Genomic DNA, 57671 nt, shown 5'->3' with positions numbered 1-57671 from the left:
TTCCAAACGAAGGAGTCGCTGTATTGGGGAAGAATCCTCGATGGGATTGCTTCGCGATTGGAGGAAGATGGTTATGGCATGGTCATTGTGTCAGAGCAAAGCGTCGATCATTTCCTTCATTTCTTGAACCCGAATGGCATATTGGGGCTTATCGGCGTGGGAGAAATTTCAACTCCGCTGCTGCTAGAGGTGCATCGCATCGGCTTGCCAATGGTGCTCGTGGATCATGAGGATATGTTGATTCCTAGCGATACGGTGTTTACGAACAATTATGATTCAATGTATCGTTTGACGAAACATTTGATTGGCAAAGGACATACGCAGCTGTGCTTTATTGGGGATATGAATTATTCGCGGAGCTTTAAGGATCGGTTTCTTGGGTTCCGAAGTGTACTGGAGGAGCAGGCTCTGGTGGAGCCTAAGTTTCAAATGAGCAATGACTGTTATCTTCCAGTTGAAGGTTTTGAGCATGAGCAGTTTCAAGAGCCGATAAAACAGTGGGCAATCAAAAGGCTCAAGGCAAAGACGATGCCAACGGCGCTTCTTTGTGCAAATGACATGATCGGTATCGGTGCAATTGACGCCATGAAGGAGCTAGGTATTGCGGTGCCGGAAGAGGTGTCTATTACAGGCTATGACAACATTGACGATTCCTATCGCATGACACCTTCTTTGTCGACGGTGCATGTGCCTAAGGAAGCGCTTGGCAAGCGGGCGGTAGAGAGGCTGATTAGCAGAATAGCGAACAAGCAGGAGCCGATGGAGAAGCTGCTTGTAGCTGGAGAGATCTTGTACCGAGAGTCAACAGCGCAGGTGAAAGCATGACTTAGGACATAGGTTGATGCATGAACAATGAGGTTTAAATGGATAAATTGCGTATGATTTGTCATATTGATAACGATTTCGAATACATTTAAAAATATATATTGTATATATTATATATACAAAATTCGCGATATTCGACAAGAAAAGTGGTTAAAGACGCCCGAGGTAAAGGAAAAAAGCTATAAATTAGCGTCTTCCTTAGTTCTAAAGAAGGGTGATTTACTTTATTCGACAAAGATGTAGGTATTGCCTAAAAAGAGGCTAACCTATATTATATATTACAAATATTAATATGGAGCTTGGTGATAGCAAATGAATTCAACAGTCCGTACGCCGCTTTACCAGAAAATCCAGGATTATATCCGCGAGTTGATTGCTACGGAAGGCTTGAAGGCGGGGGACCGCATTCCGACTGAAAAAGATCTAATGAAGTTGTTTAACGTCAGTAAAATAACTGTAGTGAATGCGATGGTCGGACTTGCGAACGATGGAATCATTTCAAGGGTACCGGGAAAGGGCAGCTTCGTCAGCAATGATGGACCGGTAGAAGTTGATGAGATTGTGCCGGCTACGCCGACAGTTGGTTTAGAAAGTTCGGCAACCCAGAATAAAACGCGTATGATTGGTCTCGTTATGCCATCTATTTATGATTATTTTGCCATCCGTTTAGTTGAGGGAGTGCAGAGGGCGCTAAGAGAAAAAGGCTACCGGAGCATGATTTTGCTGTCTGAGGGAGATGTCGATAAAGAGAAAGAAGCGTTTAAGACGCTCAAGGAATTCGGTACGGACGGTTTGCTTGTATTTCCCGTAGATGAAGAGAATTATAACGAGGAAATATTAAATATGAAGTTCAATGGCTACCCCTTTGTACTTATCGATCGTTTCCTGCCTGGCGTAGAAACCAATTATATCGCTGCGGATGGAAGGCTTGGAACAAGCCTTGCAGTCGAATATATGTGGGAGCTTGGGCACCGGGAAATTGCGATTTGCTCAGATTCTCCGCTGCAAACGGTTACGGTACAGGAGCGGATTGAAGGTTATATGGACGCTTTGAAAAACAAAGGCGCACTCATTAATCCGGCTCATATTATTACCGATTTTAATGTTGGCAGCCTTAAGGATGCGGAGAAGCACCCGTTATACCGCTATATTCGCAACCGAATGGCTACGGCGTATATTACGCTTAACGGAAGGCTGGCTGTTCGAATTTATCAGATGGCTAGGCAAGCGGGGCTTCGCGTGCCTGAGGATTTGTCTATTATAAGCTTCGATGACCCGACATCTATCGTAGATGAGTTCAGCTTATTTACACATATCAATCAGTTTGAGCATGATATGGGTTATCGTGCAGCAAGCACGCTGATCGACATTATTGAGAATGGGGTAGACCCAAGCAATAGATATAGCAAAACGCTGCTGAATCCTGAGCTGGTTATCCGCCAAACGACTGGACCAAGACCTGTTCAATAATTGAATAAGCGATAAAATTGAGAATCTTTTCCGCTAAGGAAAAGATTTTTTTATTTATATATTGAATATATTGAATCTATATATTATATTATGAATAAGACGAATGGTTTATAAAGCTTGGTTGCAAAAGTCATATAGCGAAGTTTTGAATAGTTTCGCGAGTACGATCTGAAAACGCTAACATTTTGAAGYCGATAGGCATGTATGGGAAAAAGCCTGTATGAAATATAGAACTGGATGATAAAGGAGACCTACAAATGCCATACGAAAAAGTGAGAACGGAGCAGTTGAAGTCGCTGTTGGACCGGTTGAAGGAACAAATCTACAAGCCGCTTACGGATTTGAAAGTAACTGCTTGGGTTACTGAGGAGCCGGTTTCTTACGAGGATAGGGAGTCAGGCCGGAAGATTGAACTCGCTGCGGGAGACCGCTGGGGAAATCTTTGGGACTGCGCTTGGTTTCACTTTAGCGGAAAAGTACCGCAAGAGGCGAAGGGCTCCAAAATTGTGCTTCTTATCGATGTGAATGGTGAGCTTTGTTTAGTAGATGAAGAGGGAACACCTACTCAGGGTTTAACGAATATAAATTCTGAGTTTGATTATAGCCTTGGCCTTCCTGGCAAACGTGTTGTACACATTAGTGAAAGCGCGCAGGGAGATGAAGAAATTGATTTGTGGGGCGACGCAGGCTGCAACGACCTGTTCGGTCGCTTCCGCAGTGGCACTTTGAAGGAAGCCCAAGTCGCAATCTGCCACGAGAACATCCATCAGCTTTATTATGACGCTGAGGTACTGCTTGAGACGGCGGATCGTTTGCCTGAAGGTTCAGCACGCAGAGCACGCATTTTGCAGTCTTTGTATGAAGCCTCTCATATCCTTACATCTTTGAGTGAAGAAAGAGTAGCTAAGGCATCAAAACTGCTGCGCGAGCAGCTTGATAAACGCGGCGGAGATCCAGTGCTTACTATTAGTGCCGTCGGCCACGCGCATATGGATCTGGCTTGGTTATGGCCTATCCGTGAAACGATCCGTAAGGGAGCACGCACATTTTCAACGGTGCTGCGGATGATRGAACGTTACCCTGACTACATCTTTGGAGCAAGCCAGCCACAGCTTTATGATTGGATGAAAATCCATTATCCGAAGCTGTATGCAAGCATCAAAGAGCGTGTGCAAGAAGGGCGCTGGGAGCTGCAAGGCGCAATGTGGGTTGAATCGGATACTAACGTACCTAGCGGGGAAGCGTTGATTCGTCAAATCCTTTACGGAAAACGATATTTCCAAGCCGAGTTTGGTCAAGAGATGAAGTCGCTTTGGATGCCGGACGTATTTGGATACACAGCGAGCTTGCCTCAAATTTTGAAAAAATCAGGCGTTGATTACATGATGACGCAGAAGCTGTCATGGAGCATTTACAACCGTCATCCCCACCATACATTCCACTGGGAAGGAATCGACGGCTCGCGTGTCTTGACTCATATGCCGCCTGAGGATACGTATAACAGCCCGGCTGCACCTCGTTCTATTGTGAAGGCAGAGAATGAATATATGGACAAAAACGTATCGGAGAATTGTCTCATGTTGTTCGGAATCGGCGATGGCGGAGGCGGTCCTGGCGAGGAGCATCTCGAGAGATTGCAGCGGGAGAAAAATTTACTTGGCCTTAGCCCAGTTGTTCAAGAGCATTCTTCACAATTTTTTGAGAAGCTTGCAGTTGGTTCTGATCGTTATCAAGTGTGGTCCGGGGAGCTTTATCTGGAGCGCCATCAAGGAACGCTGACGAGCCAAGCGCGCAATAAACGGTATAACCGTAAGCTTGAGAAAGCTTTGCGCGAGCTCGAATATGCAGCTGTCTTGGCTGAAAGAACAAAGGGCAAACCTTATCCTGCGCAGGAGCTGGAAACGATATGGAAAGAAGTGCTGCTCTATCAATTCCATGATATATTGCCAGGCTCCTCTATCAAGCGCGTATATGATGAATCGCTGGAGAGATACGCTATACTGCTGGACCGTGTCGAGCAATTAATTTCCGAAGCTTACGAAGCGGTTGCACAATCCGTAACTGCTGAGAAAGGCTCTGAAGTAATCTTTAACTCCCTGTCATGGGATCGGGAAGAATGGATTGAAAACAATGGCGCATGGCAGCGGGTTCGTATTCCTGCTATGGGATATGCCGTTGCAAATGGTTCACTAGCGCTTGCTGAAACGGCAGCAGCTGAAGCAGGAATTGCAGCTGCCCGGACGCAAGAGAAAACAGCGGCAAATAACCTCTTTCCTGATATGAGTGCATCGGCTATCGATCGGATAATGGAAAATGATATGTTATCGGTTACGTTCGCTGAAGACTTCACGATAATATCCATCATTGATAAAGAGCTTGGCCGGGAAATCATCCCGCATGGCCAGAAGGCGAATGAACTCAGCCTGTATCATGATGAGGGCGATGCATGGGATATTAAACAAGATTATCGCCTCTCGGGAGGAGTGCCGATTGAGCCGTCTGAATCATCAGCTTTCCAAGATGGTCCAACGGTAGGCTTGCTGCTTGTATATCGGTTTGGTCAATCAACAATGACACAGAAGGTCATCCTGACTCAAGGCAGCCGCCGCATCGATTTCGTTACGGACGTTGATTGGAAGGAATCAGCGAAGATGCTGCGTACATCCTTCCCTGTCAATATTCGTTCGGACAGCGCGAGCTGTGAAATTCAGTTCGGCTACTTGAAACGCCCTACACATCGCAATACGCTGTGGGATTATGYGAAGGATGAAATTTGCGCTCATCAATGGATCGATCTTTCGGAGTCGGATTATGGCGTCGCACTTCTCAATGATTGCAAATACGGACATCGTGCTTGGCAGAATGTGCTGGATTTAAATCTTTTGCGCAGTACATCGTATCCAGATCCAGAAGCCGATCAAGCAGAGCATCAGTTTACGTACTCCTTGTACCCGCACAAAGGTGATCATGTTCAGGCAGAGGTTTATAAGCGTGGATATGAGCTTAACGTACCACTGCGTTCGGTAAGCATGACAGCAAGCGACGAGGCACAGCATTTGCCAGCAGCAAAATCATTTTTCAGCGTTGACCATTCCAATGTAATGGTTGAAACGGTGAAGCAGGCAGAGGACGGAGATGATCTCATCATCCGTTTATATGAAACCGCAGGAACACATCTTAAGGCAAAACTCATTGCAGCTATGAACGAAGCGGATGCTTGGCTTACTGATTTGATGGAAACACCCATCGATAGAATCCATGCGGAGGAAGGGGCATACCACCTGGCCTTTACTCCATTTGAAATAAAAACGATCCGTTTGGCAAGGAGGTAGAGCATATGACAGAGTCAGTATTGTGGAAACGAATTTGGCGGCACAAACTATTTTATTTGTTTATGCTGCCCGGCATCATCTGGTTTTTCCTCTTTTCCTACGTTCCACTTTTTGGCGTACAAGTGGCATTTCGTGATTTCATGTTCTCTGGGGGCTTCACTGGAAGCCCCTGGGCAGGACTGAAATACTTCCAGCAGTTTTTCTCCTATTATCAGTCATTCGAGTTGATCCGCAACACGATTATCATTAGCCTCATGAAGCTTCTTATCGGATTTGCAATGCCTATATGTCTCGCAATCCTATTGAACGAGGTTCGAAACATTAAATTTAAGAAAACCGTGCAAACGCTTTCTTATTTACCGTATTTCGTTTCATGGATTGTAGTTGTTACGCTGATGCAGCGTCTTCTTACTCCATCTGGAGGTCCAATCAATGAATTGCTTGGCGTGTTTGGTGTAGAACCGATTCAGTTCTTGAACAATACAACATGGTTTTATCAAATTGTTGTAGGCTCGGATATTTGGAAAAACATCGGGTGGAACTCGATCATCTATATGGCAGCAATTGCTGGCATTGACCAGCAGCTATACGAGGCGGCTAAGATCGACGGCGCTGGGCGCACTCGCCAAATGTGGCATGTAACGCTTCCTGGTATTCGCAACATTGCCGTTATTTTGTTCATACTCTCGGCCGGCAGCTTAATGAGCGCTGGTTATGAGCAGCTCCTCCTGTTGAACGGTCCGGCTACCGCCGCAATCGGCAGCGTACTCGATGTGCATGTTATCAGCTCAGGTATAGGTGAAGGCCGATTAAGTTATGCGGCTGCTGTAGGATTATTCCAGAGTGTCATTGCACTCATTCTTATCGTGACTGTCAACCGAATTGCTCGCAAGGTTAGCGACGTATCCCTGTTTTAAGGAGTGGTTTGATATGGCGAAAAGCCGATTTTCTATATTTAGCATTTGTAATTATATTTTCTTAACATTGTTCGGATTGTCGATGATCTACCCGTTTATTTACATTCTGGTCTACTCGCTCAACGATGGGAAAGATTCGATGATGGGTGCGCTTTATTTCTTCCCTCGTAAATTTACACTCGACAATTACGTAGAGGTTTTTGATAATGCCCGCATTTGGCAGGCCTACAAAATCACGCTGCTTCGAACGGTGCTAGGCACATTCCTGCACGTAGGGCTTTGTACGCTGATGGCTTATGCGCTTTCCAAAAAATCGCTGCCAGGAAGAACATTTTTTACGTATTACATCTTTTTGCCAACGATATTCAGCGCTGGATTCATTCCGTATTTCATCACTTTGCAGAAGCTGCATCTGATCAACAGTTTTTGGGTATATGTCATTCCGATGCTGTTCAATTTCATGCATATCGTCATTCTTCGAACGTTCCTGCAAGGCATACCGGAGGAGCTTGAAGAATCGGCACGAATTGACGGCTACGGTGACTTTCAAATATTCCTTAAAATCATACTACCGTTATCGGGTCCAGTTCTTGCGACTATCGCTTTGTTTATCGGGGTTTCGCATTGGAACGACTGGTTTACAGGCGCCTATTATGTGTCGGATAAAAATCTGATACCAGTTCAAACGCTGCTGCAAGAATTGCTGACCGAAGCGGAAGCGCTATCATCCTCCATGCAGAGAGCGGCGCAGCAAGGCGGTCAGACCGTCAGCGTCAATGTAGCTGGGGCAACACCGGAATCGCTTAGAATGGCTTTGCTCGTTATCACGGTGTTTCCGATCTTGTGTATTTACCCGTTTTTGCAGCGTTACTTCGTCAAGGGCGTTATGATTGGCTCGGTCAAAGGATAATCGTCCGCATTCGGGACTTTATCATATTTCATTACAGTTCACGGGAGGGTTTTTATGAAGAACAAAAGAGCAAAAAGCACTTCGTTGTTTCTCGCAGTAACTCTGATGGCGGTTACGCTGTTTGGCTGCAGCAACAACAACGGTGGCGCCGTCAATAAGCCTTCGGACAACGCAGGCACAACTAACAGCGGTACAGAGCAAAAAGAGGTGAAACTCAAAGTTCTTCACAACTGGAACGGCTCCAGCGGCAGCGACACAGACACGACGGCGATCGAGAAGGTTATTAAAGAAAAAACGGGGATTACGATCGAGTGGGAATATACAAAGGGCAGTGAAGTTGAGAAAGTGAACACCATTTTTGCAACTCAAGATATGCCTGATATTTACACAGGTCCAGCTTGGGGCGGAGAGCTAGATGGCATTATAAAAGCAGCGAAGGAAGACCAATTGGTCGATCTTTCGGATAAGCTGGACAAATATCCAAATCTAGCAAAAGCGATTCAGAAAGACAATGTTCCGCCAGCGCTTTATGAGAAAGCTTTTGATGTGTACGGTGGCAAGCAGTTCTTGCTTTACCAGAACCACCCTGCAACACCTGAGGATGCAATGGATTGGCTTTATGGCTTCTACGTCCGCAAGGATATTGCTGAGAAGGTTGGAGTAGATCCACAATCCGTACGTACAAAGGAAGAGCTTTACAGCTTCCTGAAAAAAATCAAGGACGCTGACCTGAAGGAAAATGGCATGTCTGTTATTCCTCTCGGAGGCTTCCATAACGGCTGGGCTGTCGGTATCGGCAATACGATGTTCTATGGCTCTGGTTATGTAGATAAAGGCGATGGAACGCTGGAAAACAGCTTCTTCTCGAAACAATACGAGGATTATACGCTGTATTACCGCAAGCTGATCTCCGAAGGTTTGCTTGATCTTGAAGCGTTTACGCAAACCGATCCAATCGCGAATGAGAAAATCAAGCAAGGCCGTATTGCAGTGCTGGCTGCTCACTATCCAGCGATTCTCGATGCTTCCAAGGACTATGTGAAAGCGCATCCAGGCAGTGATTATATTCCAGTTGGCCCGCTTGAGCGTGCTGGCGCTGCTGCAGACCGTCCTGCTGACCTTTCTATTCAAGGCAACAACGTAACCGTTATTCCGAAAAAATCGAAAAACGTAGATGCAGCGCTTCGCCTGCTGGACTATCTTGCTTCTGATGAAGGTTTCCTTCTCGTACGTTACGGCATTCAAGGCGAACATTGGGATATGGAAAACGGCAAGCCTGTAGCCAAAAAAGAATGGTTTGATAAATTCTCAGCGGATACAACTGGCAAGATGAAGAAAAACGAAGGAATTGGCATTGGCCTTGAGAGCATGTCTGGCCAAGACCGCATCAACTCTGTTGGCGCTGGAGACATCTGGTCTGATCAGGATCGTCTGGCAGCAATGGATAATGCGCGTAAAATTTTACGTCCTAACGGTATTAGTGTTATTTCGGCATACAATCCTGGCGACGTTATGATTAAGTCTCCACAGTGGGAAATGCTGAAGCCATCCATGGACAAAATAGGCGACGTCTGGAAAGAAGCGATTTATGCGAAATCGGATGAAGCGGCACTAAAAATCATTAATGATCTTCGCGGTCAGATGAATAAAACAGGCTATAAAGAAGCAATGCAGTTTACTAATGACAACTTGAAAGGCAAGGAAGTTGCTTTGTTTGGAATGGCAAACTAAAGGAGGCTTCTCGCTTTGACGAAGGGTTTGGGACAACGAGCAGAGTGGACCGGTTTTCAGGAATCAAGGCCGTATGGCCCGAAGTATGATTTGCGGACCGATTTTGTCATGGTATACGGAATATCCGATGATTTGCCTGAGCGGATCGAAGGCTGGAGAAATGCCGGCTACAAGATTCATTTGATGACAGGTGTATCTTGGGGGGAGTATCAGGACTACTTGTACGGTCGATTCGACGGACGGGAGCACTGGGATGAAGCTCAAATGGACCGCAGCGGAAATCATCTGCTTCATGGCAAGGATGTTCCTTATATGGTTCCGACCATTGCCTTCGCTGAATATTTGGCTTCTCATATTAAGCGGGCAATCGACTCTGGCGCAGAAGCGATTCATTTGGAGGAGCCGGAATTTTGGGCGGCATCGGGTTATTCCGATGCGTTCAAGCGGGAGTGGCTGAACTATTACGGGGAGGATTGGATTCCTCCCCACTCCTCGCCGGACGCTCAGTACAGAGCATCCAAGCTGAAGGCGGCAATGTACTATCGTGCGCTTGACCGGCTTTGCAGTCAAATGAAGGAATATTCGTTAGTAACCTACGGTAGAACGGTACGTTTCTATGTCCCAACTCACAGCTTGATTAATTACACGCAGTGGCGAATTATAAGTCCTGAGGCGCTGCTCGTGTCGATGCCTGGCTGTGACGGTTTCATTGCTCAGATCTGGACGGGAACGGCTCGTACTCCGAACGTTTATAAGGGACTGCGCAGAGAGCGAACCTTCGAGACGGCATATTTGGAATATGGAATTATGCAGGAGCTCACGCGTGGGACGGGGCGTGAAATGTGGTTTCTTCACGATCCGATTGAGGATAACCCTAGATACAGCTGGAGCGACTATCGTAAAAACTATCGTTCTACTGTTGTTGCTTCCCTGCTGCATCCTGAGGTGAAGCAATACGAGGTATGCCCATGGCCGCGCCGTGTATTCGAGGGCAGCTATCCGACTGAGGACGGGAAAGGAAAAGAAATGATCCCGGGTGACTATGCGACCGTGCTTCTGACGGTCATGAATGTGCTGCGCGACATGCATAACCATGATGAGGTTGCTGGAGACGACACCTACACAGCTGGCATTGGCCTTTGCTTATCCAACTCCGCGATGTATCAACGCGGGGACGTTATCCGTGAAGGCGAGCAGGAAGGCGAAGCCGCCAAATATGACGGAACGAGTTCAGCTGAAGAGCTGAGTGCAGAGCAGAAGGAGCTTCTTGACTGGTCATCCTTTTACGGACTCGCGCTTCCGCTCGTGAAGGTAGGCATTCCGCTAAGACCGGTACAGCTGGACAATATTTTGACCTTCCCAGGATATTTGGATCATTATCGAGTACTGCTGCTCAGCTACGAATTTATGAAGCCGGAGCATCCGGGCATTCATCAAGCTATCGGACAATGGGTGAGGGAGGGCGGCATACTCATCTATGTCGGTGATGGATCGGACCCCTATCATGAAGTGCGGGAATGGTGGAACCGTGAGAACAGCCGCCGCTCTTACATGCGTCCGGAAGAACATTTATTCGAGTCGCTTGGCTTAGGTAGAAACCTGGAGCAAGGAGAGTTTACGGTAGGCAGCGGTGCTGTTTTATTTTACCGTGAGAATCCGGCGGAATTGTCCCGCTCTGAAGCGGGTGCTGCTCTTATACGGAGTGCTGTAAAAAGGTCGCTCGAGATCCGCGGAGAAAGGGCTGACTATAAGGAAAGCACCTCGCTGCATATTAGACGGGGGCCTTATGTCATTACTCATGTGCTGGATGAGAGGGAAGCGGATGATTCAATCGTTCTGGAAGGTCTGTTCGTTGATTTGTTCGAAGCGAGCATGCCTGTGAAACATTCCGTGGAAATCAAATCGGGCGAGGACAGCTTGTTGTTTGATTTGAACTACTCGGATAATGAGCAAGGGGAAACAAGTATTCTTGTTAGTTCTTCACGCATTCGTGAGGAGCTGTCGGCTGAAAACGGAATTTCCTTTGTTTCAGAGTCACCGCTGGACATCACGGTTAGTACGCGCCTGCGTGTACCAAGTGAGCCTAGCAGCGTCACAGCTGGTGATCAAGCGGCATCATACGAGTATGATAGAGAGTCAGGAACGGTGCTTCTTCGCTATCCAGGCGTTCCGGAAGGAATTGCAGTAAGCGTGGAATGGTAATGCGATAGCGAACAAATGATTCAAGGGGCTGTCCCACAGTGATGAACTCACTGGAGAGATAGCTCGATATGAAAAAATGGCGTCACAGAGATTTATCCATGGCGTCACAGAGATTTATCCCTGTGACGCCATTTTTCTATTTTGGTCTATTGATGTTTGCTTAAGCAAATGGTGGACAAGCGAATTTTGACGTATGATCGAGGTGGGAAATGGAGCAATAAGCACATATATGTTCTTACAGCGAGAGAAAGGGCTAGGTTTGTTGTCTGTAAGCACAAATATGCGCTTATTGAGTAGCTGCGGCGTATGATCGAGGTGGGAAATGGAGCAATAAGCACATATATGTTCTTACAGCGAGAGAAAAAGCTAGGTTTGTTGTCTGTAAGCACAAATATGCGCTTATAGTGTAGCTGTGGCGTATGATCGAGGTAGGAAATGGAGCAATAAGCACATATATGTTCTTACAGCGAGAGAAAGGGCTAGATTTGTTGTCTGTAAGCACATATATGCGCTTATAGAGTAGCGGCGGCGTATGATCGAGGTGGGAAATGGAGCAATAAGCACATATATGTTCTTACAGGGAGAGAATAAGCTAGGTTTGTTGTCTGTAAGCACAAATATGCGCTTATAGAGTAGCGGCGGCGTATGATCGAGGTAGGAAATGGAGCTGGAGCTCAGACAGAATGAACGTTTTCGGACCTATAACTTACGAACCTAGCGGCTCTTATTTTAACCTTTCGTAATAGATTAAAAGTTTAACGAACTCTAGAATCGTTATTTCGAGAAAAATAGCTTATGACACCCAATTTACCATGCTATAGCGTTCATATGATTCGTTAAAACTTAAACAAGCTAGTTTTCATCACAATAAGAATAATACAGTTCGTTAGAGAGTTGATCTTGGGATGTCTTGGGATGCCTTGATATGTTATGCGCAGAAATGGCTGAAAAAAGTTTGAGCAGTGGATGGGTACAAATCGCATAGAAACGGTTATACTTAAGCACTTGAACAACACGGAAGCTATATTATTATACGATTAGGAAGCGATTTGATGATAAAAACCCAATCCAAGCTCAATCGGCAAAATGTGTTTACTGGTATATTATCTGCGATGCTGGCATGTACAGGCGGAGCCGTACTCATCGTGAGCAGCGCTGAAAAAGCAGGTTTTTCAACCTTAGAGCTCGTCGCGTGGCTGTTCGCCGTTTATTTTTTTGGCGGACTGCTGAACATAGCTTTGACGTTGATATATAAAATTCCGTTTGGCGGCGCGCATTCGATAACCGCCGTTGCTTTCTTAAGCACTTCTGCGACACAGTTTACCGTGCAGGAGTTAGCTGGTGCGAGCATTATTTCCGGGATTATTATCGCTGTATTTGGTTTATCTGGTCTGTCCGATAAGCTGCTGGCTTTCCTGCCTAAGCCTCTGATGGATGCGATGCTTGCTGGTTTAATATTCAACCATATAGTAAAAATCGTTCCCGCGGTCAAGGATGCTCCCTTTGTCGGGTTCATGGCACTGGTCGGTTTTTTCTTATTTCCCCGTTTATTCAAGGGCTTTCCGCCTGTGCTCGGCGTCGTTTGCATGGGGCTGCTTGCTCTATGGATTGGCTACGATTTGCCTCCTATGGAGGTGCTGCCGTTTGCGCTGCCGCATGTGGTTAGCCCTGAGTTTACGATTAATGGGCTGTTATCGTTAGCTATTCCTTTGTCGATACTCGTGCTTAGCAACGATTTGTTTGTAGCTTTGGCAGCACTTCGCAAAAATGGCTATGAGCCATCCGCTTCCAAGACGATTACGATAACTGGTTTTGCCACGACTGCTGTAGCATTTCTTGGCGGTCATAGTGTAAATGTTGGCGGAATGATGAGTATGCTGTGCAGCAGCGAAGAAGCAGGTGCAAAGGAATCTCGTCCTTATGCAGCGATTGTCTCGGGTACATTAGTGGCGTTGTTTGGATTATTTGCTTGGAAGGTTATTGCCTTTATTAATATATTGCCGTCTTCCTTTATTTGGCTTCTAACGGGTTTTTCATTGATGGGGGTATTCATTCAAAGCCTTCAGTCAGCTTTTTCGGAATCTGCCTACCGCTACTCAACGGCCTTTACATTTGCGATTGCGGTAGCAAATGTCGCCTTTCTCGGCGTTTCTGCCCCTGTTTGGTGCTTGGCAATCGGCATGGTTACGATGAAATTGCTGGGCGAGGGAACACGCAGCAATAGCAAGGATGCTGTTCGTCAAAATAAACAGTAATAAAGGGGACGATTATTCCCACGGAAACTTCGTCAGCAAAAAGTCTGCAAACTTTTTGCTCTCTTCTCTGCGCTGCTTCCTCATTGCCGTTCGGTGCTCGGCCGTTTCATATAATTTAATTTCTTCTTCCGTTTCAGGGACAATACGAGGTACAAGTATTGTCTTATTTTGTTCATCTAGGGCAACGAAAGTAAGAAAAGAGGTTGCTGCTATTTTTCGCTCGCCGCTTCTTAAATCTTCTCGTATTACTTTCACAAAAACCTCGATGGAACTTTTGCCCGTCCAAGTAACGAAGGACTCTAGGGAAACGGAATCTGTTGGCCGGATTGGATGCAAGAAATCAACGGAATCCGTCGAAGCGGTTACCGCGGTAACTCTGCATAATTTGGAAGCGGATATCGAAGCGATATCATCGATATAAGACATAAGTTTGCCGCCGAACAACGTATTATGATTGTTTACATCGGTTGGGAATACTCTCGAAACCTTAAAGGATCGTGTTTCTTTGACATATTTATTTTCCAAAGCATTCACACAACTTTCTAGAAAGTGGCTGATCTTTGGGTATTTTCTCCCCTTTATCCTTTATATATAGTTGCTCTTGGCTGAGCTTTAACAACTGAACATTAACATTTTCGGTACTTAATCCCCCGTAATAACAAACGTAAGTGGTAGTTGAGATTTTTTTTTGCGCAAAATGAACTTTAATAGCCTCTGCGATCTCTTATCTATGAAAGGGGTGAGAACATGAATGTAAGCCGTCTTGTCAAACAAGCTCAAAAAGGCAACAAAGAAGCTTTATTACAACTAATCATAGCCGATCAGGACGCTTATTATCGTCTTGCCTACAGCTATTTGAGAAATGAGCATGACGCGATGGATGCCATGGCAGATATGATTGTTACGCTTTATGAAAAGCTGGATCAATTGCAAAAGAGCGAAGCCTTCTACAGCTGGAGCAAAACMATTCTCGTCAATCGTTGCAAAAAACTACTCCGCCAAAAAGAACGATTTGTTCCACTGGGAGACGAGGGTGAGTCATCCTTTGCTGGATTAACTGAAGACAACCCTTATCGCAATACGGAGTCTGCGATGAACATGCAGGTGCTGCTCTCGAATCTAAATGCACAGCAGCGGGAAGCCATCGAGCTTCGTTACGTACATGATCTCCCGTATCAGACGATTGCGGACATGACTTGTTCGCCGATTGGCACAATCAAATCAAGAATTTCGCAAGGTATTCAAAAATTGAAAGCGATGATCGGAGGGGATCGTAATGAAAACGATCGAGGAGAGATTGCAGGAGCACAAACAGACCTTGAATATCGTGCAGGCACCGTCAGGACTTGAGGACAGACTTCGCAATGCACTTGAGCATGTTCCCACGAAGACAAGAAAGCTGAATAGAGCGATGACATGGGTCGCAGCATCAGCTGCAGCATTTCTGCTGATTGTCGGAACTTATCAATATCCTGCATTCGCTTATTACGGAGGCAAGCTGTTTAACAAAATTGAGCTGAACTCTCTTAGCTTCTCTGAAGTAGCGGAGCAAGGCTACGGACAATCGGTCAACAAAAGCAAAACGCTAGAGGACGGTACTGTCATAACCATCAACGGGGTTATTGCGGACGATAACGCTTTGCTTATGTATTATAGCATTGATAGACCCGAAGGCTCTGTATTTACTGACAATAGTTCACTGCGTTACAACGTGGGTCAAATGGAAGGATTCTTGACGGATTCCGATCCCAAAGAAGGAAGCGGCAATTATAGCAAAGACGAGACTCAGTACGAGGGCGTCTATAAATTTGAACCGGTTAGCCCATTCTCCAGAACATTAACCGTTACATTTAGTGAATGGCTTGAAAATGGGGAACGGGCATCATACCCAGTCTCCTTCAAGTTTGAAGCGAATAAAGCGATGAAAAGCATGCTTAAAGAGGACATCTCAAAATCCGTTTCGGTCGATGAGGGAACGGTCCACTATGATTCCATCACAGCTTCACCTACTTCTACCATCGTAAAGGGACATTATGAAATGAATGATGGGGGATACCCGAGGTTCTCCGGCAAAACAAAGCTTTATGTAAATGGAACAGAAGTGAAATCGTGGGGAATGCAGTCGGATTATTCGGGTGAAAAGGGCAAGGCGGCATTTGAACTTGAATTTGATGTGCTGCCGACAGACAAGCTGGAAACCATCGAGCTCGTACTTGAAAATTTTGCTGGCTATCAGAAAATAGAAGAACCGATTTCCTTAGCTTCACCATCAGATCTGTCCATAAAGATTGGGGATGAAAAGCTATGGATTCGCAGCGTCACAAAAACCGATACAGGTTATGATATCGTTATCGCCAGAAAACAATTTACAATCTTGGAAACGGAAAACTTATCTGTTCAATCGGGTGATACTGTAGTTCCTGTCTCATCCATTTCCTCATCACGCCCGTGGGATTTGAAAAATGGCAACATCTTGTGGGAGCAGACGTTTTCTTTTAACACGGAGGAGGAACCCGAACAGCTGCTGCTTAACGGATTTTCCTATATTAAAACCTACGATAAGACCATCTCTATTCCTATGGAAATCAAAAAGTAATTTGTATCAAACAATAAATGAAAAAGGGCTTCCCAAAAGCAGAAATGCTGCTCTCTGGGAAGCCCTTTCTTATAGGCTGGAACGACTAAAGTACCTTGTTATGGCGAAGAGGATTATAGCTGCAAGTTGCGATCAATTAAAGCGATGCGCTGCTCTACACATGCGTAGGAGCGAAGCGGATCTTCCGGTGTGTTTAAGCAATAGTCGAGCAGTTGATCAACGGTCGTTGCAGCAACGTGACAGCGTGTGTCGGAGGAAGCGTAGTAAATATAAACGTTGCCGTTATCCTGTGCGATAACACCGTTGCAGAAAGCTACGTTCGATACGTCGCCGACACGTTCAATGCCTTCTGGCGCAAGCAAGTGGCCACCTGGACGATGCGTTACTTTGTTAGGCTCCTGCAAGTCGGATAGGAATGCATAAAGTACATAACGCAAGCCTGCCGCAGTGTTGCGAACGCCGTGAGCAATATGAATCCAGCCTTTGTCCGTCTTAATTGGAGCGGGACCTTGACCGTTTTTCACTTCTTTAATTGTATGATAATGGCGTTCATCAATAATGATCTCACGCTCTACAAAAGCGTTCTCGATCGTATCGGATAGTCCCCAGCCAATACCGCCGCCTGAACCCGTATCGATAAAGCCGTCCTGTGGGCGCGTATAGAAGGCGTATTTTCCGTCAACAAATTCAGGGTGAAGCACGACGTTGCGCTGTTGGTTGGACGCTGTTTTTAGATCAGCAAGGCGCTCCCATTGCTTCAAATCCTTTGTTCTTACGATACCGCATTGTGCAATCGCGCTCGACAGATCTCCTTTTGGAGCGGAAGGATCTTTCCTCTCTGTGCAGAACAGACCATAAATCCAGCCGTCCTCATGTTGAACGAGGCGCATATCATACACGTTAATATCGGGATCGCTTGTTTCTGGAAGCAAAGTAGGGTGGTTCCAGAAGCGGAAACCATCAACGGGGCTGTCACTCTCTGCAATGGCGAAAAATGATTTGCGATCATTGCCTTCAACGCGCGCAACGAGATGGAATTTGCCATTTAAGAAGATTGCGCCTGGATTGAATACGCAATGAACGCCGAGGCGCTCCATGAAATAAGGGTTCGTCTCAGGATTAAAATCATATTTCCAAATCAGCGGAGCATGTTCTGCTGTTAGAACGGGGTGTACGTAACGATCAAAAACGCCGTTGCTAACTTCTGCAGGCTCGTTTTTACGCTGTACTAGTGCCTCATAACGGTCCGTTAGCATTTGCTTGCGTTCATTAAATTTACTCATTGAATAAACCTCCATTAGTGTGAAGTTGCTGTACCAGACAAGCGTTCGATCATTTCAAAGCATGCACGACCATTATGATAAGGGCATTTCCAAGGGCTGACCTTTTGTAAGTTGTCGCTTGGAGCTCCATCGCGAGTTACGCTCCAGTGCCATTCGCCAAACTGTTTGTCGACGATAAAATTTTCAATGAACTGCCAAGATTTTAAGGCAGCCTCAAGGTATTTCTCATCGCCCGTCATTTGATAAGCATTATAGAAACCAACAACAGCTTCTGCTTGCGGCCACCAATCCTTGTGCGAATCAATGATCCCATCTGGACCTGCCTCATTAAGAAGACCGCCGTCCTCGTCAACGCCTTCATTCAGCGTCGCTTCTGCCATTCGAATGGCGATCGCTTTGGCTTCAGCCAGCAATGCTGCATCTCCAAGCACCTCAGCCGCCTCGACCAGCAGCCAGCTGCCCTCGATATCGTGACCGTAAGAAATGTGCTCAGATCTGCCGTTCCATTTCTCATCGAAGAAAAGGATAAAGTGCGCGTTATCTGGGTTAATAATATGTTTAATCGTGATGTCGATTAGTTCTCTTAACTTGGCATGCAGCTCATCTGACTTCCATACCCGGTAAAGGTTCGTATAACCCTCCATGATGTGGAGATGAGTATTCATGGATTTCTTCTCATTCAAATCCTTTTCACTCAGGCTATTATCGTCGGTTTCCAGCCACTCGCGTGTAAGAGCCTCGAAATAACCTTTATATTGCTCATCGTAGCTATATTTCTCAAGCGTATGAAATAATGAGATCGCTTTCTGAAGCGCAGCTTCATTCCCGGTAGCGCGGTAATACTCGGAGTAAGCATAAATAGCAAAGGCTTGACCGTATACCTGCTTTTTCGTTTCGGCTGGGCTGCCAGCTGCGTCGACCATCCAGTATAATCCGCCGTATTCTTGATCTACAAAGTATTTATTTACATATCGATAGGCACGGTCAGCCATTTCGAGGTAAGCTTCATTGCCAGTCATGCGATAAGCGGAGGCAAAGGTCCACAAGATTCGTGTGTTAAGCACTAAGCTTTTGCCAGCTTCATCGTTAACGGTTAAATCTCTGCTGATATTGCCGTAGAAACCGCCTTTTTGCTCATCGATCGTATGCTTCATCCAAAAGCCGAGAATGTTAGATTCCAGCTCCTGCTTGATGCTTGCCAGCCACTGCTCGTTATTTACGTTCATTCGCCCAAACCTCCGTCACTCGATTCAGCTATTTTGGCTGCATAATATTGACGAACCGTTTGTTCTGCTTGCTTGCCATACATACAATAATCGTCGTTGGCACTCGCATCGCCCTCTTCATATAGTCTCGCCGGCCAATCCCAAAGCATAAAGCCGCCAACCCAATCACGCTTGTCCGTATGGGAGAACATCGTCTCGTAGAACTGACGCTGAACCTCTTCGCTAGGCGCGCCGGCAAGTCCCCAATCGTTCGGAATATACTGCGAGCCCTCGCGGCTAGGGCAGCCAGCTTCCATGAAGAAAAAAGGCTTGTCGTATTCAGATACGACCTTTTCAATTCGGTTCAGCTGCTCTTCCCAAGCATCGATAGGGTAGTAGCCGCTGGAAGAAATAACATCAACAGCATCCCACCATTTAATTTGGCCTTCTTGATATTTGTCGCAGTTGTACGTAACGATGCCGGAATAAACTTTGCGAACTTTTGCGATGAGCTCACGCCATTCCGTTTCTCTGCGATCGGTTTGAACCATTTCGCATCCAACACAAAACATTTCGCAACCTGTTTCTTCAGCAATTTTGGCATAGTGCAAGATGAATGTTGTATAAGAAGCGAACCAATCAGACCATTTTGGCTCGCAAGGCACATCGAGATCAAAGAAATTAATATGTGCACGCCATGTGCCATCCGCACAATTGACGACCGGCTTCAAACAAACGTTAAGGCCTAGTTCTTTCGCTTTGTGAATGGCACTAAGAACTTCCTCATCGGTAACCGTAGGCGCCTCGCGAAACTTAATTTCGGTGGAGTGGGCATGATCTTGAAGTGCGCCAAGTGCAATAGCTGTCCAGTTCACGCTTAGCCGCTCGGCCATTAATTCCATCGAACGATCCGCTTTTTCGCCAGTCCATGTACCTCGAATGCCTGTCCAGCCCCATGTCATTCCGCCTATATAGGCTGCTTTAGTTGTCATTGGAGTCGCCTCACTTTATATTTGGTATTTTTGTTATTGCTAATAATATTTTTGTTATATAACAAGTAAACATGATTCTAGTCTTGTTTGCAATACCTTTCTTGAACAGCAGGCAACCTTATAAAATTGCTTCATTTAATAACATGGAAAGCGGCATGCGTATGCACAATAATGAGTGAATATGCGTAAAAAAGCGTTTTCATAAAATGACAGTTGAAGACTATAAATCATATTTTAAACCATTTTAGAACCACATTTTATGAGGTATTATCGAAATGTAAGCGGAATCAAAACGAGCTGAGGGGGATTTAGAAAATGAAAAAAGTCATTTCGTTAGCACTTGTTTCTGTAGTTATGCTAACATCGTTAGCTGCATGTGGTGGCAATAACGCAAGCACGAATTCACCTACGAACAAGCCGAGCACGGATAACACCGCAACGAACAAACCGGAGAACGGTGGAACAGAGGAAGCGTCAAACATTAAAGGTGAGGTTGTATTCTTAACAAACCGTACCGACATGATTGACAAACAGTACGTCGATTACGAAAAACGTTTTGAAGACAAATACCCTGGCGTTGATCTTAAATTTGAAGCGATTACGGACTATGATAAAACGTTGAAAATCCGCATTGCTTCCGGAGATTTCCCTGATGTCGTATTTGTACCAACGATTCCAAATGCAGAGCTGCCTAATTATTTCGCTCCGCTTGATGACATTGCATTCTCAGGTGAAATTCACTTCAAGGATTTGAAAGCGCAAGAAGGCAAAATGTATGGTGTATCTTCCGGCGGATCAACTGTCGGTATCGTATACAACAAGAAAGCATTCGAGAAAGCAGGCATTACAGCTCTTCCAAAAACATACGACGAATTTCTAGCTGCATCGCAAAAGCTTAAAGACGCAGGCATCGTGCCGCTTGCATCAAACTTCAAAGATAAATGGCCGCTTGATACTTGGGTATACGATGTTCCAACGCTAATCGGCGGAGCTTCTGATCACCAAAACAAACGTGCTGAATCCGAAACACCGTATACGCTTGACAATGCTTACGGCAAATCATGGGGAATTCTTCGTGAGCTGTACACAAAAGGTTTCCTGGAAACAGACGTGAACTCGACGAACTGGGAGCAATCGAAAAAAGACGTAGCAACCGGCAAATTCGGTATGTATCTCCTTGGCAACTGGGTAATTAACCAAGTAATCGAAAACGGCGCTCCTGCTGAGGACATTGGCTTCTTCCCATTCCCGGTCGACAACACTGGCGAAGCGAAAGCACCGCTTAACCCGGATTTCTTCTATGCAGTTAACAAAAACGGCAATGTTGAAGCAGGCAAAGCATTCGTACAATGGATGATCGAAGAATCCGGTTATGATGATTTCGCAGGTTTCATTCCTACTTTGAAAGCCAAAGAATCGAAGCTTCCACAGCTTTCGGAATTCAACAGCTTTACCCCTAAATTTTTCGAGCCGGCTGCACCAGTAGATGCAGCGACAGAAATTCAAAACAAAGCGCAGCTTGATCAAGCTGCAGTTGTACAAGAATTCGTATTAGCTAAAGACCCGCAAAAGGTATTGGATAAAGTGAATACAGCGTGGGCGAAAGCGAAAAAAGATTTAGGATTGTAAGGGCTGCGTGCAGGATGGATTACCTTTAACGGTTGTCTATCCTGCACCTTCCGATTAGAAAGACGCAGGGAGGATGGGGTTGTCTCATGTTTAGCAGATTGCCTTTTAAAACACAGAAGAACTATGTCATTATTGGCTTCGTCGCATTGCCGCTGCTGCTGCTGCTGACATTCGCCTATTATCCGGCAATGGAACTCATCCGATTAAGCTTTACGAGCTGGGACGGCTTAAGTCAAAACAAACCATGGATCGGTTGGTCGAACTACAAAGAAGTATTTTCAAATCCAGCTATATTTGGCGTCTTCAAACATAACTTTGCCTATTTCGCTGTTGGAATCGTACAAAATATCGCCGCGATTTATTTCGCAGTGGTGCTGAACAGCAAGCTGAAGGGGAAAAACTTTTTCAGGCTGCTGCTTTTTTTACCGTACATCCTAAATGGCGTTGCTGTAGCATACTTATTCGGTTACGTATTCGATACGACAAACGGATCATTAAACTATTTGCTAGGACAGCTCGGCTTTGATGCACTCTCCAAAACAAGCTGGCTCGGCAGTGGTTCTTTTGTAAACTATACGCTTGCTTCTATTGGCTTCTGGCGCTTTATGGGATTTAATATGGTCATTTATTTGGCGGCGCTTCAATCGATTCCAAGTGATATTTACGAAGCGGCATCGATTGACGGGGCAAACGGCTGGCAAAAATTTATTAGTATCACGCTGCCGAACATTTACAAAATTATCGAGCTCAATTTGTTCCTAACGGTAACCGGCGCTTTAGAGGTGTTTGATCTGCCTTATATTTTAACCAAGGGCGGGCCGGCAGGATCGAGTGAAACCTTCGTTATGAAAATTGTTGAGACCGCTTTTCAGTTCAACAACTATGGCTTGGCATCCGCAATGAGCGTCGTCTTGTTACTCTTTGTTGTTATTGTATTATCGATTCAGCGGTTTTTGTTGAAAGGAAAGGGGGAATAATCGATGAATAAATCCAATAAGCTCTGGGACACAATCAAGTATTTAAGCCTTCTATTGGCTGCGTTTGCGATTTTGTTCCCGCCTTATATCATCGTCGTCAATGCTTTTAAGACGAAGGATGAATTTCACACGAAATCGACGATCGCCATGCCGGATAGCTTTCTCTATTTTAAAAACTTTGCGCAAGCCTTCAAGCAGGCGGATATGCTCCATGCGTTCGGGAATACGCTGTTCATTATCGCGATTACGCTAATCTTGAACATATTGATCGGATCGGCGTTCTGTTATGCCGTCGGGCGCTTCAATTTCAAATTTAAAGGCCCGCTGGTCGGCTTGTTCCTATTCGCCACGATTATTCCAGCTATTACAACGCAAGTCGTCAACTACAAAACGATTCAGGCGCTTGGCTTAACGAATAATTTGATGGGACCTGTACTAATCTATGTAGGCGCAGATATTTTGCAAATCTACATTTATCTGCAATTCATTAGAAATATCCCTTATGAACTAGATGAAAGCGCGATGATCGAAGGTGCCTCATTGATTCGTATTTTCCGCTCCATCATCTTCCCGCTGCTTGCGCCAGCGACAGCGACAATCATTATTTTGAAAACAATCAGCATCTATAATGACATGTTTATTCCGCTCCTGTATCTGCCTAGAGCCGAACATGTTGTCGTATCAACGTCACTCATGCGCTTCTTCGGGGTCAACAGCGGGGACTGGCAAATGATATCCTCAGCCATTCTTATCATTATGATTCCTACCGCAATTCTTTATGTGTTCTTGCAAAAATATATTTTCGCGGGTGTGACAAGCGGTGCGGTTAAATAAACCGTCCGCTTTCTTTTCATTGCAGATGTACTGATTTTAGCACAAACTAGATGAGGAACACGCGGGGAGGAGCGAGCAGGATTGTTGAACATTATGATCGCGGATGATGAAGAATTCATAAGGCTGGGTCTAGAAAAAATATTAACGAAAATGGATTTGGACATTAAAGTTATCGGCTCCTACAGCAACGGAATGGACGCTTGGGCGCAAATTTCGAAGCTCAGTGAAGGCGAGCTGGATGTGCTGATTACCGATATAAAGATGCCGATGATGGACGGTTTGCGCCTTATTGAGCACTTGCGCGATAAGTCGATTGATACGATTGTGCTCAGCGGTTTTAGTGAATTTGAATATGCGCGCAAGGCTCTTCGCTCGGGCGTGCGGGATTATTTGCTCAAGCCGGTGGACAAGGCGAACTTGTACGACATACTGGTTAAGATTGAGCAGGAGCGCAGCGAAAATGGGCAAACATCGGAATCAACGGTATCTGCTCCAGCACAAGAGACAATCTCGAAGGAAAAAGAGCATCATGTTATTGAGCAAATGAAAACGATTTTGGAGCAAGAATACGGCAAAAACTTTGAAATGGAGCGTATCGCTGACACCGTCGGCATGAGCGCCAATTATTTGAGCCGCTTATTTAAGCAGGAGACGGGCATGACGCTGACAGACTATTTGATCGACATTCGGATAGAGAAGGCAAAGCAGTTTTTGAGCGATCATCCAAATTTGAAAAATTACGAAATATCTCAGCTGGTCGGCTATAGTGATCCAGTTTACTTTAACAAGCTTTTTAAGAAAATGGTCGGTGAAACGCCTAAGGATTATAAAGCCAAGCACCACTAGTGCCGATGAACAAAATTGAATATAAGAAGTGCAATATCGCACATTTACAGGAAGGTGGAATGAGCGTAAGATGATGCGGTAGCTTGCCGAATTAAGAATGGTTGGACAGCATGCAGAGCTGCAGAAGGATGGAGAGAGAAATGTCAGAGAGGGTTGTAAAAACTCAGCTTGGTGCTGCAAAAGGACTAGCGAGCACATTTGAAAACGCGGCACTAGAGGAAAATGCCAGCCCGTTGAAGTTTTTATTGTCATTATACAAAGGCAACTTTGCCAATCTATTGATTTCATTATTATTTTTGTTCATCAAAAGCGCGCCCATTTATGTGCTGCCGATTGTAACAGCTAATATTATCAACATTGCGACGAATCCAGCAAAGTATCCGCTAAGCGGCATTTGGATTAACTTTGTTATTATTTTGATCGTCATCCTGCAGAACATACCAACCCACGCCRCTTACATATCTTTTTTGAGCCGTGCAGTAAGATATGTAGAAGCGGGACTTCGCAGCGCGCTTGTGCGCAAGCTGCAGCAGTTGTCCATTAATCAACATAGGGAGCTGCCTGCCGGCAAGCTGCAATCGAAGGTGCTGCGCGATGTCGAAGCGGTTGAGATGATGTCAAAGCAGTTCATGATTGCTTTGGCGCCGGCTGTCGTTAACATTATCGTATCGTTTATTATAACGCTGAACAGCAGCTGGATTGTGTCTTTATTTTTTATACTGACCATTCCAATGTCCATAACGATTGTAACGATTTTCAGGCGTAAAATCCGTAAGTCGAACAAGGAATTCCGTAAAGAAATAGAACAAATGTCCTCTCGCGTGTCAGAGATGGTCGAGATGATTCCGATTACGCGCGCACACGGTCTGGAGAAGGTTGAGATCGCACGTATTGACCAGACGCTGAACAACATTCAAGGCAAAGGGTATCGGCTTGATTTGGTGGAGGCGTATTTTGGCTCAACAAACTGGGTGACGTTTCAAATTTTTCAGGTGCTTTGTTTAATTTTTACGGCATACTTAGCTTACAATGGGCAAATTCAGGTTGGCGACGTCGTTATGTACCAAGGTTTTTTTGCGATGATTTTGGCTTCCGTTACTGGCCTCATTAACATTTATCCGCAAATTGCAAAAGGTCTTGAATCAATTCATTCCATTAAAGAGATTTTGGTATCGACCGATATTGAAAATAATAGCGGCAAAAGAAAAGTTGCCGATGTACGAGGCGAATTTTCTTTCGAGGGTGTAGAGCTTTCATATCCGGGCAGTGAACATCATGTGCTTGAGGATGTTACCCTCGAAGTTGAAGCAGGCGAATGCATTGCATTTGTTGGCGCATCCGGCGCAGGCAAATCAACAGTGCTCAATCTAGTTATCGGCTTCCTGCAGCCAACGGGCGGGAAAGTAATGATGGACGGCATTGATTTGGCAGATATTGATCTGCGCAGCTATCGCAAGCATTTGGCGGTCGTGCCGCAAACGAATATTTTGTTCTCAGGTACAATTCGAGACAATATTACGTATGGCCTTCGCGATATAACCGATGAGCAGGTGAATCGTGTTGTTGAGATGGCTAATCTATCCGAGTTTATCGGGCAGCTGCCGGACGGCCTCGATACAATGGTTGGCGAACATGGCGGCAAGCTGTCTGGCGGCCAGCGTCAGCGGATTGCGATTGCACGTGCGCTTGTACGCGAGCCAAAAATTATTATTTTGGATGAAGCAACCTCTGCACTCGACAACGAGTCAGAATTTCATGTTCAGAAGGCGATGCAGGAGCTAATTAAAGGCCGGACGACATTTATTGTCGCTCACCGCCTGTCCACGATTCGTGATGCAGATCGTATTGTCGTCATGAAGCATGGACGTATTGTTGAGGTCGGCACTTTCGATGAGCTGATGGCAAGCAAAGGCGAGTTTTATAATTTGAAGCAGCTGCAGCTCTAGGAGAGGCGGGTCTGCTTCTAGATATGGCGGTTAAGGCTGATCGGGTGTTTTTACCTCGGTCAGCTTTTTTTTGTTTTACGCTTCCAATCACGAGCACCGTTTGTATCGTAATGTTCATATTTTTATAGAGGATATGAAAATTGTTTTATGATATGAGAAATAGCAATGCCTTATAATGTGAATATAATATCCATTAATAGTGATGAGGTGCTTGATTTTATGCGAAAAAATCTAGTATATACGCCGCCGGCCAACGGTTACCCGGAGTGGAACAATAACCCTGAAATTTATCGGTTGAACCGTATGGATGCGCATGCTTCATTAATGCCCTTCAATACGATAGAGGAGGCATGGGGTGGCGATCATAACAAGTCTTCGAATTATTTGTCGCTGAACGGCCAGTGGAAATTTGCGTTTGCAGCGAATGCCGAATCACGAATCGCCAACTTTTATGAAGCCGATTATGATCATAGCCAGTGGGACAGCATTACGGTTCCTGCGCATTGGCAGCTGCAGGGCTATGATTATCCGCAATATACGAATGTTAGATATCCTTGGGATGGCAACGAGGACATAAAGCCGCCGTTTGCCCCTACTGCATATAATCCAGTTGGTTCATATGCTCGTACTTTTACAGTACCTACCGAGTGGGATGGTAAACCTGTATTTATCAGCTTCCAAGGTGTGGAGTCGGCTTTCTACGTATGGCTGAATGGAGAGCTTGTTGGTTTTAGCCAAGATACGTTTACACCTTCCGAGTTCGATCTAACCCCTTACCTTGCAGTCGGAGAGAATAAGCTGGCCGTAGAGGTTTATCGTTGGAGCGACGCAAGCTGGCTGGAGGATCAGGATTTTTGGCGAATGAGCGGTATTTTCCGAGATGTCTATTTGTACTCCACTCCAGAGGCGCATATCTATGATTATTTTGTACATACAGAGCTTGATGAGCAGTGCCTTGACGCAGAGCTGATTGTTGATGCGAAGCTGCTTAACTATTTTGTAAGGCCAATTGGCAAAATAACGTTGGAGGCAGCGCTATATAATGTGAATCGAGCTGCCGTATTTCCAAGCCCGCTGACGATCCAGACGCAGGTGGAAGGAGAGGATCTCACTTCTGTTCAACTGCGCGCCGCTGTTTCTAATCCGCTCAAATGGAGTGCTGAGCAGCCGAATTTATATACACTGATACTAAGCTTGAAATCAGAGGACGGCACGCTGCTTGAAGCGATAAGCTGCAAGGTCGGCTTCCGCAAGTTTGAGATCAAAGATGGCCTGATGCAAATCAATGGACGCCGGATCATGTTCAAAGGGGTAAATCGTCATGAATTCTCATGCGATACAGGCCGTGCGATTAATGAAGCGGATATGCGCAAAGATATTGAACTGATGAAGCAATATAATATCAATGCCGTCCGCACCTCACATTATCCGAACAACTCGCTCTGGTATAGGCTTTGTGATGAATATGGGTTGTATGTCATTGATGAAACGAATCTGGAAACCCATGGTTCTTGGACTTATGGACAGAAGGAACTTGGCACTACGGTGCCTGGAAGCAGACCGGAATGGACAGGGGCTGTGCTCGATCGCTGCAATTCGATGCTGCAAAGAGACAAAAATCATGCGTCTATCGTCATCTGGTCGCTTGGAAATGAATCATTTGGCGGAGACAATTTCATAAAAATGCATGATTTTTTACGTGAAGCTGACCCGTCGCGCGTCGTTCATTATGAGGGAGCATTTCACTACCGCGAATCGGATGCTGCTTCTGATATCGAAAGCCATATGTACACCAGCCCTCAGGGCGTTGAACAGTATGCGAGAAGCAATCCGCAAAAACCTTATATTTTATGCGAATACAGTCATGCGATGGGCAATTCCTGCGGGGGCTTGCATGTGTATTGGGAGGTTTTTGAGAAGTATCCTGTGTTGCAGGGCGGATTCATATGGGATTGGATTGATCAAGCCATTCGAGTAACAGACGAGAGCGGCACAGTGAAAATGATGTATGGAGGCGACTTTGGCGAATCGCCGCATGACGGCAATTTCTGCGGCAACGGCCTTATTTTCGCAGATCGTACAGTGTCGCCTAAGCTTCAAGAGGTGAAGAAGGTATACCAAAATGCTAAGTTTGAAGAGATTGATCTGAAGAATGGCACCATTAAGGTGACCAATCGTCATCTATTCAGTGCTTTAAATAGCTTTACGCTTGCTTGGCAAGTAGCGATTAACGGAGTTTCTGTGGAAGCAGGCACGGTAGAAGCGACCGCACAACCTGAGAGTGAGGAAACGATAACGATTCCTTATACGCTGCCTAAGCTTTCTTCCATTTCGGAAGAGGCTATATTAACGGTACAGCTGCTGCTGAAGGAGCAAACTCTGTGGGCCGAAGCGGGTCATGAAATCGCGTTTGAGCAATTCGTGCTGCCTGCACCTATTGAGCCGATTATTGGTCTTGCGCCAGCTAAGCCTGCTGTTCGTGTTGAACAATCGGCAGCGGCGCTGCTCGTTAGCGGTGAATGCTTCACTGCGCAATTTGATCTAGCAAATGGCAGCCTTACTTCCTACGAATGGAATGGCTCAGAGCGGTTATTGCAAGGATTGACTCCGAACTTCTGGCGTGCCTACACGGATAATGATCGCGGCAATCAGCAGCATATGCGCTGTGCAACATGGCGTGAAGCGGGGACAGAGCGCGTTCTGCAAGCGATGACTTGGGAGCTTGAGGCAAGCAGTGTAACAATTCATGTGCAGTATAGCTTGCCTACTACAACGGAATCCATGCTGTCGTTAATTTACACAATAAGTGGAGATGGTGAGATCAATGTATACGAGAAGCTGCAGCCTGGAGCGGATTTACCGGAAATTCCGGAAATCGGCATGCTCTTCCAGATGCCGGCATCATTTGATCAAGTAAGCTGGTATGGCAAAGGTCCAGACGAGACGTATTGGGATCGCCAGACGGGAGGCAAGCTTGGGCTTTACGCTGGCAGCGTTCAGGATCAGCTCGTACCATATATCAGGCCACAGGAATGCGGCAATAAGATGGACGTTCGCCATGCTGCGGTTACGAATGCAAAGGGCGAGGGTATCGTGCTGAAGGGTGCGCCACATTTTGAATTAAATGTACTGCCTTATACGCCATTGGAGCTGGAGGCGCATGATCATATTCATCTGCTGCCGCCAAGCAACAAAACGGTTGTACGCGTCAACCATAAGCAAACCGGCGTGGGCGGACATGACAGCTGGGGACAGCTTCCGGAGAAGGAATACATCCTGTTTGCGAACCAAGCTTACTCTCATCAGTTTTCAATTAAAGGGGTTTGAAATAAAAAGAGGCTTGTCTTCCGTCTGCTGACGGTCGGCTGGCCTCTGTTTTATTTGATATAGATGCCGCCAAACGGCAGCACTTCGCGAAGAATTCTTTTGATAAAACCGCCGTTTTGCAGCTGCTCCTCAAGCTCGGCGTCGCGGGAGCCTGTTTGGATAAGTACTGGGCCGGTGCCGCGAATTTCCCACTGCACATTCATATGCTGGCTTGCGAGCTTGTTGCCGTAAACAGAAAGCTGGATGGAAGCATGCTCTGGATATGCGACGAGTGCTCCAGTCTCAACATACAAAGGACGATCCGGATGGAGCTGAATGGATTTCACATCACCAGCGGTAATGATTCCGAGCAAGCCCGGCCCGGAAAATCGCATTCGCACAAATTCCTTCGTAATCCATGCGTTTTTGAGCTTCTGCACGACAGACTTTAGCTTCATGCCGTCCGAGAAAAAGATAATATGCCTGAAATCAAACAGCAAGTCGCTTTTCTCATCGATGTGCAGCGTTTCGAGCGAGCAGCCTGCAGGCAAGCCGACAATGAATTCGGCCGGACCAGAAATAAGGGAGCGAATCCAGCGTTTCTTGCGATACATGCCAGCTAAATCCATGAAGCGATCCTCGCGATTTTGCGGATCGCCTTGAAAGGCGATGATTGATTTTGGATGCAGAACATGAAGCTTGTCCGCAGTATCAAGGGTGAGATGCACATGGCCGACTTGGGCAGGAACGGTTATTTTCATCCGCTAATTCCTCTGCTGTCTCTACTGCTTGTGCTGCGCTGCTTGCGCCATACGACATAACGCCAAACTCTCAGGGATACGATATAAGCAACAAAAACAGCTGCGATTATAATGACAGTATTAATAAGCTTGCTGATAAAGGATTGTTTGTCCTGCTTCATGCGATCCATCTCAGCTTGCAGCTCGGCATTTTGCGCGATAAGCTGATTGTTTTGTTCAAGCAGCTCCTGTTGCTTCATTGCATACGCTGCCGCAGCCTTTGCGGATTCCTCAAGCTGCTGCTGCTGCTTAGCAAGTGCTTCTGTAGCTTCAATATACTGCTGCTGGAGCTCGCTTATTTTCTCAGGTGTATTGTAAATGTCTTTGATTCGATCAATTAAACCTGCGTGGACAGTTGATTGTGGAATGATGATGAGAATAAAGGATAAGAAGCTTGTAATGACAAGTGCTTTCCATAATGATTGCCGCATCATATTCTCCCTTCAGTTTTCGACATAAGAGGGGCTAATGCTTACATTTTACAGCCTTTCTCGACAATAGTCACTCCTGTCCTGTATTTGGATGGAAAAAATGATTCGGCTTCGTTAAAAATCTATTTCTACATAAAAAAAAGGATAGCAGCGAAATGGCTGCTATCCTTGATCAGTTCCTATTTTCTAACGTACAAGCGGCTTGTTTCTTCCCAAATGCCGCCTGGCTCAAGTGAGACAAGCCCGATTTGCTCAGCTGGCAAGTTCACATTTGGCGCATTGACGAGATTCAACTGCGGCTCCGGACAGAAGAAGCCTGGCGTAGCGTTGTTGTTCCAAATCATCCACTGCTTGTAAGCCGTTCCGATATCGTAGACTAGCGTTACGCCATTGCGTGTATCGGTGAGCTCCATCGCGTTGCGGCCATTTTGCGGCTCGGTTGTATAGTGATTGTCCATCGGCTCCCAGAACGGAGAGATGCCTGTTGTTTTCATGGCTTCCTCGTCTGCAACTAGCGTCTGGTAATTGCCTGTTGGCAGCATCCGCTCGTTAAGCTCCCAGCGTTTGCCGGTTGTTAGCGTGAAGCGGTAATCATCTGCTGTACTATTCGCTGCGAACGGTGCATTGATCGTTGTATGGAAAGCGATCAGGCAAGGCATAACGTCCGTTCCTTCATTATGTACCGATACATGCTGCAGTAGACCAGTATCATTTAACGCATAACGAAGTTTAATAGTGAAGCGATGCGGCAAATACGTGTAGATCGGGTGGCTTTCATCGATTGAAATTTTGAGCGATACGTAGCTTTCCGTTTTGTTTGTGCCAAAATCCTCGACACTCCAAGCTGCTGTATGGAAAAATCCGTGCAAATGGTTGCCCGTTTTTGCTTCGTTAACTGGAAAGTTATACGTTCTGCCGTTCCATGTAAAAGTACCATCTTCATAACGGTTTGGGGGAAACAGAACTGGGATGCCGTGAATGCCCGGATTCTCTCTGAAGCTATCCATTTCCTCTAGGGATGGTTCGCGAAGGAAGGTATAGTTGTTTGCTTTATCGCGAAACGCAATAAGATTGGCACCAACAGCAGGCAATACAGCAGCTTCATATGCGCCCCATTGCAGCCATACAGCTTGCTCATCATGAAATAATTTTTCAAATGCTTGTCCTTGCGTAGACATGGTAGTCCTCCTAAAAGTGATTAATAATTGACTTCATTTGTGCAAAAAATATATTAATATTCAACTTTAGAATAGCAGGACAGTAGACAACAAACAACCGCCCTATTCCGATAATAGCGGAAAATGGGGCGGTTGTATGTACAACTATTTTGTTATCCGATATTCTTTGCTTGAAGCACGCTGTGAGAACAGCTGTTGGATGACGAATTGCTTGCGGCGATTTACGGTTACTTGCTTAGAGTCTGTTATTTCGGAGTCAAAATAAATCGTACCAGCATCAATCGTCTTGATTTTTCCGATATTGATGTAGCAATTAGAGCTGACTTGATAGAAGCTGCGTTCGTTAGTCAACTGGCGGATCTGTTCGGCAGTCATTCGTCTCTTTATATTATAGTTTCTGCCATGGAAGCTTACGAGTCCTTGCATACCGAGCTTGAAATAGAGCACGTCTGTCTCCAACTCGAAATCCTCATACACATTCCGTTCGCTCATTACAACATTCATCATCTCAATTCCCCCTTTAGAAATGTGAATCGCTGAATTTGTTAGCGCTTACATTGTAACATGTCACAATAGTATTTGTGAAGTCTTTTATAAAAAAAAGACATTGTTTGATGAAGCCGCTTATGCTATGGTCACTGTAAAGCCAAAAAGTCAGAGAGGTAGGGTTAAAAATGAGCAATTTAAAGGAACTACGGACACCCATAAACGTCCTTTATATCGGGTCATATGGAACAGCGGAGGAATCAACGATTCATGTGTGTACGTTTGACGAAACGACAGGCGAGTTATCTATATTGCAGCGACTTAGCGGGCTCGAAAACGCTTCTTATTTGACTTTAAATCCTAATGGCGGCAGCTTATATGCGGCTAGTGAAACTGAAGCAACCGGTGATGCTAGCGGCGGCTCAGTCGCTTCGTTTGAGATTGATAAAGCAACGGGATTGCTGAAAACTACAGGCAACCGCTTGCTTACATATGGCGCTCATCCTTGCTACATTAGCACGGACAATGCGGGGCAGGTGCTCTTAGCTGCCAATTATACAGGCGGAAACGTTGCATTATTACCGATTAAGGCTGATGGCGGGCTGGAGGAGGCAACATCTGTTCAGCAAAATGCCGGTGAGCTCGGTCCAAACGCTGCAAGGCAGGATGCACCGCATGCTCATTGCATCATTCCGTTTGGTTCTTCTTATGTATGTGCAGTCGATTTGGGTATCGATGCGATCGTTATTTATCGCTTTGATGAGGAACGGCGCTCGCTTATTCCTCATGGGATTAGCAAGGTCCACCGCGGTGCTGGTCCACGTCACTTGATTTTCCATCCTCATTTAAAAGCAGGCTACGTGATGAATGAGCTGGATTCGACGATTACACAATTTGATGTGGATGCGGAACTGGGCGCATTAACAGCAAACCAGGTGATATCAGCATTGCCAGCGGACTACAATGGATATAACGATTCAGCGGATATTCATTTAGGAGTTTCGGGACGTTATTTATACAGCTCTAACCGTGGTCATAATAGTATTGCTGTATTTGCAGTGGATCAAGGAAACGGACAGCTCTCGCTTATTCAGCATATCGATTGCGGCGGAGAGTCGCCGCGAAATTTTGTCCTTACGCCAAGCGGCGATCATTTGCTCGTTGCTCATCAGAAGACTGGCAATATTACTGTATTTTCAGTAGATGCGGAAAGCGGGCTGCTGTCCAAGCTGGATTCGGAGCTTGAGCTGCCTAGTCCTGTTTGCATGAAGTTTGCAATAGCTTAGTTCATGCTTGCTGCACGCTTCGTTGAGGGCAACGAGTGTTTTTCGTTAAGAAAGGCAGGTCCTACTAAACATGTCTGCACAGCAAGATACGAGAAAAATCAATAAAGAAGCGATAAAATCTGCTACTGTATACTCGATACTGATTTGTATCAGCTCCGTTCATCTCATGAATGATATGATGCAATCGGTTGTATCCGCGCTGTTTCCCGTATTGGAGCAATCTCTGCGGTTAAGCTTGGCACAAATCGGCTGGATTGCTTTTACACTCAATATGACTTCATCCGTTATGCAGCCTGTTGTGGGCTTGATCTCGGATAAGAGGCCYGCGCCTTGGATGCTTCTTGYCGGGATGTGTGCCAGCATGCTCGGGATGGTTGGCTTAGCTTTCGCACCGAACTTCTACTTGGTGCTGCTCGCGGTTGTGTTTGTGGGGCTTGGCTCAGCCGTGTTCCATCCTGAGGGCTCTCGGGTTGTTCATTTGGCTGCAGGCAATCGCAGAGCATTCTCCCAGTCAATCTATCAGGTTGGCGGTAATTTTGGTCAAATGCTCGGTCCGTTGATGACGATGCTGATCTTCCTGCCGTTTGGACAGAAGGGCGCTATATGGGGGACACTGCTTGCTGCTACAGCCATTATTATTTTGACGAAAGTCGTTCCTTGGTATAAGACGCAGTTAGCTGTACATGATGGCAAAATGCAGCGCAAAGCGGCAGGCAGCGCGAAGCCCGCTCTTGCACCCAAGGTTGTTGCGTTTGCACTTGCTATCTTGTTCGTGATCGTATTTGCACGATCCTGGTATGCGGCAGCGATCGGTAACTTTTATCAGTTTTATGTGGTGGAAGCCTATCATTTGACGATTAAGCAAGCACAGATTCCATTATTTCTATTTATGGCAGCTGGTGTTGCCGGCACCTTTCTTGGCGGTATATTGGCGGATCGGATCGGACGCAAAAAAATGATGCTGATCTCCATTCTAGGTGCAGCACCATTCGCTCTCATTCTGCCGCATCTCCCTCTAGCCTGGGTATATCCAGTAATCGTAGTGCTTGGTTTTGTTTTGCAATCCGGATTCTCGGTCAGCGTCGTGTATGCGCAGGAGCTAATGCCCAGCAAGGTAGGCACGGCTTCAGGGCTTATAACAGGTCTTGCTTTTGGCATGGGTGGACTTGGTGCGGTTGTTCTCGGATATTTGGCGGATGCCCGTTCACTCAGCTTTGTTATGGTCGCTTGCAGCGTGTTGCCGCTGATGGGCTTGCTGGCGCTTATGCTRCCAAAGGATAGGAAAGAATCGGTGTAACTTGAATAGGAATGACAGAATAGTCGCTTTAAGGATATTTCCTTAAGGCGACTTTTTTTGTTGAAAATAATATTTGATAAAAACCAAACGTAATTATATAATGTTTATAAAATAAGTAGACGTTATTGAGAGGTGTTTGGATAAATGGTTTCTGAAGAGCGTTTTTGGTCGGCGTCGGTAGAAGAACTGAAGCAGGGTTATGTATATGAGGAAGCCGAAGAATTTTATTATTGCCTTATTTGCGGAGAACGTTTTGAGGACGGAGAGATTTTTCGGGATGAGCAGTCAGGACGCTGGTATGAGGCGCGTAAATATGCAGCCTATCATGTCCAGCAGGAGCATGGCTCCATGCTTGATTATTTACTTGAGCTGGATAAGCGGCAGACGGGTCTGACCGACTTGCAGAAGGAGCTTATTCAAGGTTTTGCCGATCAACTGACTGACAACGAAATGATGAGCCGTACTGGAATAGGCAGCGCTTCGACCATTCGGAATCATCGTTTCGTGCTGAAGGAGAAGGCCAAGCAAGCAAAGCTGCTGCTTGCGATTATTGAAATGATGGACCATGGCAACACTGCGGCTCCGCGATTCGTGCCTGTACATCGGACGGCTACACAAATAGATGAACGTTATGCGATTACAGAGGATGAATACGCAGATCTTTTGAAGCAATATTTTCCCGATGGTCCTGAAGGTCCGCTCGCTTCATTTCCGCGCAAGGAGAAACGTAAAGTAGCAGTGCTGCGTCATATCGCCTCTTATTTCAAAAGCGGAGTTCGCTATACGGAGAAAGAAGTGAATGAGCGGTTAATTTCTTTTTGGGAAGAGGATTATGCAACACTGCGCCGCTATCTGATCGATTATGGCTACTTGGATCGTAAGGATGATGGCAAAGTGTATTGGGTGAAGGGTTCGGGAATTAAGAAAAATGAGCTTGAACAGAGTGGGTCGACCGAGCAATTTGAGCAAATGACAGCCGCAAAGAAATCTGCTAAAGGCAAGCAAGGAAAAACGGACAAACAGAAAGCTCAGGCTAAAGAGCAAGAGGAAGAACGAAAGGGTGAGCCAAAAATGGATAAGGCAAAGAGGAAGCAGATGACAGCTGAATACCAAGAGCGTGAGCGGCAGATGGGTGTTTTTCAGATCAAAAATAATGTGAACGGAAAAATTTATTTAGGAAGCTCCACAAATTTAGATGCCCTTTGGGGAAAAGAGCAGTTTGTACTGAATATGAATGGACATGCGAATAAGGAGCTGCAGAAGGAATGGAAGCAATTTGGCGGTGAAAACTTTTCTTTTCTCGTTCTAGAGACCGTTAAATTGGAACAAAAGATTCGTTATGATTATAAAGACGTATTGGACCCGGAAGGCCGTCAACCCGTTGACATGGTGCGACAATACAACAGAGAAGTCAACGATTTAAAGGAGATATGGGCCGAGAAGCTGCAGCCTTATGGTGAAAAGGGTTATCATGGCCCAGCCGAGAAGGTGGAGAAATAAATCATTTTTTGGTTGAGGGAGAGTGCTGATTGCAATGTCTGCTAAAGAAGTAACAGGAGCGGGAGAAAGATTGCTTCGGAATAAGTTTTTTCAAACGATTATATTTTCAAACGTTTTGCTTCAAATTGGAATTTGGGTAAGGAACTTCGCTATTCTGATGTATGTGACAGACAAGACGAACGAGGACCCGTTTGCGATTAGTTTGATGGGCTTCGTGGAATTTTTACCGATTTTCGTATTCTCGTTTATCGGAGGAACGTTTGCAGATCGCTGGAAGCCGAGGCTCACGATGATTTGGTGTGACTTTTTATCAGCGTTGTCTGTGTTTGTTGTACTGATTACATTGCTTTACGGTTCATGGCATATGGTGTATTTTGCAACGTTTGTATCGGCAATCCTATCGCAATTTTCACAGCCCTCTGCTATGAAGCTGTTTAAGCAGCATATTCCGGCAGAGCAATTGCAATCGGCGATGGCGATGTTCCAATCGCTTATGGCGATATTCATGGTGCTTGGTCCGTYACTTGGTGTCATATCGTATCAAAAGTTCGGCATCGAAGTTTCCATTGGAGTCATGGGCGTAGCGTTCTTGCTCTCCGCTGTCGTTTTGTTCAGAATTCCGCGTGATCGTGAAGTGGAGAAAACGGACGCTGCATTGGAGAAACATTTTTGGAAAGAGTTCAAGGATGGATTCAAGTATGTATGGCGCAGTCCAGTCTTGAAAGCACTTGGAGGCACGTTTGCATTAGCGGGTACGGCGGTCGGAATTGCCCAGACGCTTGGCTTGTTCATCGTGCTTGAACGTCTGGGTCAGCCTAAGGAGTTTTTGCAATATATTCTGATGGTTAACGGGATAGCGATGCTGGTTGGCGGCGGGGCTGTCATGGTTATAGCAAAAAAAGTAGCTCCGCAAAAGCTGCTCGCAATTGGCCTATTGATGAGCTCGCTTTGTATGATTGGTGTAGGCTTATCAACAAGCATACCCATTACATTAGTGCTGCAATTTATTAGCGGTTTAGGTTTCCCGATGATTCAAATCGGTATTAGCACAATGATTTTGCAATATTCAGAGGAGTCCTATACGGGACGGGTAAATGGCGTGCTTACCCCGATGTTTATGGGGATGATGGTTATTATGACGCTTGTTGCCGGACAGCTCAAAACGGTGTTTCCGCTCGTCGGCATTTATTGCGTCGCAGGATCGATTATGTTTTTGGGAATGCTGCTCCTAGTTCCGTTGTTCAAGCATAAACCGCTTGTTGTTCAGTCTAGTTCTTAGTTGGAGAGAAAGCATATTCATAATGAATAGGGATACAGAGCATGGATGGGGAATAAACCTCATTGCTCTGTATTTTTTTGTTAAAGCAAAAATGTGCGTACGCAAAATAGATTTCGGAAAACACTAAATCTATTTTCGTTGTTGATTGGTAATCTATAAAAGATGTGTGAATTTCAAAGCGTTAAATTTATCTTTTATTATGAAATATTATAAAAAGAATCAAAAGCAGCAGAATATAATAAAATCAAAAAACATTAACGATAGAAGTGATTAAACCTATATATTGACAGATTCTCCGGTGTGAAGTAACATTTGCTGTAGTTGATATGTAGGATAGCGAAGCACGCTTATTCCCTCGATAGAGGGAGGGGCGTGCTTTTTTGCGTTGCTTCAGCAGTGTTTCTTGGGAGAGTGGCCTGCTGATGGGGGGAAGGAATGTTGTCGAAATACGGGAAACTTTGGAGGGAAAAGGGGATAAGAAAAGAAGGGGAAAGAGACGGGCAAGAAGAATGATTATGATGTTGCTGTAAAAAAATGTGTTAAAAATGTTTTTTAGTTCGCTATTGAATAATCATTATTACAAAAATGGGAGTGGTTAAATATGCGGAAAATAGGACAAATCATGCTCGCAATTACGTTATTGGTGACGATTCTAATAAATACGGAGATAGCTGCGGCAGCAGTTGCTTTTACAGATACAAAAACGCATTGGGCAAAGGATGAAATTGCGACGGCTGTTAACCAAGGATGGATTAATGGTTATGATGCAAAAACATTTAAGCCAAATGCGAACATGACGCACGCAGAGTTTTTGAAGTCGATTGTGATGGCGATGAAGGTGAAAGTGGAAGATACAGATACGCCTTTTGTTGATGACACGGGTTGGTTCCGAACTTATATTGCTACGGGTTTAAAACAATCAATTATTAAGGTTGGCGACTATCCAGAAAATACATTTGAACCAAATCGCATGATTACGCGAGAAGAGATCGCGCGTATGACGATTCGTGCGCTAGGCAAAGATGCCGAAGGCGTAAAGTCGGGTTATTTGGCTGTGGCAAAGAAGCTGGAAATTATGAAGGGTTATCCCGATGGTTCGATGGGCGGGGAGAAGAATGCAACTCGTGCTGAGGCAGTGGTGATGATTCTGAATACGTTGACGGTGAAGAATCCTCTAGCACCGGATACGTCATATCCCAAGACAAAAGAACAACTTAATACTTTAGTTCAGTCTTTTCCTAACTTTAAAGGGACAACCTCGTATGGGCACAATGACATTTTATTAATTAATAGTAAAGGATCTGATGATTTTCTTGATAATACTTTAGGGGTGGTTTATGACAGTAGTTTAAAGTTTACGCGTATCTCAGTATATAAACCAATTGAAGAAAACAAAGCAATAGTAAAGCACTTATTACAAAATTACTACCCAAAAACTTTTGAAAAAGCTTATGCAAGTTATATTAAAATCAATGATACAAAATTTGTAGAAGGAAAAAATATATTTAAAACAAAATATGATAATCGATCCTTTGAAGTTATTAAAGGTAGTAACAATGAAACAGTAACGATTCGGATCGGAGAATAAGGTGAATGTTGAGTTCATATAAAAACAAATTAATATGGGTTGTAACCACAACCTTATTAATGGCTTCCATTACTTGTCAATCACCCATTCAAGCTGCCGGAGTTCAAGATTGTCCTTTACCTTCGGATTACGATGCTGAATCTAAAATTTTAATTGAGCAAAATAATATTCCGACTGCTGTCGGAAAGCACAAATTAAATGGTAATTATTTATCGAATAAATGCGGGCTTGGGTCGAAAGCTGTTGTATATGGTTCACCTGCAAGTGTCACTGGAAATGAGTTTGACCAAGGGCAATGGCGATATCTTGGATACGATATTAACGGAGTTGTCTATCGTAACTGGTTATTTAGAAGTGATTCAAGAGCAACATTAAATGTTGCGAAAAATTGGGTGAGGACTCCATGGAATACATCTGTTGGAGATCAAAAAGGTATTACCGATACAGAGTATATAACGTCACATCCTGATGCGGAAAAATGGTTGGAGGTTATTGTAGACCCATATAAAGAATCTCCGACATTTGTTCAGAGTTATAATAAACGAACAAATAAAGGATGGACGGGAGATACGCTTAAAGACTATGTGATTATCCAGCAAGTACCAACAGACTACACTCCTGGTATTGTTCAAATGTGGAATATTTGGCAACCTGACGGATCTTGGTGGTACGAGATGTTTTATATACCACCATTAAACAAGTTAGAGGTTAAGAAACAGCCTGACCTCATTATTAGTGAGTTAATTAGTCCAGCTGACGCGTGGGTCGGAGACTCGGTACCAATAAAGATAACAACAAAAAATCAAGGTAAAGAAACTAGTGGCGCATTTACAGTCGGTATTGTTGGCACAAACATTAAATCAGAACTAATTTCAAACATACCACCCGGACAAATCAAAACAGTTACCGTCAATGTATCCTCAGCATCAAGCGGAATTAAGACCTTCACAGCGAAGACTGATTTTGGTGAAGCCGTCATCGAATCAAACGAAAATAACAACACCAAAGATTTTAAAATTGCATTCAACAAAAAGAACGAACCCACAACTCCAATAGCCATCATCTCTCATAAAGAGGGAGACCATCGAACAACCCCCGAAATAACCATGAAGCCGGCAACAGAGCCGATGCTTGATGACAAACTCTCCTATTCGCCAGGCAAGGAATCAATCACCATTCGAGAATGGAAATATAAAAACCCAACAGGTAAAACGATTGCAACAAAACCAACAGCAAAAGATTTTGCTGCTGAAGGGAAATACATAATTGAACTGCGTGTCACCAATAGCGCAAAAAAAGTTTCGGAATGGGCGCAGCTGATAATAAATGTGGCCAATAAAGCAACGCCAAATCCAAGCGATAGTCCTACGCCAACACCTGAACCAACGCCTACACCTAAGCCTGATTTGAAAGCGGATATAGAATTTGATCCCCCTAGCATCATTGCAGGGGAAAAGTCCTCGCTTATAAATCGGTCAAAAGGATTGAACGGCTACACATGGACATTCACGAACAACTTGAGCGCAGTACTACCAAATAATACAGACTTTGAGTTTTTGTACAAAACGTATTCAAATCATGGGTTTTATACGGCTGAAATTACCGTAACCGATGAATTTGGCGGATCGCAAAAGGATACTGCATTGCTTCGGGTTGTCGATCCCAAACCAGTAGCCATCGTATCGGGAATAACGCGTGTAATACAAGGAAGACCGTTAGAGCGGCCTTACAATCTTTTAAACTCGTATACACCATTAGAGGATAGAGGCGAAAAAATAGATTTTAGCAAGTCGGAGATGCGCTATAAAAAAGTAGGGGATGCAGCCTATACAAATGGTTGGTTCACCGTAACGCCTGCTAATTTAGGAGAATATAGTATCGAAGGAAAGGTTTATGACACGACTGGAAGAGTTAGTGATTGGGATGATTTGATTATAGAGGTTATACCTGATGCACCGCCTACAGTGGAAGTGATAGCACCTGAAGAGTCTTATCGGGGCAATGGCTTTATGCTTTATATCGATGCAGAGAGTCCTGATGGAGATATTCTAAATCATCTTTTTCTCGAAGAGCGATATGACCAAGATGGTGATGGAAACTTTGAGGAAGAAGCGTGGAAACCCTTATATGATGGAGTTTTTAAAACAACGCATTCGCTCAATTACTCCAAAGTAGGGAAGAGGCAGTATCGTGCTGCCGTGACRGAAGACTATGGGTTAAAAGGCAATTCAGGAATTGCCACTACTGATATTCTGAACTACGCGCCGTCTGCAAACTTTAACGTGTTTGGAATTACACAGCAGCCAGGACAGGGAGAAGACAGCGGCCCACCAGTTACGAACTACTCAACACAATCGATTTTCCGTTCGTGGACGGTTAAGACGCCATACAAAGGCGGAAATGCCCAAAAAGCGGCATGGAAAGCGGATGCTACTACACTATCGACAAAAAATGGAGTATACGCAAACTTTTCTGTGGGATACCCAAACTCAGGAAATGGAGCGAACTCACGAACAAAATATCAGCTTGCTGCTGATATTGTTGCTAAACCCACTTGGAGTGTGCCAATTACAGAAATATTATTCAACAAGGTTTTTGGTGGGAACCGGCTATATTCTTATAATCAAAATTATAGTTTGCCTAACTATCCCTACACATTTTATGAGCGAAATTCAATTACAGGTGAGCTTTTGAGGACGGTTAAATTTGATACACCTAGCAATTTCACACTTATGGAAATTGGTGGAGATGAAACATTTTACTTTGCAGATAGAAGACAAAATGCAGCCAACCCGTATTTAGCGGTCATTGCGAGGTACGATAAAAATGGTGTATATCTTGATTCAATTCATTTGCAATCTAGTTTAACATCACCTAGCGGACTAGGCAGCGGAATTGGGCCGGCTCTTGTCCAAATATCATCTGATGGCGAATATATGTATGTGGCTAGTAAATTCTCGTATGATGTGCCGGATGAATATAATTATGGTTACAATAATCAATTGCGAATTTTCAAATACTCCTTAAAAACGAAAAGCTTAGTATGGGAAGCACCAGGGGAGAACTTGGATCGTGGATTTATTTCAAACATCAACTTGACCGAAGATGATAACGGAGATACGTACGTTACGTATAACTTTGAAGATCGCTATTCTTCTGGATTAGGAGGAGTGAGAGGTCTCGTTGTACAAGTGAAAAAAAATGGTGTAACTCGTACCGTTAATGTAGGGGGTGCAATTGGACTATCTGCGGCTTCCATATCTGATTCAAAAAGATTTGTATATGTAAATTATGTGTCCATGGGCAGCAGTAAAACAGGTACTACTATGTTTGAGGCAATTGAGAGCGGTACTAACTATTACGGTGAAGAAATATTTAGGAGCGCTTTTGGAAGAAGGATTGTCAGTTACGAAAGTTCACATCCATTAGGTTATTCAGATGTAGCACCCAATGCAAATCCAATCGTATTTTCCAATTTATTGACGTATTCCCAAGGTAGAACGCACGAATCGTATAATGCATTTTTTAATTACTATGGAGACCAACACGGCGGTTTTCAAGGTGTAGATTATGGTGCAAACCTTGGTAAAATATTTATCAATCAATACGATCAGATTATTTATCCTGTGTTTATGGGTGTGGGAACCTCTTGGGGTGATCCCGATGCACCTAAAAAAATATGGGCCACGTTGTATAACGCAACAACCAATAGTGTCATTGCCCAGACGCCATATTCCGGACCAGAACCAGGAAATAATCAAAAGCAATCAGGAACATCAACCCCTATTTTACCCGATGGCTCCATTTATGTTTTTTACGAAAGAAATGTCATGCCGTTTGTTTCAGCTAACGCTAATGGAACATTAAAGGAAATAGATGCAAATACCGTTGAAATTACGAGCGACGATTGGGGCGGACTGCTCTATGATGCAGGAAGCTCTATGAAAAACTACGCTTTAGAATTTAATGCGAATGTAAGTGATATAAGAAACGACAAGGTTATCGGAGCTGCTTTTCAGATTCAGAATGAGAAGAATATGTATGCAATGGAGTGGAGCAAGAACACCCTGTCGCTATTTCGTGTAGTCAATGGTGCGAAAAGGTTATTGCAATCTGCACCTATGACACGAACAGCATTTAACACGTATCCGATTAAAGTAGAATCGGTTAATGGCATCCAGCGTGTATATGTGAATTATGCGAAAGTACTAGAGGTTGCCGATGGTACGTATACAAGAGGCTACGCGGGATTAATGTCACTTGGGCAATCCAACGCTGTATTCTCTAATGTAAAGAAAACGAACTATGGTGACACCTACACGGAACAAACCTATGATTCCGTTCTCGTCAATGATCCGATCTCTTATGAGAAACTATTCAATGACGTTGAAAAAGATCCAATGGGAGCAGAAGAGTGGAGCTACAGCCATAATCCAAACTTCTTTGAAAATCCAGAAGGGTTGAGCATTTATAGCGGAAAAACGTATGGATCAACCATAAACGCGCTAGAGAAACCTGGGGTATATGAAATCACCTTCCGTGCTAAAGACAATCCTGGTCTTTCTGCTTATAGCAAATGGTCAGAGCCAGTGAAAAAGCTGCTTTATGTACATCGACGACCGATCGCACAGCCGGATGTTAGGTTTACAGGCAAGGTTTTTGCAGAAGGTGAAGCACTAGATTATGAAACATTTGATACCTCTTATGATCCTGATATTGCTCATATTTTATCAGACAAGTTATTCCGTACACGGTGGGCTGATCAAACCGCATGGACAGTTGGGAAACGAGAGTACTATAATCGCCCTGGTGTGGAGTTGATCATACAGGAGCAAGTACGAGATATTCATGGCGCTTGGTCATATTGGGGGCAAACGATTGTCTATAAAGAAGGAATACCGCCAGTTAACCAAACGAAGCCTGTTATGACCATAACGGTTCCAGCTGGAACAACTCCAACAACACCAACAGTGCTGATAAAAGAACCGACGATTCGATGGACATATTATGATGCTCAAAACGATCCACAAGAGCGATATCGACTAATGCTGACCTATGTCGATAACAATGAAACGGCCTTGTATATTGAGCATGAAGGAAATGCACTTACGTATCCTATGCTTGCGGAAAGCATCGTTCCAGGTCGCGTCGTTAAGGTGCAAGGGCAGGTTTACTCAGCAGGGGTATGGTCAAATTTAAGTAATGTTAAATATTTTGTGCTGGATCTCCCGCCGCAAACCTATTTACTTTCATTTAACGGGCTTGATGCTAATAATCCTATTTATACAAACTCAAATCGTCCACAGCTGCACGCGTTTACGATTGATCCAGAGAACCACCCCATTAAAGCGATAGACTATGAGGTGTTCAAAGCATCAAGCGGTGTTATGGTAGTGGACACGAATTCTGCTTTGGCTGCTGCTAATTACACAACACCTGCGTTAGCTGAGGGGCTGCATTACTGGAGAGCGAGAGCGAACGACAGCTATATATGGGGACCGTATTCAAGCAACGGGTTTTTCTTTGTCGATACGATTAAACCTGCAGATGTGAATGAACAGCTTACTGTTGAACCTACGGCCGTAACGGTTCAGTTTAATACCTTCTATGATGCCGAACCTTCCTCGGGACATGCTGCTCGCACCTTCTATTTGCAAAAAGTGAACTCTGACGGCAGTGTGACAAATATTGATTTAAATGGTGACGGTAAAACGGAATACAGCATTCCTTTAGCGCTTTCCAAGCAATCATATAAAGTTGCTGGGTTGATTTCTGGACAAGCATATCGTCTTACCGTAATCGATTATGACGTTGCCGGCAATGAAGGGCATTATGAATATATTTATTTCATTACCAATCGACCTCCGACGGCTGACTTTGATTGGACGCCCAAACCTGTATATGAAGGAGATATGACAACTTTTCTATCGAATGTGACAGATGCTGATGGCAATACACTTACGATTGCTTATGAGCTGACAAGTCCGCTCGGCGTGAAGAACAGCTATTTCTATACCGTTAATGGTCCAAACTATCCGGTAAAAGGGCCTTCACTGAGGTTAACAACGGTAGGGCTTTGGAGTATGAAGCTTACGGTTAGCGACGGTATAGCTGATCCGGTTAGCGTAACCAAAACGTTGCAGGTGCTGCCGCTACATGTCAATGCTTATGTACGGCATACGGAGCTATGGGATCAGCATCGTAAGGCTTTTAATTTAAAACAATCAGGAGATGAGAATTCGCCGCGCGGTTATTCGGTATTTTGGGCAGGAGAGAAATTTATACTGGAGGCAGATACGACCATTACAGGTACGGCTACAAAAGCGGATCGGGTAGAGGTGCATATGCGTAATTACGAATCGTCTCTAACTGCGTTAAACACAGGGCAAACCAACTGGAAGGGTGAGCTTTGGGATGCCTCATTCACAAAGCTTGCTAAAGGCACCTTAACATTCACATTTTCTGCTTATTACAATAATGGCACAGTGAAAACGAAGTCAGTAGACATAACGATCGATGGACAAACATTAGATATTGTTGGCGTACATCGCGTTCAATAGTGGAGCGGGTTATTAGGTCAATTGTAAGTGCAAAATCAAAAAAACAGGCATGCTTCCATCGCAGCATGCCTGTTTTTTTGTTTGAGACTAATGAGCACTAATCCTCGATAGCGGCTTTTTTGCTGTTGATCGCTTTAATTCGTTCAACATCAAACTTCGGTTGACGATCGTAAGTATAAAGCCCATTCACTTCTTGTTCCACGTCATAAAGCTGTGTATAACAGAACCCGAACATATTAGGATTCTCAAGAAGAGTGCTGGTCAAGCCGTCATATCTTTCAATAAATTGCTCGACGCTTTGTGGGCGATCCCCGTAGCCCCAGCTTTTCTCGTCGGACTGATTTGGATTCCACCAAATTCCGCCATACTCACTGACGAAATAAGGTTGGCCGTTATAGCTTTGTCTATCGGGGAAGGAAACCCACGCCTCGCCTTTCTCGGCAAACGGCTGATAACGTTCCCTGAATGTAACAGGATTCTGATCATAATCGTGAACGTCAAAAATGTCCGTAACAACATGGAAGTTGCCGCTTGTATCGATGACAGGACGCGTTGGATCAATAGCTTTAGTCGTCTCATAAACGACGCGAAGTACGTCATTATCTTGGCGAGTGCCGCGCGATGAGTCCCAAGTTTCATTAAATGGGCACCATCCGATCAAGCTTGGATGGTTGAAGTCTCGTTCCACTCCTTCAATCCATTCCGGTAGAAATTGAGCAAGGCTGGCTGCTGTTGATATATCGAGACCCCAGTTAGCATGCTCTCCCCATACCAAATATCCAAGCTTATCTGCCCAATATAGGAATCTAGGCTCGAACATTTTCTCATGCAATCTTGCACCGTTGAAACCAAGTGCGAGCGACATTTCAATATCTTGTTTTAAATCATCGTCAGTGGGTGCTGTATAAATGCCTTCAGGATAAAAGCCTTGATCAAGAACGAGCCGTTGGAATACGGATTTGCCATTAATACGGAACGCCTTGCCATCCAATTGAATGGAACGCAAACCGAAATATGAAGAAGCTGAGTCCAATACTTCGCCATCTCGTATGAGCTCAAGCTCCAGATCATAAAGAACAGGTGAATCGGTGTTCCATAATTTGATTTTGGAGAGGGGCAGCGTTAATGAAACGGACATCGAGCCGGCGTTTGCCGTTTGTTTTCCTACCGACAGGCCATCGAGCAGCGCATTACAGCGGAACTGTACATCTTTTGTGTTTCCAGACAGCTTGGCAGTTACGTGCAGGCAGCTGTTCTCCGGGTCTGGAACGAAACGGCAAGATTCTATATATGTTTCAGACACATGCTCAAGCCAAACTGTTTGCCATATGCCAGTCGTGCGGGTATAGTCGCAGCCTTGTGAATGGTAGGTACCGCTCTGCTTGCCGCGCGGTTGTAAGCCAGAGCGAGTATCGTCCTCGGCATATACGGTAACCACATTTTCACCTTGCTGCAGGGCATCTGTAATATTGAATGAGAAAGAACTGTAACCGCCTCGATGCTTGCCTACATGCTTGCCATTAACCCACACCTGAGCCTCGTAGTCTACCGCTCCAAAATGCAATAATGTATGTCCACCGCTCCAGTTGTCAGGAAGCTTGAAGCTTCGTTTGTACCAAACGGCTGGAATGAAATCAGTATGCCCAATGCCTGACAGCCGGCTCTCTGGACAAAAGGGGACGATGATGCGTTGAGATAGCTTTTGCTCGTCTCGGTTTAATCCGCGCGAGATACCGCTTTTTCCAGGATCCATTTCAAATTGCCATTCACCATTTAAATTGAGCCATGAATTTCGAGTGAACTGGGGTCTTGGGTATTCAGGGCGAGGGATTTGCTGCTGTTCCATTTTTCATTCCTCCATTATATTAATTTTAAAGTTAATAATAAGTTCTTATATTATTGATTTTAATGAATATTTGACCGAATTGTCAATGAATAATTAATTTTTATCTTTTCTAATTAACTTATAAATTAATTAAACGCTTATTTAAAACACCAATCTAAAAGAAGATGGTATTAAATCGATACTATTAACTGATTAACAATACTGAATAAAAATACTGATCAATACTAATGAGTAACATCACTGAGTACCATTACTGATTAAAAATACTAATCAAAGTTACAGCCGTAAAATAACCTAAGTAGCCGTACTAAACCTAATTGTGAGCACTTCATATTTTCCAAGAGGTATCGTGCAATGAGAAATAAAGAGGGGGTGAAAAGGAGCTGATCAAGCCGGGTGAATATTAATTTAATGCTGTCCTGTTAAAAAAAGCCTGCATCAGAGTTGATCTGCTGCAGGCCATGAGAAAAAACAATATTCAGCAATGCATAATGATGCTACTGCCCACTCTTAATTTTCGTGAAAAACGTGCTAATTGCGTAATATGCCGCGCCGCGTACAGCTGACTGCTCTTGAAGCTCTGCAAACAAGATTCGCATACGTTCGCGATGATACGAAAGTGTGCGCTGATCGACGGCAGCTTGTACGGCCGGCTCCAGCCATTGAGCAGCACGGCTCATACGGTTGCCAATAATGACAACGTCAGGATTAAATACGTTGACGATATTAGCAATGCCCGCGCCCAAATAATCGCCAATCGAGCGTATATGCGCGATAACTCGTTTATCTCCAGCTGTTGCAGCAAGCAGCAGATCCTCCAAGCTCTCAAAGCCTAACGATGCTGTACTCTCAAGCAAAGCATTTTCCGAAGCATATAGCTCCCAACAGCCCCGATTGCCGCAGCTGCAAGGTTTGCCGTCATACTCAATTGAGAGATGGCCGAGCTCACCCGAGAATCCCGACGCGCCTTTATATAATTCCTTGTTCAAAATAATGCCAGTACCAATACCGATTCCGACGCTGACATAAATTTGGTTGGCGATGCCTCGACCTGCCCCGTATTTCTGCTCTCCTTGCGCGCCCGCATTCGCTTCATTGTCTATCGTAACGGGGAGATTGAATCGCTCTTCGAGCTGCCGTTGCAGCTCAACTTGACGCCATTTTAAGTTCGGTGCAAAAAGGATCGTGCCATTGTCATCCACGATGCCTGGTACACCGACGCCGATTCCGACAATCCCGTATGAGCTCTCTGGCGCATTATTAATAAGCAGCTCAATACATGAAATTAACTGCCCGATGACATGATCAGCATCCTGCTGCTTCAGACTGCGCTGCTGCTCGGCAATCACATTGCCTTCGAGGTCTACGAGCAGGCMGCGAATATAATTGACACCAAGATCGATTCCAACAGCATAACCAGCCGTACCATTAAAGAGCAGCATGACAGGTTTGCGMCCGCCGCTGGATAACCCGGGACCATTCTCAACGACGAGATGGGTGTCGATCAAATCCTGAACGAGACTGGAAACAGTCGCCTTATTTAATCCCGTCAACTCCGATATTTGAGCTCGTGAGAGCGGGGCATAACCAAGCACCGCTTCAAGCACGATGGCTGTATTTATTTTTTTGATGAGCGCTAAGTCGCCTGTTGGTTTCATTTTCAAAAAAGAATGCCTCCGTCCAAATGAAAATATTTATTATTGTATCATGAAAAGCCTGATCTAGAGCCTACTAGATGGGGATGCGGATTTTGAGTCATCTAAGCCAAATAAGTACTCAATATATTTTAACACAAAAACTTAGTTTGTTTAATAGACAAACTAAGTAAAGGCATGTTATTCTTTATGTAAGCACTATCATAAACTTCTAATCCATGAAGGAGGATTTTGATTACGATGACTTATTTTAAAAATATTAACACTATCCAATTTGAAGGTAAGGGCTCAGACAATCCGCTTGCATTCAAACATTACGATCCAAACCAAGTTATTATGGGCAAAACGATGGAAGAGCATCTTCGCTTCGCAGTTGCTTACTGGCATACATTTAATGCGAATGGTTCGGACCCATTCGGATCAGCTACTATGGTTCGCGGCTGGGATCAATATACAGGCCTTGACCGCTCCAAAGCGCGTGTTGAAGCTAACTTTGAATTCATGACTAAATTAAATATTCCTTTCTTTGCTTTCCATGATGTGGACATTGCACCTGAAGGAGAAACGCTGCAAGAAACGAACAAAAATCTTGATGTTATCGTAGCTTTATTGAAGGACAACATGAAATCCTCCGGTAAAAAGCTGCTTTGGAACACTGTTAATATGTTCACAAATCCGCGTTTTGTTCATGGCGCTGGCACAACTTGCAATGCTGACGTTTATGCTTATGCTGGTGCGCAGCTCAAAAAAGGTCTTGAAGTGGGTAAAGAGCTTGGTGCGGAAAACTATGTTTTCTGGGGCGGCCGCGAAGGTTACGAAACACTTCTTAACACGGACATGGGCTTTGAGCTTGATAACCTAGCACGCTTGTATCATATGGCAATCGCTTACGCGAAGGAAATTGGCTTCGACGCACAATTCCTGATCGAGCCGAAACCAAAAGAGCCAACTAAACATCAGTACGACTATGATGCAGCAACAACGATTTCATTCCTGCAAAAATACGGCTTGAAGGATCATTTCAAACTTAACCTTGAAGCGAACCATGCTACGCTTGCTGGCCATACGTTCGAGCACGAGATTCGTACGGCTGCAATCAACGGCATGCTTGGATCGCTTGATGCGAACCAAGGCGACCTGCTTCTTGGCTGGGATACAGATGAATTCCCAACCGATCTATATTCAACTACACTAACGATGTTTGAAGTATTGAAAGCTGGCGGCATTGGCCGCGGCGGCGTTAACTTCGATGCGAAGGTTCGCCGTGCATCGTTCGAAACGGATGATCTGTTCCTTGCTCACATTGCTGGTATGGACAGCTTCGCTTGGGGCTTGAAAGCAGCTGCCAAATTGACGGAAGAGAAAATTCTCGACAACATCGTTGACAACCGTTACCGCAGCTTTAAAGAAGGCATCGGCGCGGATATCGTATCCGGCAAAGCAACGCTTGCTTCACTTGAGCAATATGCGCTTCAAAACAATCCAATTAAAAATGAGTCCGGACGTCAAGAACGAATCCGCCTTATCTTGAGCGAAGTTATTTTCAGCGTTTAAGTCGGGAGGACTCTGACAAATGAGCTATGTAATCGGTATAGATTTAGGAACAAGCGCCGTTAAAGTGCTGCTTGTTGACCGTGATGGCACGGTAGCTGGGGAAGTCTCCCGCAGCTACCCGCTGTTTCATGCTTACTCCGGTTGGAGCGAGCAGCGGGCAGATGATTGGGTAGAAGGTACAGTTGAGGCTTTGCGTGAATTGACATCAACAGCAGGCATCGATGCCCAGTCAATTGAAGGGATTAGCTTCTCCGGCCAAATGCACGGACTTGTACTGCTGGACGGTGAAGGAAATCCTGTTCGCAACGCTATCTTATGGAATGATACGCGTACAACGGGGCAATGCCGTGAAATCGAACGCACGCTTGGAGACAAGCTGCTTAGCATTACTCGCAATCCAGCTTTGGAGGGCTTTACGCTTCCAAAAATTTTATGGGTTCGCGAGAACGAGCCGGATGCTTTCGCGAAGGCAAAGCTGTTCCTTCTGCCGAAGGATTATCTTCGCTACCGCTTAACTGGCGAGCTTCATATGGATTACTCTGATGCGGCGGGAACGCTTCTTCTTGATGTGGCTGGCAAAGCATGGAGCGAAGAAGTGCTTGAAGCATTTGGAATCCCGGCACAATTTTGCCCACCGCTTGTTGAGTCGCATGGACTCGTAGGTACGCTGCTGCCGCAGTATGCTGACAGCACAGGGCTGCCAATCACGACAAAGGTGTTCGCGGGTGGAGCGGATAATGCATGCGGGGCGATTGGCTCAGGCATTTTATCCGAAGGGTTAACGCTTTGCAGCATTGGTACTTCCGGTGTTATTCTCTCTTACGAGAATGACAAGACGAAGGATTTTGCAGGCAAGGTGCATTTCTTTAATCACGGCAAAGAAGACTCATTTTATGCAATGGGTGTTACGCTTGCTGCCGGCTACAGCTTAAGCTGGTTTAAGAAAACATTCGCTCCGAATGAATCCTTTGATCAATTGCTCGAAGGTGTAGGTGCAGTGAAGCCGGGAGCTGGCGGACTGGTGTTCACGCCATATCTCGTTGGCGAACGCACCCCACATGCGGATCCACTCATTCGTGCAAGCTTTATCGGCGTTGACGGATCACATGAACGCATTCATTTTGCTCGCGCGGTGATGGAAGGCATTACTTTCTCGCTTAATGAGTCAGTCGATATGTTTAGACGCGCCGGCAAGACGGTTGATACGATCATTTCGATCGGCGGCGGCGCGCAGAACCCAGTATGGCTGCAAATGCAGGCTGATATTTTCGATGCAAAGGTTGTCGCACTAGAGAATGAGCAAGGACCTGGTTTAGGCGCTGCGATGCTAGCTGCATATGGTGCAGGCTGGTTCGACAGCTTGGAGTCCTGTGCGAATAAATTCGTTAAGCATGCAGATTCGTATTCGCCGCAGCCTGAAGCGGTTGCTGCTTATGCAGGCATTTTCAAAGTGTACCAGCAGGTTTATGAGCAAACAAAAGGTTTGAATGAGGCGCTAGCGCTTTATCGCGGCTAGTCGTACACAATAGAAGGGACTGTTATCCTCAATTTGAGGGTGACGGTCCTTTCTTTTTTTTGGACCAATGATTCAGAAAAGTGCCTTTTATTAAAACATTTAAACTAACATTCTATCGTGAAGGAGCATCCGCTATGCCGGCGAAGTTTCTGCATCCCCGGAAGTGCAGTATGCGTCAGCAGAGGAAATATCATTATCAGCTAACGGCTTGAGTATAATTGCAATGGAAATGAACGAAGTGGCTCAAAAGTTCAAGCTTTAAATAAAACGTGGAGCAGCTATTATCGTTTATAGCTGCTCCAGATCATTTCGGGTCTAACACCCAGCTCTCCGGCGATCAATTCTGCCGTTAGACGCTGGGGCTTTTTTATTTTCCCATTGCGAATTTTGGAAATGGTCGTAAGAGAGATAAGCGTTGACTGAGCGAGTGAAGTGACGGATATATTTTTACTGAGCATAAGCATACGAAGCTTGTAGGAAGGGTCCTCATCCTGATTATTCATATGAAGGCTGGTTAATATGACAACAAAGTTTTTTAAGGTCCGATTGCCATTGTAAAACGGTTGAACAACTGCATCAGCATTATAGCAACGATCCCCAAGCTTAAGATGAAAGTCCACGGATTCAGCTGTTCGGTTGTTTTTCGCATATTCTAATACTCGCTTAAGCTTGCTTCGTTCATGGTCTGGAACAAGCTCAAATATGGATTTGTTCAAATAGGAAGAGGAGGGCTGCTGTACTGGTGCATAATAATGCTTAAAGCTCATAATGTTATAGCGCTCATTCACAACGGCAGATACCATTATTTTATGATGCAAAATATATTCGTCAATCCATTTTGCTTCCCGTAAATCCTTGCAAATGATGACATAAACAATGCGGTCTTCGAGCTGGAGCTTGCGGCAGGACAAACGTATATCTGCAGGAGTCGATGACTTCGTGACAAGCTTGCATTCAAGAAGCGGTGATAGGGCTTGCTCATCAGCAAGTTGATGTACGGCTTCATCAAAGGAGAGAGTTGTCTCATCCGTCGATATAATAGTAGATGGATCGAGGAGCATAAGATCTGATTTCTTAAAACCGGAAAAAGCTGCAAAAGCTTGATTGACGTCTACAATAGACCAACGGGATTCGTCCCACTCGACGATAAGCATAGGATCTGAAAGTAAATAAAATAAATGGTTCATCGATGACATCCTCCTTATCAATAGCCTAGCTGCACACTAATGTAATGATTATGTCATAAAACATAACATAATAAAATAGTTATTTGTAATTATATATCATGACGCCTTTCCATATTCTTTTTTTACATGATTTTGTATGAATAGGGTATGTTAAACAAAACGTTAGAAAGGATGATCGCTATTGTCTACGAACTCAGCCTTATTATTTGATTTTAACGATGCTCAAAGTGCAGCTCTTGCTTGCGAGACGCTGAGGGAGCTCGGATATGAGACGGTTCTTCATGAAGGAAGCAGCATGCATGTTCATTTAGAAGGAAGCGATCTCACTTCAGCACTCGAAATTGCACAATCACATGGCGGTCAGCTCGTCGAGCAAGCGAATATCGATGCGAACGCAGTTACCGGCACTGCATACTCGCTTGATGCGATTGCAATTCCGGCACATCTTGTGAATGAGGACTGGGCTGCAGAGGGTGGACAAGGCAATGATGCTGAGGAGCTGCACAATCGGGATGAAGCTGCGGATTATTCCGAGGAATTTCTTCCTGACCCCGGGACGTATGATCATTTTTCAGGGGATGTTCGAATTTAGCCGTACTTCACGTACATAATTGCAATAAAAAATGGCTGTCTCAACGTTTAACGACGTTTGACAGCCTTTTTATATCCTTACTGAATGACAGCATTAAGTCCTGCCGTATAACCTGTGGAGAAAGCCGCAGTAATGTTGTAGCCTCCGGTGTAGCCATGAATATCTAGTATTTCTCCGCAAAAAAACAAACCGCTCATGAGCTTGGATTGCATCGTCTTTGGATCGATTTCCTTTAACTGAATGCCTCCGCCGGTTACAAAAGCATCTTCAATAGATAAGGAGCCGTACACTCTAATCGGAAAATGTTTGATCAGCAGCGAAAGGGCTATCCAGTCCTGTTTTGGAATATTGTCATAAGTAAGGCTATCCGGCAATCCGGCCTTTTGAAGCAAGATTGGTATCATTTTTTCCGGCAAATAACCTTTAAGGACATTTTTAATCGTTTTTTTCGGTTCAAGCTCGGAGAGTTTCAATGTTTCCTTATAGACCTCGTCTTTGCTTTTATCAGGCACTAAGTCAATCGCAACCTCAATATTGCCCGTCTTAAATTGCTTAAGAGCTTTCACAACAAATTGACTGCATCTTAGCACAATAGGTCCGGAAATACCGAAATGCGTAAATAGCATATCGCCTTGATGCTCAATAATCTGCTTCCCTTTTGGGTTCCAAACCGACAGCGCAACGTCCCTCAGAGATAGTCCTTGCAGCTCCTTACTTACAATGAATGGCTCATTTGACGTAAGCGGAACCTCAGTAGGAAAAAGCTCAGTTATCGTATGTCCAGCTTTTTCTGCCCATGCATAACCGTCGCCGGTTGAGCCGGTCTGGGGCACGGACTTGCCGCCTGAAGCTACGATGACACTGCGGGCACGGAATGTTTCACCAGCTTTTGTACGCACGCCTGTGACCCTTCCATTGTCATACATGATATGATCGACAGGAGCGTTCAGTATGATTTTGACACCTTGTTTGCGTACCTGGTTAACAAGCGTATCTACCACCGTTTTAGCTCTATCTGATACGGGGAACATGCGCCCGTTATCCTCTTCCTTTAAAGCAATGCCAAGGTTCTCAAAAAAGGCGATAATATCCTTATTGTTGAAATTGGAGAATGTACTGTGAAGAAAACGCCCATTGCCGGGAATATGCTTGATCAGCTCATCCAGTTCTTTATTATTCGTTACATTGCAGCGGCCGCCGCCGGATATGCCGAGTTTGCGTCCTAATTTATCGCCTTTGTCCAGGAGAAGCACTTTAGCGCCTTCCTTGCTTGCAGCAATACCCGCCATTAGTCCTGCGGAGCCTCCACCAATTACAATTGCATCATATTGCATCGCTTTCCACCTGCTATATTATTAGTAGTATTATAATACCACAAAAGAAAGGCGGCGTTTGAATGCTGCGAGATGAATGGGTCATAACTGGCGCTAAGGGGGCGCAAATATTTTTGCGGGAATGGACGTCAGAAACGATAGAGACAAAAGCTGTCGTCTGTCTCGTACACGGGATGGGGGAGCATGGCGATCGTTATGGACATGTAGCTGCTCAGCTTACTGCTGCTGGCTTTGTGCTAATAGCGCTGGATCAGCAAGGCCATGGCCGCTCTTCAGGCAAACGGGGGCATCTTCATTCACTTGGCGCAGCTGTAAGCGATGCAGCGCTTATGCTTGAAGAGGCTGGTAAACGGCACCCGGGAATGCCGATCTTCTTATACGGCCACAGTATGGGCGGCAATGTGGCGCTTAATTGTGCACTGCGACTTCAGCCTCCAATTCGTGGACTCATATTGACAAGCCCTTGGCTTAGGCTTGCATTCAAACCGCATCCAGCTGTGGAGTGGTTTGGACGCAAATTGGCAGCGGTTGTCCCGACGATGCACCAATCTACAGGCTTAAATCCTGCCGATTTATTTCGTCCTGGCTATGACCTTGCTGCGCCAATCGTGGAAGATCCGTTATGTCATACCAAAATTACACTCCAAACCTATATGGAGATTACCGCTGCTGGCGAGTGGGCGATCGCTCATGCATCCAGCCTGCAGGTTCCGCTGCTGCTTATGCACGGCACTTCTGATCGCGTAACATCCTTTGAAGCAAGCGCGCTTGTTGCTGAGCGACTGGGAGACCAGTGTTATTTTAGAAGCTGGGAAGGCGGGTATCATGAGCTGCACAATGACGTAGAGGGGAAAGAGGCTGTTCAAGAGCTAGTTTCTTGGCTGGAAGAACAATTGTAAATAGATGTATTTTATGTTTTAATCGGATTAATAGATTGTTTCAAATAGTAAGCTATTTCACGTAAAAAACATAATATGGAATAGATTCAGAGCGTAGTAGGGGGATCGGACGTGACGTCTGTGTTAAAGGAATTGCTCTTACAATTCATTGTGTCCTTATTGCCTGTTTTCGCCTTTCAGCTTTGGTATGACAAAGACCAAAGATGGAAGGGAATACCTATTTTTATGAGCCTATTTTGCGGTGGATCGATGGTATTGTGTATGGTGACTGCTCCTGATTTATTAGGTTATGAAGTCGATTTTCGTCTCATTCCTTATGTAATAGGTTCTCTCTATGGAGGCGTGCCAACATTAGCCGTCTTAACCGTCATCTACATTGCAGTAAGAGTTCCTATGCTCGAAGGCAGCTGGGAAGTCATTAACTTTATCATTTTTGTCATTGGTTTTGTTCCGCTGATGTTGTATGCGATTCCATCTTTCCAGCGGACCTCTGTTTTAGGCAAAGAACAGAAAAAACGCAGGGGCTTAATGATCATGTCCATTTTGATCCTATATTACATTATTTCCGTTACTGGAATTATGTTATTTAATGGTATTTGGTGGACGAATATGATGATTTACGTCCAGTTGATTTCTGTTTGTGCATCGTTAATGGCAACCTGGCTCTCTATTTTTATGATCGAAAATGTTAAAGAGAAGCAGCAGCTCTATGATGAAGTGAAACGAATGTCGGTAAATTATAGCAATGAAGTGGAGAAGCTTCAGCAATTTATAGATGAGACTTCATTTGGGGTAGTCATTGTTGATCGTGAAGGCAAAATCACACATTTTAATGATATAGCCAAAACAGTGCTCAGCCTGCCTTCAAAGGATTCGGAAGTGAAGGACTTGCTTGGCGCCTCCTTCCCGCTTATTTTTCAGGACGGACATGGCGATGTTTGCATAAAGCTGCTTTCCCAGGCGTTAAACGGCAGGAAGAATACTCTCGTTCCGTATGTTAGCGGMGATAAAATGCTGCTCTTGTCAACGATTTCGATGCGTACATCGGTTAATGCTGAAAATGCAGGCGCTTCACTTATCGTTCAGGATGTAACGGAGCTTCGTCAACTTCAGAGTGAGGTTGGGCGAATGGAACGATTAAGCCTGATAGGTCAAATGGCTGCAAGCATCACTCATGAAATACGCAATCCGATGGCGGTTATTCGCGGCTTTGTCCAATTGATTCAGGAGCGCAGTCCAAAAAATCAAGAGGAATACTTTCAGATTGTGATCGATGAGCTGGATCGTGCGAATATGATTATTAGTGATTTCCTATCGCTTGCTCAAAATAGGGAACTAGCCATGGAGCTGACTTCCCTGCATGATGTTGTAAATGAACTTATACCGCTGCTTAGTGCAGATGCGAATTTGCGAGGCCAATCTATTGA

Annotated in this window: 39 protein-coding genes (1 of these 39 running past the window's edge); 27 read left to right on the top strand and 12 right to left on the bottom strand. The window is 44.9% G+C overall.

The window, feature by feature from the left end:
• The 8 genes from AB4Z17_RS10625 to AB4Z17_RS10590 all read left to right on the top strand — a co-directional run.
• Positions 1–825, top strand: partial view of a LacI family DNA-binding transcriptional regulator gene (locus tag AB4Z17_RS10625; protein WP_076268995.1) — the 3' portion only. The gene continues 249 nt to the left of window position 1, outside the view; 825 of the gene's 1074 nt are visible here — the last part of the coding sequence; its start codon lies beyond the left edge, outside the window; it ends in the stop codon at positions 823–825.
• A gap of 312 nt (positions 826–1137) precedes the next feature.
• Positions 1138–2295: a GntR family transcriptional regulator gene (locus AB4Z17_RS10620; protein WP_441908490.1), complete on the top strand. Its 1158-nt coding sequence runs from the start codon at positions 1138–1140 to the stop codon at positions 2293–2295.
• Between the two features lie 257 nt (positions 2296–2552).
• Complete coding sequence (locus AB4Z17_RS10615) at positions 2553–5627, top strand: alpha-mannosidase (protein ID WP_441959694.1); 3075 nt, start codon at positions 2553–2555, stop codon at positions 5625–5627.
• 5 nt (positions 5628–5632) lie between these two features.
• Positions 5633–6544 (top strand): ABC transporter permease, encoded by a 912-nt coding sequence (locus tag AB4Z17_RS10610; protein WP_076268992.1) that lies wholly within the window; start codon positions 5633–5635, stop codon positions 6542–6544.
• Between the two features lie 13 nt (positions 6545–6557).
• Positions 6558–7454: a carbohydrate ABC transporter permease gene (locus tag AB4Z17_RS10605; protein WP_076268991.1), complete on the top strand. Its 897-nt coding sequence runs from the start codon at positions 6558–6560 to the stop codon at positions 7452–7454.
• 54 nt (positions 7455–7508) lie between these two features.
• Positions 7509–9185, top strand: a complete 1677-nt coding sequence (locus tag AB4Z17_RS10600) for an extracellular solute-binding protein (RefSeq protein ID WP_441908488.1) — start codon at positions 7509–7511, stop codon at positions 9183–9185.
• Between the two features lie 15 nt (positions 9186–9200).
• Positions 9201–11387, top strand: a complete 2187-nt coding sequence (locus AB4Z17_RS10595; protein WP_441959692.1) for a hypothetical protein — start codon at positions 9201–9203, stop codon at positions 11385–11387.
• A gap of 1052 nt (positions 11388–12439) precedes the next feature.
• A complete protein-coding gene (locus AB4Z17_RS10590; RefSeq protein ID WP_441959690.1) occupies positions 12440–13642 on the top strand; it encodes a benzoate/H(+) symporter BenE family transporter in 1203 nt (400 codons plus the stop codon).
• Positions 13643–13654: 12 nt separating this feature from the next.
• Here the strand turns inward: AB4Z17_RS10590 and AB4Z17_RS10585 are convergent, their stop codons facing one another.
• Positions 13655–14167 (bottom strand): acyl-CoA thioesterase, encoded by a 513-nt coding sequence (locus AB4Z17_RS10585; RefSeq protein WP_076269129.1) that lies wholly within the window; start codon positions 14165–14167, stop codon positions 13655–13657.
• A 222-nt stretch (positions 14168–14389) separates the two neighbouring features.
• Between AB4Z17_RS10585 and AB4Z17_RS10580 the strand changes: the two genes are divergently transcribed.
• Entirely contained in the window at positions 14390–14992 is a 603-nt protein-coding gene (locus AB4Z17_RS10580; RefSeq protein ID WP_441959689.1) for an RNA polymerase sigma factor, read from the top strand.
• Complete coding sequence (locus AB4Z17_RS10575) at positions 14919–16238, top strand: DUF4179 domain-containing protein (RefSeq protein ID WP_441959687.1); 1320 nt, start codon at positions 14919–14921, stop codon at positions 16236–16238. The genes AB4Z17_RS10580 and AB4Z17_RS10575 overlap by 74 nt, the downstream gene beginning before the upstream one ends.
• Before the next feature lie 113 nt (positions 16239–16351).
• Here AB4Z17_RS10575 and AB4Z17_RS10570 read toward each other — a convergent pair whose 3' ends face one another.
• The 3 genes from AB4Z17_RS10570 to AB4Z17_RS10560 are packed head-to-tail and all read right to left on the bottom strand — an operon-like array spanning position 16352 to position 19718.
• Positions 16352–17521, bottom strand: coding sequence for a glycoside hydrolase family 130 protein (locus AB4Z17_RS10570; protein WP_441959686.1), 1170 nt, complete (start codon positions 17519–17521; stop codon positions 16352–16354).
• A gap of 14 nt (positions 17522–17535) precedes the next feature.
• Entirely contained in the window at positions 17536–18747 is a 1212-nt protein-coding gene (locus tag AB4Z17_RS10565; protein ID WP_441959684.1) for an AGE family epimerase/isomerase, read from the bottom strand.
• Positions 18744–19718 carry a glycoside hydrolase family 113 gene (locus tag AB4Z17_RS10560; protein WP_441959682.1) on the bottom strand — a complete coding sequence of 325 codons (975 nt, stop codon included), beginning with the start codon at positions 19716–19718 and terminating at the stop codon, positions 18744–18746. Before AB4Z17_RS10560 ends, AB4Z17_RS10565 begins: the two co-directional genes overlap by 4 nt.
• A gap of 315 nt (positions 19719–20033) precedes the next feature.
• Here AB4Z17_RS10560 and AB4Z17_RS10555 point away from each other — a divergent pair, with 315 nt between their 5' ends.
• From AB4Z17_RS10555 to AB4Z17_RS10530, 6 genes are all read left to right on the top strand, one after another.
• Positions 20034–21347, top strand: coding sequence for an ABC transporter substrate-binding protein (locus AB4Z17_RS10555; protein WP_441908480.1), 1314 nt, complete (start codon positions 20034–20036; stop codon positions 21345–21347).
• 86 nt (positions 21348–21433) lie between these two features.
• Positions 21434–22324, top strand: coding sequence for a carbohydrate ABC transporter permease (locus AB4Z17_RS10550; protein WP_076268981.1), 891 nt, complete (start codon positions 21434–21436; stop codon positions 22322–22324).
• 3 nt (positions 22325–22327) lie between these two features.
• Complete coding sequence (locus AB4Z17_RS10545; RefSeq protein ID WP_076268980.1) at positions 22328–23158, top strand: carbohydrate ABC transporter permease; 831 nt, start codon at positions 22328–22330, stop codon at positions 23156–23158.
• 81 nt (positions 23159–23239) lie between these two features.
• On the top strand, positions 23240–24004 hold the full coding sequence (locus tag AB4Z17_RS10540) for a response regulator transcription factor (RefSeq protein WP_339204658.1): 765 nt from the start codon (positions 23240–23242) through the stop codon (positions 24002–24004).
• Positions 24005–24144: 140 nt separating this feature from the next.
• Positions 24145–25950 carry an ABC transporter ATP-binding protein gene (locus tag AB4Z17_RS10535; RefSeq protein ID WP_441959681.1) on the top strand — a complete coding sequence of 602 codons (1806 nt, stop codon included), beginning with the start codon at positions 24145–24147 and terminating at the stop codon, positions 25948–25950.
• 219 nt (positions 25951–26169) lie between these two features.
• Positions 26170–29277 carry a glycoside hydrolase family 2 TIM barrel-domain containing protein gene (locus AB4Z17_RS10530; RefSeq protein ID WP_441908478.1) on the top strand — a complete coding sequence of 1036 codons (3108 nt, stop codon included), beginning with the start codon at positions 26170–26172 and terminating at the stop codon, positions 29275–29277.
• A 50-nt stretch (positions 29278–29327) separates the two neighbouring features.
• Here the strand turns inward: AB4Z17_RS10530 and AB4Z17_RS10525 are convergent, their stop codons facing one another.
• The 4 genes from AB4Z17_RS10525 to AB4Z17_RS10510 form a co-directional block, all read right to left on the bottom strand.
• Positions 29328–30017: an AIM24 family protein gene (locus AB4Z17_RS10525; RefSeq protein WP_076268977.1), complete on the bottom strand. Its 690-nt coding sequence runs from the start codon at positions 30015–30017 to the stop codon at positions 29328–29330.
• Positions 30014–30490, bottom strand: a complete 477-nt coding sequence (locus AB4Z17_RS10520) for a hypothetical protein (protein WP_441908477.1) — start codon at positions 30488–30490, stop codon at positions 30014–30016. Before AB4Z17_RS10520 ends, AB4Z17_RS10525 begins: the two co-directional genes overlap by 4 nt.
• Positions 30491–30666: 176 nt before the next feature.
• Positions 30667–31665, bottom strand: coding sequence for an aldose 1-epimerase (locus tag AB4Z17_RS10515; protein ID WP_441959679.1), 999 nt, complete (start codon positions 31663–31665; stop codon positions 30667–30669).
• A 144-nt stretch (positions 31666–31809) separates the two neighbouring features.
• Complete coding sequence (locus AB4Z17_RS10510) at positions 31810–32172, bottom strand: LytTR family transcriptional regulator DNA-binding domain-containing protein (RefSeq protein ID WP_441908475.1); 363 nt, start codon at positions 32170–32172, stop codon at positions 31810–31812.
• 167 nt (positions 32173–32339) lie between these two features.
• On the opposite strand from AB4Z17_RS10510, the gene AB4Z17_RS10505 reads away from it, so the two are divergent.
• The 6 genes from AB4Z17_RS10505 (at position 32340) to AB4Z17_RS10480 (ending at position 45661) form a co-directional block, all read left to right on the top strand.
• Positions 32340–33437, top strand: a complete 1098-nt coding sequence (locus AB4Z17_RS10505; protein WP_441908474.1) for a lactonase family protein — start codon at positions 32340–32342, stop codon at positions 33435–33437.
• 70 nt (positions 33438–33507) lie between these two features.
• Positions 33508–34734, top strand: a complete 1227-nt coding sequence (locus tag AB4Z17_RS10500; protein WP_441959677.1) for an MFS transporter — start codon at positions 33508–33510, stop codon at positions 34732–34734.
• 144 nt (positions 34735–34878) lie between these two features.
• Entirely contained in the window at positions 34879–36234 is a 1356-nt protein-coding gene (locus AB4Z17_RS10495; RefSeq protein WP_441959675.1) for a DUF2087 domain-containing protein, read from the top strand.
• 34 nt (positions 36235–36268) lie between these two features.
• Entirely contained in the window at positions 36269–37513 is a 1245-nt protein-coding gene (locus AB4Z17_RS10490) for an MFS transporter (RefSeq protein ID WP_441959673.1), read from the top strand.
• 601 nt (positions 37514–38114) lie between these two features.
• A complete protein-coding gene (locus AB4Z17_RS10485) occupies positions 38115–39101 on the top strand; it encodes an S-layer homology domain-containing protein (RefSeq protein WP_441908470.1) in 987 nt (328 codons plus the stop codon).
• 5 nt (positions 39102–39106) lie between these two features.
• Entirely contained in the window at positions 39107–45661 is a 6555-nt protein-coding gene (locus AB4Z17_RS10480) for an Athe_2463 domain-containing protein (RefSeq protein ID WP_441959671.1), read from the top strand.
• Between the two features lie 97 nt (positions 45662–45758).
• On the opposite strand, the gene AB4Z17_RS10475 is transcribed toward AB4Z17_RS10480, so the two are convergent.
• On the bottom strand, positions 45759–47507 hold the full coding sequence (locus AB4Z17_RS10475; protein ID WP_441908468.1) for a glycoside hydrolase family 2 protein: 1749 nt from the start codon (positions 47505–47507) through the stop codon (positions 45759–45761).
• A 497-nt stretch (positions 47508–48004) separates the two neighbouring features.
• Complete coding sequence (locus tag AB4Z17_RS10470) at positions 48005–49165, bottom strand: ROK family protein (RefSeq protein WP_441959707.1); 1161 nt, start codon at positions 49163–49165, stop codon at positions 48005–48007.
• 237 nt (positions 49166–49402) lie between these two features.
• Here AB4Z17_RS10470 and xylA point away from each other — a divergent pair, with 237 nt between their 5' ends.
• The gene (gene xylA, locus AB4Z17_RS10465) at positions 49403–50716 is read left to right on the top strand and encodes a xylose isomerase (protein WP_076268964.1); all 1314 of its coding nucleotides are present in this window, start codon (positions 49403–49405) and stop codon (positions 50714–50716) included.
• A 19-nt stretch (positions 50717–50735) separates the two neighbouring features.
• Positions 50736–52232, top strand: coding sequence for a xylulokinase (gene xylB, locus AB4Z17_RS10460; protein ID WP_441908466.1), 1497 nt, complete (start codon positions 50736–50738; stop codon positions 52230–52232).
• A gap of 281 nt (positions 52233–52513) precedes the next feature.
• Here xylB and AB4Z17_RS10455 read toward each other — a convergent pair whose 3' ends face one another.
• Positions 52514–53419: a helix-turn-helix domain-containing protein gene (locus tag AB4Z17_RS10455; RefSeq protein ID WP_339204636.1), complete on the bottom strand. Its 906-nt coding sequence runs from the start codon at positions 53417–53419 to the stop codon at positions 52514–52516.
• Positions 53420–53600: 181 nt separating this feature from the next.
• On the opposite strand from AB4Z17_RS10455, the gene AB4Z17_RS10450 reads away from it, so the two are divergent.
• Positions 53601–54011, top strand: a complete 411-nt coding sequence (locus AB4Z17_RS10450; RefSeq protein ID WP_441959669.1) for a hypothetical protein — start codon at positions 53601–53603, stop codon at positions 54009–54011.
• 77 nt (positions 54012–54088) lie between these two features.
• Here AB4Z17_RS10450 and AB4Z17_RS10445 read toward each other — a convergent pair whose 3' ends face one another.
• Entirely contained in the window at positions 54089–55345 is a 1257-nt protein-coding gene (locus tag AB4Z17_RS10445) for an NAD(P)/FAD-dependent oxidoreductase (protein ID WP_441959668.1), read from the bottom strand.
• A 62-nt stretch (positions 55346–55407) separates the two neighbouring features.
• Here AB4Z17_RS10445 and AB4Z17_RS10440 point away from each other — a divergent pair, with 62 nt between their 5' ends.
• Positions 55408–56244, top strand: a complete 837-nt coding sequence (locus AB4Z17_RS10440; RefSeq protein WP_441959666.1) for an alpha/beta hydrolase — start codon at positions 55408–55410, stop codon at positions 56242–56244.
• A gap of 111 nt (positions 56245–56355) precedes the next feature.
• Positions 56356–57671 (top strand): histidine kinase dimerization/phospho-acceptor domain-containing protein (locus AB4Z17_RS10435; RefSeq protein ID WP_441959664.1); only part of this gene is annotated, 1316 nt, incomplete at its 3' end.

The sequence above is a fragment of the Paenibacillus sp. TAF43_2 genome (assembly GCF_052113545.1).
Taxonomy (GTDB): Bacteria; Bacillota; Bacilli; order Paenibacillales; family Paenibacillaceae; genus Pristimantibacillus.
Note: the sequence above shows the minus strand (reverse complement) of the source record. Positions and strands in the feature narration are given on the sequence as shown.

Bases quoted from the DNA above. Each gene is read 5' to 3' on its own strand.
- AB4Z17_RS10620 (WP_441908490.1), top strand. From the start codon at position 1,138: ATGAATTCAACAGTCCGTACGCCGCTTTACCAGAAAATCCAGGATTAT.
- AB4Z17_RS10610 (WP_076268992.1), top strand. From the start codon at position 5,633: ATGACAGAGTCAGTATTGTGGAAACGAATTTGGCGGCACAAACTATTT.
- AB4Z17_RS10605 (WP_076268991.1), top strand. From the start codon at position 6,558: ATGGCGAAAAGCCGATTTTCTATATTTAGCATTTGTAATTATATTTTC.
- AB4Z17_RS10600 (WP_441908488.1), top strand. From the start codon at position 7,509: ATGAAGAACAAAAGAGCAAAAAGCACTTCGTTGTTTCTCGCAGTAACT.
- AB4Z17_RS10590 (WP_441959690.1), top strand. From the start codon at position 12,440: ATGATAAAAACCCAATCCAAGCTCAATCGGCAAAATGTGTTTACTGGT.
- AB4Z17_RS10575 (WP_441959687.1), top strand. From the start codon at position 14,919: ATGAAAACGATCGAGGAGAGATTGCAGGAGCACAAACAGACCTTGAAT.
- AB4Z17_RS10570 (WP_441959686.1), bottom strand. From the start codon at position 17,521: ATGAGTAAATTTAATGAACGCAAGCAAATGCTAACGGACCGTTATGAG.
- AB4Z17_RS10565 (WP_441959684.1), bottom strand. From the start codon at position 18,747: ATGAACGTAAATAACGAGCAGTGGCTGGCAAGCATCAAGCAGGAGCTG.
- AB4Z17_RS10560 (WP_441959682.1), bottom strand. From the start codon at position 19,718: ATGACAACTAAAGCAGCCTATATAGGCGGAATGACATGGGGCTGGACA.
- AB4Z17_RS10555 (WP_441908480.1), top strand. From the start codon at position 20,034: ATGAAAAAAGTCATTTCGTTAGCACTTGTTTCTGTAGTTATGCTAACA.
- AB4Z17_RS10550 (WP_076268981.1), top strand. From the start codon at position 21,434: ATGTTTAGCAGATTGCCTTTTAAAACACAGAAGAACTATGTCATTATT.
- AB4Z17_RS10545 (WP_076268980.1), top strand. From the start codon at position 22,328: ATGAATAAATCCAATAAGCTCTGGGACACAATCAAGTATTTAAGCCTT.
- AB4Z17_RS10530 (WP_441908478.1), top strand. From the start codon at position 26,170: ATGCGAAAAAATCTAGTATATACGCCGCCGGCCAACGGTTACCCGGAG.
- AB4Z17_RS10525 (WP_076268977.1), bottom strand. From the start codon at position 30,017: ATGAAAATAACCGTTCCTGCCCAAGTCGGCCATGTGCATCTCACCCTT.
- AB4Z17_RS10520 (WP_441908477.1), bottom strand. From the start codon at position 30,490: ATGATGCGGCAATCATTATGGAAAGCACTTGTCATTACAAGCTTCTTA.
- AB4Z17_RS10515 (WP_441959679.1), bottom strand. From the start codon at position 31,665: ATGTCTACGCAAGGACAAGCATTTGAAAAATTATTTCATGATGAGCAA.
- AB4Z17_RS10510 (WP_441908475.1), bottom strand. From the start codon at position 32,172: ATGATGAATGTTGTAATGAGCGAACGGAATGTGTATGAGGATTTCGAG.
- AB4Z17_RS10505 (WP_441908474.1), top strand. From the start codon at position 32,340: ATGAGCAATTTAAAGGAACTACGGACACCCATAAACGTCCTTTATATC.
- AB4Z17_RS10495 (WP_441959675.1), top strand. From the start codon at position 34,879: ATGGTTTCTGAAGAGCGTTTTTGGTCGGCGTCGGTAGAAGAACTGAAG.
- AB4Z17_RS10485 (WP_441908470.1), top strand. From the start codon at position 38,115: ATGCGGAAAATAGGACAAATCATGCTCGCAATTACGTTATTGGTGACG.
- AB4Z17_RS10475 (WP_441908468.1), bottom strand. From the start codon at position 47,507: ATGGAACAGCAGCAAATCCCTCGCCCTGAATACCCAAGACCCCAGTTC.
- xylA (WP_076268964.1), top strand. From the start codon at position 49,403: ATGACTTATTTTAAAAATATTAACACTATCCAATTTGAAGGTAAGGGC.
- xylB (WP_441908466.1), top strand. From the start codon at position 50,736: ATGAGCTATGTAATCGGTATAGATTTAGGAACAAGCGCCGTTAAAGTG.
- AB4Z17_RS10455 (WP_339204636.1), bottom strand. From the start codon at position 53,419: ATGAACCATTTATTTTATTTACTTTCAGATCCTATGCTTATCGTCGAG.
- AB4Z17_RS10445 (WP_441959668.1), bottom strand. From the start codon at position 55,345: ATGCAATATGATGCAATTGTAATTGGTGGAGGCTCCGCAGGACTAATG.
- AB4Z17_RS10440 (WP_441959666.1), top strand. From the start codon at position 55,408: ATGCTGCGAGATGAATGGGTCATAACTGGCGCTAAGGGGGCGCAAATA.